The sequence below is a fragment of the Trichocoleus desertorum AS-A10 genome (assembly GCF_039962155.1).
In the GTDB taxonomy this organism is placed as follows: domain Bacteria; phylum Cyanobacteriota; class Cyanobacteriia; order FACHB-46; family FACHB-46; genus Trichocoleus.
Genome location: NZ_JAMPKN010000008.1, coordinates 57,672 through 115,342 on the forward strand (window position 1 = coordinate 57,672; position 57,671 = coordinate 115,342).

Genomic DNA, 57,671 nt, shown 5'->3' on the forward strand with positions numbered 1-57,671 from the left:
AGCGTCTAGGGGCGTACCATTCAAGCTCAAATCCGTTTGGGTGCGATCGCGAATTTCATCCAACTTGCGCTGCAATTGCTGAGCAATACCCAAAGCATCTCGGCTGAGGTTAGCTAATTGCTGCTGCTGATAAAACTTTAAGGCTGCCCCTCGTAAAACCTGTAGTGTGGCTTCTTCTCCATAGGTACCAGGCATAACCCGAAACCGTAACAGGAGGCGAGACTCTTGATACAGGCGCTCAACTTCTTCCTGCCTCGGCTTCTCGACAGGAATCATGGGCAGGTTTGTCAGTCGCTTCAGTTCGTTGATCACACCTTGGAAGACAGCAGCAGGCAAATTTTCTAAAACGGATTGCAGAACCCCATTTTGGCTCCACAGAATCCGTCCCTGATGCTGCTGTCGCTCAAAATAAAGCCGACCAATTCCACCCACCAAAACTCGCCCTAGCAGTTCATCCAGCAAATTCTTGGGCGGCAGGGCGGTGAGTACCTCAATCGAGCTAGATAAATGTTGTGGGTGCACGTCTAAGACTGGCAGCGCTGGAACAGCAGACGTTGGAGGCACCTCTGGAGGCGCAGAAATCTCTGAGGCAGGGCTCGGCTTGGTAGAATTAGCGACTGGTTTGGTAGACGCAGGTTTGCTAGGGCTAGGAGATGTGGCGGCTGGTGCCATGAACTCAGTTTCGTCTGTTTTGAGTCCAGGAATCTCTAGCCTTTCGGGGCTGTCCACCACTAGGGTTGGTTGGTTGTTGCGCTCTGACGGATCGGTGGGGCGAGGTTTGGAGGTGGAGCTAGGCGTAGAAGGTTGAGCGAGCCTAGGAGCCGCTTTCTGCGACTTCTGCTTTTGCTGGTCTGCGTGGCTGAGATAAGCAGAGAGCATTTTCTGATGAGTTTCTGAGGAGATGGAGCGAGGGACCAATGAGCAGTTGATATAAGCCAAAATCCTGCGGACATAGTCTAAAGCGGCTGTATCCTCTAAATTCACCATGCCTAAGTTCATGCGGCTCCCTTCTACGGATAAAGGCAGCACTTGGTGATAGAGACAAGCCTCAAACGGGAGCAGGCTATCAATCAACTGAAACATTTGCGCGGAGTCCAGCCAAGCCATACCGTCGCTTTGAGTTGACGATAAAGAGGGATGATTACCAGGGCTGGTGTCCTGACGCCCGCCGCGATCGCCTAAGGGAGACGCCATAGAAACTCATTAAACTTGATTACCTACTATCCTAATCGGGCCAGTCATTAAAATCCCGGATTAAGCTCAGCAGATTCAACCAGATTGTGTAAAGAACTTCAGCAGTTACCGCAGTTATTTCAAGAGGCACTACGGAGTTCTTGAGCCGCCAGATAAAGCTTGCTCCATTCCCCCATGACTTGATTGGTCTTCAAGTTCAAGTCACCTGCGATCGCTTCTAGGGTGCAGCCTTCCCGAAGACGGTCTAACAGCTGGCGTTGCTCTGGAGTGAGTTTATCGACATATTGCTGCCACTGCTCCGGCGTTAAACCCAGGCTGTGTTCTTGCAGCGAAGTCTCTAGCCAATTCGCCACTAATTCCGGTTCATTTTTCAGCGCGAAAACCCGAATCGCGTGATAGCTGATTTTCTCTCGCAATCGATAAACTTGCTTGATCGGCAGATCTAGGGTTCGAGCGATCGCTTCTTGCGAGTGGCCTTGGAGATAAAGTTGTAGCCAACGGGCTGCATCTGGCTCTACTTTTTCTGCCAGGTATTGCTCAAACGATTGCTTCACGGCAGTTCGAGCCATCTGCTGTTCTTCCCAAGCTTGTTCGTCTTGGTACTGAGAAACGGCCTGATTGTCGAGCAAGCTGACGGGGTTTTCGGCTTCATCGGGGGTGATTTCTTCCGAAACTAGCCGCACTAAATCGCCACTGGGAACTTGAGTCATGCCACCGCGTTGAGAGCGGCGCAAGTAATTAACAAAGCGATAGACGAGCAACGGTTGATTGCGGATGGGTCGGAGGCAGTACTCCTCAACACTCGCTAGGAGCAAGTTATTCCGCATCCGAGAGTCTGAGGTGCACTGAGCAATCCAAGTGACTTGCTGTTGCATGTAGCCATCACTTTGCAACAGTTCCTGAATCACTTCCTGCAACACATCCACAACAGAGCGTTGGCGATCGCGGCTGAGTGCGACCCAAGTCTTAATCTTGTTACGAATGAGAAATAAGCTGCTAAGGCGCTGAATTAGCTTACGGTAAGCCCGCTCTGGCCCTACACCCAGATAGCGCTGCTGCAAAATGCGATAGCGATAATCCATTGCTTGCTGAACAATCGCGAGCTGGTCAGAAGTTAACGTGTCAAAACGCGCTAAATCCTCTCCCATCAGCCAACGGATAATACTTTCCCGATGCGCTACAGATTGCTCTGAGCAGTCTGTTTCAAGTTGCGATCGCCAGTCGTTTGCCAGTTTGTCTGCCAGTCTCATTGGAGTTGCGATCCTTTTAGTCCCTACCTATAGAGTTTGTGGCCAACCCTTCCGCTTGGCCCTCACCCACATGGGTAAAAATATCGCTTACTAATACGTAAATTTACGTTACTTAAGCTCAAGTGTCGGGGCATCGTTAACTTTATGTCTGCCATTAGTGTTGGTTTACACCTCGAAGCCTGTACCAGACTCCGTACCAGACAACCAGTTTTCGTGATTGCTCTGGATGACTATAGCAATCCCAAATGAGGATGACTAGCCGCAGGCAGTAGCTCCGAGAGCGGCTGATAGTAGCCTAATAGTCACTATTATCGCTGCTGTCATCAATTGAAATAACCAAACGTTCCAATGCCTCAGTAAGGTGATTCAATCGCTCCAGGGAATGGTTTTGAGTTTCAGCCAACGTCTGCACAGCATCGCTCAAAGCAAAGATTTGGTATCCCTGTTGCTGCACCTGTTGAGATTGTTGTTGTACCTGAACTGCTAAAGCATCTACCCGCTCCGCCAAGCGGTCAATCGTCTCGGTGGTCACTAGTACAGCTTCACCAATTTGCTGAATAATCGATTCTAAGCGGCTTACTCTTACTTCCACGCCTCAGAGTCCTTATCATCAGATTGCAGTTTGAGCCAAAACCTAGTTTCCTAGGCCTGAGTTAGCGTTTGCACCCTAAAGTCGTAAACTCTTAGCTGTTAGTTGTCAAGGCATCACTGCTCTCTGAAGCTAGCTTTTCGGGCTGTAAAGCCATATTCCAGAGTACAAAGGTGCCAAGCTAGTACCGATGATTTGACTCAGCTAAGACATGAATAATCATCTGTTGTAGCATCTTCTCCGGATTAACCTGCCAGGTTTGCAAATCTACTCAATTTAATCCCTGAGCGGCCCTTACTTAATAGCCAACACAAATTGCATTAGCTCAGCATAGTGACCTGAAGGTATTTGGCTCGATAAAAGTTTTACGCAGGTCCATGATGGCTGACCCAGAAGGAAGGGGTAAGCTCAAACGAGTCGAATTTAAGTCTTGTGTTAGGTAAATCTTTTGGATAGAGATCGCCGAGCTTCGGCTGTTTGAGGCCACCAAATTGAGGGATTCAAAATTCAGAAGATCAAGACAGGCTGGTCAAGCAGCTAACTTAGGGTTTCAACTATCAGCAATGCTGCTTACGCGCGTTAGGCTGAAATTCCAAAGCAGCTTCATCGAATCTTTATAAAACCGCAGGGTTATGAACCAGGCAATGAAGATTTGGACAAGCCTTGTGGAGAGGGCTATCACTGTTAATCGAGTCCCGTCTATATATTAGTGGTGCGTACGTGCTTCTACGGTCCTATAGTGACAGGCTTGTCATGACGACGCATTCTGTATTGTCTCCGATATCTAGCCCCTTCACTGTACCGGAATCTGTCTTTCAGGTTCCTCATCCATCAACCTGCTCTGTAGCGAAACGGTTGCTTGACATTTTCGGCAGTGTAATCGGCCTATTGATTCTGGCGCTCGTGTTCGTCCCTGTGGCGATCGCGATCAAGCTAGATAGCCCTGGCCCAATTTTCTATAAGCAAAAGCGTTACGGCCTACATGGTCGCCCCTTTGAAATTCGCAAATTCCGCTCTATGGTGGAAAATGCCGAAGCTCTCAAGGCGCTGATTCCCAATGAAGCCCAAGGCTTAATCTTCAAGAACCGCGAAGATCCTCGCGTCACTCAAGTCGGTCGTTTTTTGAGACGCACTAGCCTTGATGAATTTCCCCAATTCTGGAATGTGCTGAGCGGGGAAATGAGTCTGGTCGGCACTCGCCCTCCGACTGGTGATGAAGTTGTTCACTATGATGAGCACCATTGGCAGCGCTTGTGTGTAAAGCCCGGTATTACGGGAGAATGGCAAGTGAATGGTCGTTCTTCAGTCAAGGACTTCGAGAAGATTGTTGAGCTAGATTTGCGCTACCAAACCCATTGGACTCCTCTGTACGATTTGACAATCATCTTCAAAACAGTATTTGTGATTTTTGCCAAAACTGGGGCCTACTAACCCACGACCTCAGCCGCGATCGCCTCACTTTCAAGGCTGAAAAAAGACAGCATGCTCTAGTTCCACCACTCTGTCCTTAACCCGGCAGGGTGGTTTTTTGTAGCGGGGCAGTGGAGCTTCAGAGCCACAAATAGCGGGCTGGAAAACAGATTGATGATGCTTTGTTGTCCTCACTTCATGCTAGCGTTAGCCCAACTACGGGAGAGTTGCTTGAACATTCACAAATGCAAACTAATGGGCCCAGACAAGAACTGACCTGCCGAGCAATGTCATTAGTACCGCCAGTAAAGCAAAACTCCCTAGTTGGTGATGTGAGGAAGTGCCGCAATGTTTGAACTATTAACCTTAGTTCTGCTGTGGCTGCTAGTCGGCATAATTATCTGGTACGTCCTACAGAAGCTGATTCCGAAGGAGTACTACACTTGGCTCGGTGCCTTTGTGATGGTGTTATTCATCATTCTGGCCTTCCTAACGCCAACCAGCCGAGTTGTCTCCACAGTTTGGAGCGTGTTATCGCTGCCCTTCAAGCCCCTTGGCCTATCCTTGTTACTGCTGGCTGCTGCTGCCGCCAAGATGGACAAGGGTGGGCTGAAAAAGCCGGGGGGTACTTTGGTGATCGCTGCCCTGTTAATTTTGCTAATTTCTAGTACTCCCTTTGTGGCCTATGCGCTGGCCCAAAAAACCGAGCAGGCCGCCATTCAGTTCGATCAGCAACGGCGGGAACTTTGTGACCTCCAGTGCCCGACGACGCTGACCCCTCCAGAAGGACAAACAGCGGCAGCGATCGTGGTGTTGGGATGGGGAACCACGCAGGCAAATCTACCCTATCGGCGACAGATTCAGCTGACGGATACGGGCGATCGCATTATTTACGCCGCCCAACTGTATCAGGACCAACTACGGCTAGGGAATCGGCCTTTGGTGATCGTCAGTGCAGGCCCTAGGGGTGATTTGCAAGGCAAGCCTGAGGAAATCGTGGAAGCGAGGGACATTGAAACCTTACTGATCAATATGGGAGTGGCTAGAGACGACATTGTGGTGGAACCGACGGGCGTGGATGTACGGACTAGTGCTGTCGCCGTAGGACGAATCTTAATGGAGCGGCGTTTGGGCGATCGCGTGATCTTAGTTTCTTCTGCCACGAATACTAGGCGAGCCGCTTTAACCTTTGCCAGGGTAGGCATTCGAGTTATTCCTCGACCCACGAATTTTTATACCTTTGAGTCGGGTGGCAGTCTCAGGCGCAGATTACGGATTGCCGACTTTGTCCCCAGCGCTGACACTCTGGTGGTCACGACTCGCGTGATTGAGGAATATTTGCTCTCGGTGTACTACTTCTTACGCGGCTGGCTCGCACCTTTGGGCATTTAGCTTGGCTCGCAGGGGGGTTGCCTGCTGCTGAGGTAATTCGTTTAGGATGATCAAAAGGTTGCTGGATTTTTGCTCATGGCTCGCTCTCAGCTACGGAAACTTGCGGCTTACTTACAACCCCACTGGAAAACTACTGTTTTAGGCGTTTTATCGCTGCTGATCGTCAATTTAGTTGGGGTTTATATCCCGCTGGTCATCCGCGACGCTGTTGACGACCTTCAAGTCACCTTCAGCTTCGACCAAGTTTTGTACTATGTAGGGCTGATTTTGGCCCTAGCGTCGGTCATGTGGGGAATTCGCATGGCCTCTCGGATTTTGCTCTTTGGCACCGGGAGGCAGGTCGAATTTGACTTGAAGCAGAAGATCTTCAATCATTTGCTAACCCTAGAGCCGTTTTACTTCTCACTCAACACTGCTGGGGATCTCATTAGCCGCGCCACGAGTGATGTAGACAATATTCGGCGGTTGGTGGGGTTTGCTGTGCTCAGTTTGGCAAATACCGTCTTTGCCTATACTTTGACCTTGCCCGTCATGCTGACGATTGACTGGAAGCTGAGCTTATTGGCGATCGCACCTTACCCATTCATGTTGATGTTGGTGCGCTTGTTTAGCGATCGCCTCCGCAATGAGCAGCTAGAGGTGCAAGAAGAACTGTCTAAAATGAGCGATCTGATTCAAGAAGACATGAGCGGCATCGCCCTGATCAAGATCTACGCTCAAGAGGAAAACGAGCGGCGAGCCTTCCGACAACTGAATCAGCAACTGCTCAAGGCCAACCTAAAGCTAGCTAGAACCCGTAATACCTTGTTTCCGCTGCTGATCGGCATTGCCAGCCTCAGCATTTTGGTGCTGTTGTGGCAGGGAGCTAGAGCGATCGCCACAGGAGCGCTGAGTGTCGGTGACTTTATCGCCTTGCTCCTATATGTCGAACGCCTGATCTTCCCCACGGCACTGCTCGGCTTCACGATTACAGCCTATCAACGGGGTGAAGTCAGTATCGATCGCGTCGAGTCAATTTTGACGGTGGAACCGAAGATCAAAAACGAGCCCGATGTGGTGCCGTTAGCTCTAGCAGAGGTCAAAGGTCGCCTCAGCGCCCGTGATCTCAGCTTTACCTATCCTGGCGCCGTCATACCAGCGCTGCAAAATGTCAGCTTCACAATCGAACCGGGAGAAACCGTCGCGATCGTAGGGCCAATTGGATCAGGTAAGTCCACCTTGGCAAATGCGATCCCCCGACTGCTGGATATTGCGTCAGAGCAACTGTTTGTCGATGACTACGACATTACTCAGTTGCGCTTGCAGGATTTGCGATCTGCGATCGCGTACGTGCCACAAGACAGTTTCCTTTTCAGCACCACAGTCAAGAACAATATCCGCTACGGCGACCCTCTAGCAGAACAGCCAGAGGTAGAGTACGCGTCCAAACAAGCTCAAATTCACCAAGAAATTCTCAATTTCCCGCACCAGTACGAAACAGTGGTAGGTGAACGAGGGATTACCTTGTCGGGTGGGCAGCGCCAGCGCAGCGCCTTGGGCCGAGCTTTGTTGGTTGATGCGCCCATTTTGATTTTGGACGACGCCCTCTCTAGCGTGGACAACCAAACCGCCACCCAAATTCTGAAAAATTTGTCGGAAGGTACACAACGTAAAACGGTGCTGTTTATCTCTCACCAACTCGCCGCTGCCGCCACAGCCGATCGCATTTTTGTCATGGAGCATGGGCAGATTGTGCAGACGGGCACCCATGATCAACTGCTCAAGCAGCCTGGACTATACCAAACGCTATGGAGCCAGCATGCCTTAGAAGAAATGCTGCGCTAGGAACCAAAATCTGGGGTTGCAGTTTTGCGGCACAAACCTTTATGTCAATAAACAGTGATATGATTGCCCTACTCATGCGGTTCTAGTGAGGAACAGTCACTAGAGGTAACGGGGAAAGTTCGGTGCAAATCCGACGCTGTCCCGCAACTGTGAAGGAATTTTTTGCTCAGCTAAGTAAAAATTTCCTAGCCAGGATGCCCGCCGATGGGAAGTTCTATAGCTCTAAAGTGCGAGGTACACCATGAGAACTGCATCCCTGACTTCTGGCTCTCTACAGCAACAGGCTGTCCGTTGGACGCTTTCGGTGCCTGTGCAAGCCACCTTATTTACTTCCTTGTGTGCGTTGACGCTCTGGACGGTTTACTTCTCAAGCTATCCTGCCGCCCACAACCAAATGCACTCGCTACGCCACCACACCTTGAGTGTTAGCTGCCACTAGAATTTCGTGCTCCGTCAGAATTCTTACTCGTCAGCATCCTCAAGGGCTTTAAGTCGCAATGGCAAAAATTAAACTTGTTTCGCTCCTCAGCTTATTAGGGCTGCTAGGAGCTTTAAGCTATGGTGCAGTTGGGCGATCGCAACTACCACAGCCATCGGTGAAGCTGGCAACTGAACCATCTACCAGTCAGTTACTACCCTTTGAGGCCGATGCCGCGCAGCCCCAAAATCCAGTGCAAATGACGCTACAAGCGCTGGATGCAACCGGGAAGCCACTGCAAAATGCCAACATTCATGTCAAACTGCTAACCCCGCCTACCAATCCTTGGTTGCCCACCGACTTTCCCATCGTTGAGGGCACCAAGCTACTGGATTTGGCGGCGATCGCCGCTAACGGTCAACTGCAATTTCAGCAAATGCTCCCGATTCGCGGTGACTACCAACTCCAAGTTGAAGTTACACCAACCGTTGCTAATGCCTTTGCACCTTTCCAGCAAACCTTAACTTTGTCCGTCCCCGAAAATTCAATTAAATATCGCAACTTCGCCATCCTAGCCGTGATTTTGGTGGCAGTAGGTTTCGGCGGCGGTTGGGTGATTGGTGGCAAGCAAGAGTTGCAACCTGGAGAAATTGCCCCCCAGCGAGTTCGGCTGTTGCTGAGCGGAGCCATTGTGGTCGCGATCGCTGCTCTGCTAGTCGTCAACATTAGTGCTGAACTGTCTCACTCCCATGAGCACTCTCACGAACATGAGCATGGAGATAAGGCGATCGCCGCTTTGCCGTCTAGTACGAACACGCAAGGTTTAGAGGTGAAGCTGTTAGGGCATCACCATGCCACGGTAGGCGAACCTGCTGAGTTGGTTGTACAGGCGATCGATGTGAAAACGGGTCAACCAGCAACTGATGTGGTGTTTGACATCAAAGCCAAATCTTTAGAAGCAGGCTGGGTTGCATTTACTCACCAAGCAACACCCAATAACCAAGGTGAATTTGCTTGGCAACAACAGTTTTTTGATGGCGCACCCCATCAAGTGGAAGTTGAAGTCACACCCAAACCCGGTGCGGCTCGTCAATTTTCATCCTTCAAAGTGGCTCAAGAGATTGAAGTTGAGGCCGTAGAGCCACCGTTGCGATCGCGCCTCCTTTCCCTTGGCTATTTTGTGAGCATTTTGCTGGTGGGCTTGGGTCTTGGTTTATGGGTGCAACAACGGCGACAACCGCGATCGCTCCTTGACAGCAAGGCGTTAAATTAGACATAATGGCAAATTGTCTGTCTATTCCTGCTCGGACCAGGTGAAGGCATCACAAAAAGCTGGCATGCTGATTGTGCAAAGCATTTCATAAAGAGCATTAGCCAGCTACCTGTACGGCAACTGTTAGGAGAATTTCATGGCTTACGCAATTATTGAGACGGGTGGTAAGCAACTGCGGGTAGAACCCGGTCGCTTTTATGATGTAGAGCGGATTGCGGGTGATGTCGATGCCGCTGTCACCATTGACAAAGTGCTATTTGTGCAAAACGACGGTGAAATTTCTGTTGGTCAGCCTTTAGTAGCAGGGGCAGCAGTTCAAGGTACCATCCTGCGCCAACTGCGAGGCCGTAAAATCATCGTGTACAAGATGCAGCCTAAGAAAAAAACCCGTAAGAAGCAGGGTCACCGTCAAGAATTAACCCGCTTGATGATCAACTCCATCAACCTGAATGGCACCGAGTTGGGTGCGGGCGAAGGCTAAGATCAAGTCAGGCAGCGTTGTCAACTTGCAAAACTTGTAGAGATCTCTGAGGGAACAATGGCTCATAAGAAAGGTACAGGTAGTACTCGTAACGGTCGCGACTCAAATGCTCAGCGCCTAGGCGTGAAGCGCTTCGGCGGTCAAGTGGTTCGCGCTGGCAACATCCTAGTACGTCAGCGTGGCACCAAGTTCCACCCTGGTAGCAACGTCGGTCGTGGCAGCGATGACACTCTCTTCGCTCTCGTTGATGGTGTTGTCACCTTCGAAAGAAAAGGTAAGAGCGGCAAGAAAGTCAGCGTTTATCCCGCTGCTGTTGAAGCTCCTGTTGCAGTTACTGCATAAGCTAAGGCGATCGCGATTTATTAAGATCGAAAATAGGGGCGCAGCATGCTGTGTCCTTATTTTTTTGTTTAAAAAATATCCAGAATTTTACAGAAAGTTACTGACCTGTAAGTGAGCAAGCAACAAGCCTTAAACTAATAAGCTGTTGAGAAATTCAAGAGTTAGCCAACCTTTCGTTACGAGGTTGCTAAGCCAGGTAAGTTTTTCTAAATTTTTTACCTTTAGTAGACGCTATGTTTCCGACCCATCGCCCTCGCCGCTTGCGTGCCAATCCTCAGCTTCGTCGGATGGTACGTGAAACCATTGTCACCACCAGCGATTTGATCTACCCGCTGTTTGCCGTTCCGGGAGAGGCGATCGCTCAGGAAGTTCGCTCCATGCCAGGCGTTTACCAACTCTCCATCGACAAAATTGTGGAGGAAGCCAAGGAAGTCTATGACTTGGGCATCCCGGCAATTATTCTGTTCGGCATTCCTGCCGACAAAGACACTGATGCAACCGGAGCTTGGCATGAGTGTGGTATGGTCCAAAAAGCGGCAACGGCGGTAAAAGAAGCAGTCCCTGACCTGATCGTCATTGTTGACACTTGCCTGTGCGAGTACACCTCTCATGGTCACTGCGGCTATTTGCAAGTCGGGGATTTGAGTGGACGGGTGCTGAATGATCCTACTTTAGAGCTGCTGAAGAAAACAGCGGTTTCCCAAGCGAAAGCAGGTGCTGACATCATCGCGCCTTCTGGAATGATGGATGGCTTTGTGCAAGCGATTCGTCAGGGCTTGGATGAAGCAGGTTTCCAAGATCTGCCGATTCTTTCCTACGCAGCCAAATATGCCTCTGCTTACTACGGCCCCTTCCGGGATGCGGCTGATTCTGCGCCTCAGTTTGGCGATCGCCGTACCTACCAAATGGACCCTGGCAATGCCCGTGAAGCGATCAAGGAAATTGAGCTGGACATTGCCGAAGGCGCGGACATGCTGATGGTGAAGCCTGCTCTGGCCTACATGGACATCATCTGGCGCGTTAAAGAAGCAAGCAACTTGCCTGTCGCAGCTTATAACGTATCCGGCGAATATTCGATGGTGAAGGCCGCAGCGCTCAACGGCTGGATCGATGAAGAAAAAGTCGTGATGGAAACCATGACCAGCTTCAAGCGCGCGGGTGCTGACCTGATCCTCACCTACCACGCTAAAGATATTGCCCGTTGGTTGGGTGCTTAACCTCTTCCCCGTCCCCTCTCCTTCTAGGAGAGGGATGCCCTCAGGCTTGCGGGTGGAATAAAGCGTCTAGGGCGATCGCTTGGGCGGCAGGCATTTGGCCGTAGGTAAAGACATAGGGTACATCAGCAGGAAGGTGAGGAATAAATTTCTCCACCGCATAAGGACTGCCATAGATCACCAGCGCTTGAAGTTGATCTGTTTTTAGCAAAAATTGAAACCAATCTTGCGCCGTCTGGGTGAGTCCTGCGCTACCGCGAAACGGGTTGCCGCGAATAAATAGTTGTAGCAGAGTTGCTTGGGGAGTTGTGGGTTGAGGCTCAAAGGCGATCGCTGGAGTATGACTATCTACCAATTGCAAGTGATAACCTTTGTTCTGGGGTAGGGCGATCGCAGGAGTATATCGCCCTAAGAAGTCACAAGCTAAGGCATCGTCCACCACCACGACATTACGTAAAGTTTGGCCCTCGCTCGGTTGACTCAGACGCGACTCTTTAGGCAGGTGCATCTGCATGGAGTCCTGGAGGATGCCATTGACGGTGGTGATCGCCTCTGGTGGCGAGAGTTGCTCTAACTGAATTGGCGGTGGCGGTAAATTTTCCCAAGCGTGGGTGATGTCAGCGCTTTCGGGCATAGGAGAGCAGACTTTGAACTTGGCCCGCCAAATCCGTTCTACCGACGCTTGAATGCGTTCTGGCGTAATCCGACCTGTTTCTACTGCTTCACATACCGCTTTGATGGCACCTGCAGGGTCAAGCGGCATCAGCAAAATGTCCGCGCCTGCTTCTACTGCTAGAACTGGAGCTTCGTTCACGCCATAACGGTTGGCGATCGCGCCCATGACTAAGGCATCGGTGACGATCAAGCCTTCATAACCTAAGTTTTGCCGCAGTTCTTGAGTCAGAATCCGGTGAGAAAGGGTCGCCGGAAACTGGACATCCCAAGCAGGGATTTGCAGGTGAGCGCTCATTACCGCATCGACACCTACGGCGATCGCACTCTTGAAAGGAGGCAGTTCAATCTCAGCAAAACGTTTTTCAGAATGCGTAAGAACGGGCAAATCCAGGTGCGAATCTGTAGCAGTGTCGCCATGGCCTGGAAAATGTTTAGCAGCTGTTAGAACGGGATGCTGTTGAGCACCTTGAATAAACGCCGTTGCCAGCTTCGATACCGTTTCTGGCGTTTCCCCAAATGCCCGGACGTTGATCACTGGGTTATTAGGATTGTTATTGACATCCACAGTTGGAGCCAACACCCAGTTAAGGCCGATCGCTAGCGCTTCTTGAGCCGTGTAAGCTCCCATCGCCTTGGCATAGTGCAAAGCTTGGGCTAAATTAGTTTGGGCGATCGCGTTGAGGGCCATCGGGGGCGGAAACCACGTAGCACCGGAAAAGCGCTGCCCTACCCCTTCCTCAATATCAGCGGCAATTAGGAGGGGAATTTGCGCCCAGTCCTGGAGTTGTTGCGATCGCAGGGCAATTTCGGCGGCACTCCCGCCTAACAAAATCACGCCACCTACACCCAGATCTTGCACCCAGTGTTGCAATGTGGCAGCGGGAGGCTCCCAAACGGGATACTGAATTTGATGGTCAAACAAATATCCTGAGGCTCGGACAACAACCATCTGAGCCACTTGCTCAGCCAGGGATAAGCTCTCCCAGTTGGGCAATGGAGAAGTCACGCTAGATCCGACCAAAGATTTTAATCCTCATCTTCATCTTCAGCTCCAACCAAATCTTGCTCCCAATCGTCTGCGTCTTGGCCAACTCCATCGGCTGCATCATCAGGCTTACGGTCTTGACTCAACTGGTTAATCAGAGAGAGAACTCGTGTGCCGCGCTCAATGGAGCGATCTTCAACAAAAATCACTTCTGGGGTGCGACGGAGCCTAACCCGCTGTCCTAATTCGCTACGAACATAGCCTGTCGCTGACTTCAGCCCCGCCATTGTCTCCTCTCTCGCTTCATCGCTGCCATAAATGCTGACGAAGACTTTGGCATGCTGCAAATCGCCCGATACGTCTACGTCGGTGACGCTGACCATGCCCGTACCCACTCGGTCATCTTTAATGCCAGAGAGGAGCATTTGGCTGACTTCTCGTTTAATTAATTCTGAAACGCGAGAGACGCGACGACTAGTAGCCATAACAAACCTGCTCTTTAACTCGAAAGCGAGACGTACATTTTACTGCGTCCGTACTCAGAACATGAGCCTCATGTCAGGGCAGATGTTCGGTACAGACTTCTAATTTAGGCAGGGGTTGAGCAGTCAACCTCTCTCCAGAGAAATGAAGTGCTTAAGCGGGGCTTAGTCCTAGCATGGCCCGGAGCGTCAGACTGAGAAAGACCAAGCCTGCGACGAAGATGCCTGTCAAGGCGATCGCGGTGGTGGGCTTCTTAAAAAGAGGGATTAAAGGTCTGACAGCATTTAGGAAGACTCCCAAACCAATACTGATGAAGTAGGTGGGGTAGCGAGATACGTTAACCAAAAAGTCTCTCATGGCTTTGATCTAGTAGCGGGTTTCAAAGTTGAAGCTTGCCCAGGTGCTGAGTCCGACTTTTATTTTAATGCCATAAGTAGTTTCTCTAGGGCTGAAGTGGCAAGCTGCAAGATTTCTCTACAACGTCTAGAACGTTTAGGTTAGGGTTTTACCATCAGACCGCAGACAATCCAGCGGGAAGGTCATACACTAGGTATAAAAACTTAAGCAGCATGGATGATTTAGATACACGGGAATGGCTGCTAACGAATGGATTAGGTAGCTTTGCCAGTGGAACCGTTTGTGATGCTCATACTCGCACCTATCATGGTTGGCTATTTGCCGCCCTCGATCCGCCTAGCCAACGCACGCTCCTCCTTTCTCACATTGAAGCAAGTTTGGAGATTGCGGGACAGGTCTTTGCCTTAGGCACACATTTTTGGTTAAACGATGCCATTGCTCCTCAGGGCTTTAGACTTTTGCAATCTTTTACGGTGGACCCCGTTCCAACTTGGGTTTGGGGAGACTTTCCTGGACAACTCACCCGCCGATTGATCTTGCCCTATGGATGGGTAAGCGATCGCGACTCCACGTCATCTCTTGCCCAGGGCAATCCGTCATCTTGCTTTAGACACCAAACTTTGATCCAATACAGCTATGCAGGCAGTGAGGTAGCAACACTAAGATTGCGGCCTTTGATTGGCGATCGCGATTTTCACCACCAACAACGAGCCGAACCGGAAGTCCGTTTTTCCCAAATTGTGGGGCAGCAACAACTGCTGTTGCAAGCGATTCGTCCTGGTATTGTGGGCACACCGTGGCATCTACGCTGGACACAAGGCAACTATGAACCCGATGGCCTCTGGTACTGGAACTACCACTACCCAGCAGAAACTCAACGCGGACTAGCTGACTACGAAGACCTCTACAGCCCTGGGTATTTGACTGCGGTTCTGCAACCCGGTGAGCAGTTAACCCTAGAGGCTAGCGTCGGCTGGCCGGAAGTAGAGCTGCCTTTGCTCAATCACTCTTTGTTCACAACAGCCATTCAAGCCGAGCAACAGCGACTGGCCCACGACTTTGCTGCGGTTCTACCTGCGTCTCCCCAAGCTTTAACCTCCACTCCCCCAGAAAAACCGCCTGAGCCTAAACCTAGCGATGTGAGCCATTTGTGGCATCAATTACTCAGGGCAGGCGACCAATTTTTGGTGTATCGCGCTTCGATTACAGGCCCAACTGTAATTGCTGGATATCCCTGGTTTAACGATTGGGGACGGGACACGCTGATTGCCCTACCAGGCTTAGCCTTGGCAACGCAACGTTTTGACTTAGCCAAAGGCTTATTGCAAACTTTTGGGCACTATTGCCACTTGGGTCTGATTCCGAACGCCTTTCCCGACGTGGGGGTGCAGCCTTCCTACAACAGCATTGATGCTGCTTTGTGGTGGATTGAAATTCTTGGTCTCTATCTGGAAGCAACCGCAGACTGGGAATTCTTGGCGCAACAATACCCAGTGGTGCAAAAAATCTACAAAGCTTTTATTGCAGGTACACTCTACAACATCCGGGTGGATGCCGCGGATGGCCTCGTCACCTGGGATGCTCCCGGCGTGGCTCTCACCTGGATGGATGCGGTAGTTGAGGGTAAGCCGATTACGCCTCGGCGGGGCAAGCCGATAGAAATCAATGCTTTGTGGTACTCAGCTCTGCGCTGGGCGAGCCAGTGGGCTGAACGCTTAGATAAAGAGGCTGTTACTAATCCTGAGACGTTGGTTAACCAAGCTCGACGCTACCGCCAACATGCCGATCAGGTCCAAGCGTCGCTGCAGCAGTTTTGGAATCGCGAGCAGCAATACTTTTACGACACCATTGAACCGGACGATCGCCCAGACCCCAAAATCCGTCCCAATGCAGTTCTGGCGTTGTCTCTGCACCACTGCGGCTTCCCAGCAGAACAAGCCCGTCAAGTGTTGCAAGTGGCTCGCGATCGCCTACTCACTCCCTATGGCTTACGCAGCCTTGACCCCGCTGATCCTGACTACGTGGGGTACTATCTGGGTCAACCAGGAGGTGTGGCACCCCAACCGATTCGTGATTGTGCTTACCATCAAGGCACCGTTTGGAGCTGGTTAATTGGTCCTTTTGTGCGAGCTTGGGAACGCTTCTTCGACACCCAGGACAGCGAACCCTTACCTTTTGACTGGCAACCATTGCTTGATCACCTGCAACAACAAGCTTGCCTCGGTTCGATTTCCGAAATTTTTGATGGCGATGCCCCTCACAATCCCCAAGGGGCGATCGCCCAAGCTTGGTCAGTCGCAGAAGTGATCCGCCACTGGCCAGGTCGAGAATAGCTACGCTGTTTTAGCGATCGCTGCTGGAACTTGGGACTTGAGGTAGGCCAGAAATTGGCTCAATTCGTTGTTAGTCAGCTTCGAGCGAGTCTCCTTACCTGCAAACTGCTGCTTGAGATAGTTACGGCCCTGAAGCTCAGTCCAGCCCAAACGCTTCATCTCGTGAGTAGTTTCCTGCATCAACCGCTCGCGACCCACCGGACCCTCTGCGATCGGCGTAGGCTCCCCACTCCAACCGTTCTCCAAAGCAAACTTAGCGGCTCTGCCATCGCCTTTTCCCTGCATGTAGCGGATAAAAGATTCCTTGCCTTGCCGCCCCTTTTGCTCATCGAGGTAAGCACACAGGCCAAACTGCTCGGCTGCATCTTTGAAGGCGTTACGAAAAGCGCGCACAGGTGGTGTCCCAATGATTTTGGCTTTACCGCGATCGTTCATCTCTGGAAAGGTTTTGTCGTCGCCAATGCCAGTGCGCGTGACCCCACAGATAGTAAGTTCGCAGCGAATCACGGTATAGTCGCCTGTCGTAATCGGGTCGCTATACTGACTACTCCATTCACCAGGGCAGACCGCATTGAGCCGTTGCGTAATAATTTGGTGCGGCACAAAGAACCAACGCCCGCCTCCGGGCAAGTCTCGCTCTTTGTGCTCTTCTGGCAGAAACCACGCTTGCAGTTGCGGCAGAATTTCTTCGAGTTTCATAGGTCGTTGGGTGCAATAACTAGATGCCTGAAGTCAGGCGGGAACTTGAATCAAAATCTCTACCTTCTATTGTCTCCAATAGAACGGGCGATCGCCTAGGGGAAATCACGACTCGGTGAGGATGAGCCGGAACCCATCAGAAACTTGGCTAAACTAAGCTTAGAGTTGCCACCGCTGCCATGACTTATGCACCTAACTTGGGCACGCCAGAAGATGCACTAGAGGATGTTATATTTCCCCCCAGTGACTTGCTGAGTGATGAGCCACCCTTGGAAAGCTATTTGCATTTGCAACAACTCCTGCTGCTGTTAAAGTGCCTGGATTGGTGCTGGCACCAGGGAGGACTAACAGCCCGCGACGATTATTTTGCGGCAGGCAATCTCACCATTTATTACAGCCCTCGCCAGCGCAAGTCTGAGCAATTCCGGGGGCCAGATTTCTTTGTCGTCCTTGGCACAGAGCGGAAGCCTCGGAAAAGTTGGGTGGTTTGGGAAGAAGACGGCAAATATCCCAACATCATCGTGGAGCTGCTATCGCCCTCTACTGCTGATACCGACCGAGGGTTGAAAAAGCAAATTTATCAAGATATTTTTCGGACTCCAGACTATTTCTGGTTCGACCCGGAACGCCTGGAATTTGCTGGATTTCACCTGGTAGATGGTCGCTATGAACCCTTAGAACCCAATCCTCAAGGTCTGCTCTGGAGTCAGCAATTACAGCTATTTTTGGGCATTCATAAAGCTCAGTTGCGCTTCTTTACGGCTGAAGGCCAGCTAGTACCCACGCCAGAAGAATCGGCGGAGGCAGAACGACAGCGAGCTGGACATGCGTGGCAACAGGTTGAACAAGAACGCCAACGGGCTGAACAAGAACAGCAAAGAGCCGATCGCCTGGCTGCGAAGTTACGAGAATTAGGCGTAGATCCTTCAGAAATTTAGCAGAGCGATCGCCCAAGCATGAGCTAACTTGAGACTAAAGCATTCCAGGAGGAAATTCATGGTTGCTGAAGTTCGAGAGTTTGATGCCAAGAATTTTGTCAAAGTACGGGCCTCTCTGGATGCGAGGGAACAAAGCTGGTTAACTTGGGCAGGCTCAATTTATGCCTTCATTCCCGGAGAGAAACGGCAACGCCTATTCAAAATGGTGGGTATGAGCGTCAGCCGCTGTATCCCAGCAGAGCAGGAAGGAGTCTGGGATTTTGTCTCGCGAGAGCTAACCTACTACCTTGACCCCAACACCAACGAGATTTTGCATCAATGGCACAATCCTTGGACGGGTGAGACATTGCCTGTAATGCATGTCGCTAACAACCCGGTGCAAGGTTACTTTCAAGGTCAGTTTCCAGCCCAAGTGGATGGTGAAATTGCCACCTTCGTATTTGATTTGTTCCCAACTTATCCCAACCCTCTAGCGGGAGACGATCGGTTTCGGGAGTACAGCCCTCAAGCTATCTATCAAGCGGCGGAACTGTTCAAACTTACGGTGCCTTTGGCAGAGCTGCTCAATCCTGAACTCAATTCGGTTTCTCAATTGCACCTCGGTTGGGATCGCATTGGGCCTTGGCTACCCTGGATGAAGATGGGCGATCGCCCTGGTCAGCTCATTTACAGTGCTTACGGTAGCAAGGTAGGTGGCTTGGCTGAGTTGCCACCACAGCTACAGTCAGAGATCAACACTAGAGTTCCCGCTTACCAATCAGCTCCTCAATCTCCGCAAGATGAGTCAGATGTTACTTCTTGGCTCTACTTCAAACAGCACTTTGCCGACTATTTAGCAGGAGCCACCTTCCCAATTTCAGAGTGAGGTCGTCATGAAGCAAGTGATTCGCCGCATTGGTTTATGGCTGGTACTCTCCCTCTTCTTCGCCTCTGTTGTCCATGCCGCTCCACTAGATACTGCGCTTGACCAAGGAAGGGTAACAGAGGCAGTCCCTCTGATTGAACAAACTTGGGAAAAGCAATACGAAGATTACTTTCGCGTCAATTTTCCAGACCCAACTATTACGGCGGCAGATGTAGCCAAAACCCTGAGTCAACTAGCAACGCAAACAGGCCAAAAGCCAGCTCTGATCTATGTTGTGCCCAGAGCCAAACAACTAGAACTGGTACTCATTAGCCCTGGTCAACCCCCAGTGCAAAAACGCGTTGCAGCGGCTCCTGCTTCGGTGTTGTTGCCTAAGGTCAAGCAGTTTAGCCTAGCGATCGCCGACCCTCGCCTTAAGCCTAGTAATCAATATTTGCCAGCCGCACAGCAACTCTATGAATGGATGCTCTCGCCGTTAGAAGCAGAGTTGGCTGCTCAAAAAATCGACACGTTGATCTTTTGCTTAGGGGTAGGGCTGCGTACATTACCCTTGTCAGCGCTACATGATGGGCAGCAGTTTCTAGTCGAGAAGTACAGTCTGTCTCGGATTCCTGCTTTTACTTTGACGGATACTCTCTACAGCGATATTCGTAGGGCACCTGTTTTAGCGATGGGCGCTTCTAGCTTTAAGGAATATATCCCTTTGCCAAGCGTTCCCGTAGAGTTATTCTTGGTGGCTCGGAATACTAAATCTCGGCAATTTTTTCTCAATCAAGACTTCACTCTGGCGAATTTGCAGCGCCAACGCACCAGTCAAGCTTTCAAAATTATTCATTTGGCGACTCACGCTGACTTTCAACCAGGATCTCCTCGCCATTCCTATATCCAGTTGTGGGATGACAAGTTGCAGCTGAACGAAATGCAGCAGTTGCAGTGGCAAAAGCCTCCGGTGGATTTGTTGGTGCTGAGTGCCTGTAAAACAGCGATTGGCGATCGCAATGCTGAGCTGGGGTTTGCGGGTTTGGCGGTGCAGGCGGGGGTGAAGTCAGCGATCGCGAGTTTGTGGTATGTCAGCGATAGGGGGACTTTAAGCTTGATGAGCGAGTTTTATCGCCAACTACAAACGGCTCCAATTAAGGCGGAGGCTTTGCGACAGGTGCAAATTTCGCTATTGCGGAAGCAGGTGCGGATTGAGAACGGGCAGTTGCGGAGTTCTAGGGGACCGTTTTCGCTGCCTCCAGAACTGGCAGGGCAGAATGAGGATCTCTCGCATCCTTACTATTGGGCGGCGTTTACGGTGGTGGGGAGTCCTTGGTAGGTTGGGGGTGTTTGGGGTATAGCGAAGTCTGTTGAATCCGAGCCTTTGGGGGCACTCGCCCCCAAACCCCCGCTGAGGGACGGTTGCGTCCCCCAGACCCCCTCCAAACGAAGCTGATGTTTAGGGGTTTCGAGTTTGGGGTCGTTACTTTTTAGCGTCTGATTCCTCACCCTTCACTCTTTCTTTTTCATCCTTCCTACTTCATCCTTCATCCCTCATCCTTCCCCACCCACTAATGTCCAAAAGTAACCATCGGGAGCAGTAAAGGAGAAACTGGGTTCGTTGAATTCGTTGGGGATGATGGCCGTGAGTTGGGTTGCTGGGCTGGTTTGGATGCGATCGCACATTGCTTGAAGTCCTTGGACGCGGTAGGTGTAAAGGGACATGCCGAGGCTTCCGGGTTGGGCCTGGGTGTGGCGATCGCGGAGTGGGATGGATTCGGGGAAGCGGATGATATAGAGTCTACCGGAGCGGGCGGCTTGCAGGTCTGTGGTGGAGGAGCGGGGTTCGTCGAAGGCGGTGACGAGGAAGTGTTCTCCGGGTTCTAGGTCAAAGATTTGGCGTCCGGCGGGTGAGCTTTCGTAGCTGGTTTCGACGTCGTCGCGGACTCGCAGTAAGCCCAGCACGTCTTCGTAAAATTTGAGGCTGGTTTTGCTGTCGTCTTGAATCACCAGTCCCATGTGAGTGAACTGGCTGGTTTTGAAGCGGGCATGTTCGTGGATGGTGCCGTAGTGGGGCAGGCTGTAGCCGAATCGCTGAAACAAGACTTGGCGGGCCAGAGGTTGCAGGAGCAGCATTTCGCGCACGCCGATCGCATCGCTGGTAAAAGGCTGACTTTTGCGATCTTTGTTATAAATGACTTCCCAGTGCGGCTGGATGTAGCGGATGGGCCATCCCGCAGCAGCAGCTTCTTCGGCATGGTTCCACAGAGTGAGAGCATCAGCGGTCATAGTGGTGGCCCAACGGTTGCCTTTCACTTTCATGGAATCTAAACCTAAGCCTTCGTTGGTAGGGTGCTCCCAAACCATGAGGCGAATCAAGCCATGATCGGCATTTTGGTGGTACAGCCGCAGCGATCGCACTGCTGAATTCACGCCATACAATTGCAGAGCTGTTTCTGACGGCAACTCGCCAATTTGCCCAATCCGATAGCCAAATTGCTCCCAGTACTGAAGCGGTGCTAGTGGGTCTAGTACACCGATACAAACTTCGTAGATGCCTGCAACAATTTTGGGTTGGCTGGAAATCATCGAAAATGCCACCAACGAAATTGAAGTGTATAGGCAGCATATTCTAATCTAGCCTGCTAGATTGACAATGCCCGTTATCTCATCCACGCCACAAGTGGCTTTATGGTAAAAAAACTGTTTTCGCTTGGTCTATTAGTCTTTATCCCTATTTCCATTGCGGCAGAACAACTGCACTGGGGATCACTGGCTGTGTTTATCACCTCAGCGATCGCGATCGTTCCGTTGGCAATTTGGTTGAGTACAGCCACCGAGGAAGTCGCTGTCATTACTGGCCCCTCCATTGGTGGGTTATTAAACGCCGTTTTTGGCAACGCCACCGAGTTGATTATTGCCTTGGTTGCACTCCGGGCAGGCCTGATTGATATTGTGAAAGCCAGCATCACAGGAACCATCATCAGTAACCTACTTTTGGTGATGGGCCTATCGATGTTTTTGGGTGGTTTGCGCTACAAAGAGCAAGACTTTCAACCGATTGTGGCGCGGGTAAATGGTTCCTCCATGACCCTGGCAGTGACCGCACTCGTCTTACCTGCGGTCGTACTCTACACCTCGGATGGCGTTGAACCAAAGGCGATGACCAACCTTTCCCTTACCGTCGCCGCAGTTCTGATCATCGTTTACGGCTTAACTTTGTTGTTTTCTCTTAAAACCCATAGTTATCTCTATGAGGTCGGGCTATCAGATTTAGAAGAATCAACGGCTGCCCAAACTTCGCACTCCGAGACAACTACGCACAAACCCAGCCTACCGCTCTGGATTGGAGTCCTGATCATAGCCACGTTGGGAGTCGCCTTCGAGTCAGAGTTGTTTGTCGGCGTCGTCGAGGAAGCTACCGCAGGCTTAGGACTGACACCCCTCTTTACTGGCGTTATTCTGTTGCCCCTAGTAGGTGGTGCCGCAGAATATGTGACCGCCGTTCGCGTCGCCATCAAAAACAACATGGACCTGTCCGTCTCCGTTGCGATGGGGTCCAGCCTGCTAGTCGCCCTGCTAGTCGCCCCCATCCTAGTCTTAGTCGGTCAGTTCATTGGTCAACCGATGGATCTCAGCTTCAACCCCTTTGAAATCGTCGCCGTCGCGATCGCCGTCGTCGTCGCCAACCTAATCAGCCTAGACGGACGCTCTAACTGGCTAGAAGGCGCATTACTCCTAGCAACCTACACCGTGTTAGGGGCAGCTTTTTACTTCCATCCAGCGTAGAGGGAAAGGATGCAGGAGGGAGGATGAGAGATGAAAAGTGAAGACAGAGAGAAAGGATAAGGAGCCAGAAGTTAGAAACTAAGAAGTAACAACCCCAAGTATCGAAGCACTCACACTTAGATTCGTTTGGAGGGGGTCTGGGGGACGCAACCGTCCCTCAGCGGGGGTTTGGGGGCGAGTGCCCCCAAGGCTCGGATTTAACTAAATTGATAAACTAGCGATCGCCCGCTCCACCGCTTGTAAAGCCTGAGCCACCTCCGCCTCACTCACAATCAATGGTGGCACCCACCGCAACACCTTCGGCCCCGCCGGAACCAACAACAAACCCTCAGCCATTGCCGCCTTCACAATATCCCCAGCCGTTAAGCTAACCTCTGGCTGCAACACCAAACCATTAATCAGACCCCAACCGCGCACCTCAGCGAGCAAGGTGGGATAACGCTGAGCGATCGCCTCTAACCCAGCCCGCAATTGCTCTCCCCTGGCTTGAACATTCGCCAGCAAGTTTTCCTGCTCCAGCGTGTGGCAGACACTCAAAGCCACGCCACAGACAAACGGATTGCCACCGAAAGTGCTGGCATGGTCGCCTGCCTCAAAGACATCGCAGAAAGACTTGCACAGCAGCGCCCCAATTGGAATGCCGCCACCCAAACCCTTGGCAGACGTAAAGACATCCGGCTTAATCCCCAGGTTCTCGTAGCCCCAGAGCTTGCCAGAGCGGCCCATGCCGACTTGCACTTCATCCAGCATCAACAAAATACCTGTTTGGTCGCAAATTTCGCGAATCCGCTGGAAGTAAGCCACATCCCCCGGATTTACGCCCCCTTCGCCCTGCAACGGCTCCAGTAGAATTGCCGCCACTCGCCGCTCTTGGCTGTCTAACTCCGCGATCGCCGCTTCTAGCGCTGCCAAGTCGTTGTAGGGCACATAGTGGAACCCTGGCACCAGCGGATTAAAGTTCTTCTGGTACTTAGGCTGGCCTGTGGCCGTAATCGCTGCTAAGGTGCGTCCGTGGAAACTGGCATGGGCGGTGATGATCACCGGATCGCTAATATTCAGAACCGTGTGAGCATACTTACGAGCTAGCTTGATCGCTCCTTCATTTGCTTCCGCGCCAGAGTTACAGAAAAAGGCGCGATCGGCACAAGAATGCTCCACCAGCCACTTCGCCAGTTCACCTTGCTGCGGAATGTAGTAGAGATTGGAGACGTGATGTAGCGTTTGGATTTGCTGCGTTACAGCGGCCACCAAAGCGGGGTGAGCATGACCCAAAGTACAGGTGGCGATCCCCGCCACAAAGTCTAGGTACTCTCGGCCTTCTGTGTCCCAAACGCGGCAACCCAATCCTCGCTCCAGCGCCAAGGGAAAACGCCCGTAGGTGGTCATGACATATTCATCAAACTCAGCTGCATTAAAAGGAGCAGCTGCTGGCTCTACAGGAAGATGTGGGACTAGCGTTTCTGGGCTCACAGACTTAATCCTTGTACGAGTACTAAACTGCGAAGAACTGGTCAAACTCCTAGATTAATCGAATTTTGCGAAAACCTGTGCAGCTTCCAGGCAGAGTTTATTCAAGGTTTCTTAACGACTAAACTTTGGACTGAACTATAGGGCAACTTCAGCTTGCTCAATCAATCTTGTCGTTTGCAACTACCTCTTTCCTAAGCCATGCACTTGAGCCAACTGACTGGATTTTCTGGAAACATATCTTTATTGCTGATCACTTCCAATCAAGGGCAAGTTGCAGCCTTAGTTCCCACGCTGATTATTCTGTTGCTCGTCGCCACGGTCGTTGCCTTGTTGTCGCGACGATTTCGGATTCCCTATGTGACTGGGTTGGTGTTGGCAGGACTGGCGATCGCCGAATTTTTGCCCAATCGCATCGGCCTGGATTCTTCCCTGATTCTGAATTTGTTTCTGCCAATTCTGTTGTTTGAAGCGGCGATCAACACCGATATCAGTCGTTTGCGGAGTCTGATAAAGCCGATTGTATTGTTGGCAGGACCGGGTGTGGTGATCGCATCGGGGATCACAGCCATCATCCTGAAATTTGGTTTAGAACTCGCCTGGATTCCAGCCCTCCTGCTTGGCGTGATTCTAGCGATCACCGATACGGTTTCGGTCATTGCTGTGTTTAAGGAAGTTCCAGTTCCAGCACGGCTTTCCACCATTGTCGAAGGAGAGAGCTTATTCAACGACGGTATCGCTCTCGTTCTATTCAGCTTGATTTTGAAGGTTTATGAAACGGGCTCCGTCACTGTAGGCGAAAGTATTCAAGAACTAATCGTGGTGATTGTGGGGGGTTCTCTAGTCGGGGCGGCTTTAGGATACTTAAGCACTGAGTTATTTGTGCGCTCAGATGACCCACTCAGCAGTATTCTGCTCACTGTGGCCGTGGCGCTCGGAGCCTTTCAGCTTTCCCAGTTGATTGCCGTATCTGGGGTGGTAGCGGTGGTCGTGGCGGGGTTAATTCTCGGCAACTTGGGCTTGTCGCGGGGGGTGTCTGCATCTAGCCGGATCACGCTGTTGAGTTTCTGGGACTACGCGGGATTCGGGGTCAATACCTTTATCTTTTTGCTGATTGGCTTAGAAATTGATTTACCCGTGCTGTGGCGGACGCTGCCTGCGGTGTTGCTAGGAGTCTTGGCCTACCAAGTCGGGCGATCGCTCTGTGTGTATCCCTTGCTGGCAGTCGTGGGTTGGTTCGATCGTGCTGTGCCGTTGCGCTGGCAACATGTGCTATTTCTCGGCAATATCAAAGGGTCGTTGTCGATGGCCTTAGCGCTCAGCTTGCCAGCCAGCTTACCCGGACGTGGCGAATTAATTGTGTTGGTGTTTGGGGCAGTGTTGCTGTCGTTGGTGGTGCAAGGGCTGGGCTTACCTTGGGTAGTTCGGCAGTTGCAACTGTCTCAAATCTCCGATGCAGGCCAACAGGTGGAAGAGTTACAGGCGCAGCTAATTGCTGCCAAAGCGGCTCAAGACGAACTGGATGGTTTACTCAAAACTGGCGTGTTGCCCCGCTCTATCTTTGAAGAAATGCGCTCTGGCTATCAGGTGCGCGTGGTATCGGCGGAAAAGACTCTACGAGACTTGTTCAACCGCCGCATTGATACTGCCAATGTGGGCAATGGAGCGGCAGAGACCTTTGGCGATCGCATTAAGCTCGATGCCATCCGCAGACGCTTACTTTTAGTAGAGAAAGGCGCGCTCAATGATGCCCTGCGGAAACGGGTTTTGTCTGAAGTGATCGTGCGATCGCGTTTGCGCCAGATTGATGAGCAATTATTAAAGCTAGAAGACGATTAAAGCTAGTATTCAATTTCTGATTTCTCAACTTCTAGAACAGAATAAGTAGCAGCGATCGCCGAACCGCGAAGTTCAATTTGCCAGGAAGTTTTATCTAAGTTTTTGCTTGAGGTGGTTCTACCTTAACTTTTTGAGGGCCGAGTCAATGCCTGACCTCATTCGCCCTCAATAGCGACCACCCCTAGCAAATAACTACTTATTTCTGCACCTTAGAAGGCTCTTGACTACTAGGTGGAGTTGGCAAAATGGATTTCACCTGACCATCAGAAGGCTGAGATAATTTAGCACCTGTTTGATAAGGAATGGCAAATTCGGGTTTCATAAGTAATAAGGGTGTTTGTTATTAGATATTTCAGGTTTCATGTTAGTAGTTTGAGCCCTTAGATTTTCTCTATCTCAAGCATTGTGATGCAAGGCTAACTCCATATAGGAGTTCCACCTCATGACATATCTCCTTCAAAAGGCTTTTGTATCAAGTGCAGCCCTGCACAAAATCAATTACCTCATGCAAGGTTCCTGGCTTAGTGACAATCAAAATGGTTGATCCGGGTTCTAACACGGTGCTGCCGTTGGGGATTTTCAGCGAGGTTTGCGGGTGGGTTTGATAGCCAATGATCAAAGATCCGGTTGGAAAGCGTTGATCTTGCGCCACTTCTGCCACACTGCGCCCGACCACATGACATTGGTTGGGAATTGCTAGCTTCAACACTTCAATCTGGCCTTGCTCAAAGTGCATGATCGATTCCACCTCTGGATATTCGATCGCATTCACCATCGTCGATACCGCTAGCTCGATCGCATTGATCACATGCGTCGCTCCAGCAATGCGGTAGGGTTCACCAAAGTCTCGATGCCGCATCCGCACCATGATTTGCGGCACCCCGTAATGCTTACCTAAAGTAGCCATTGCTAAATTTAGGGCATCATCCCGTAAGACCGCAGCCAAAGCATCGGCTTTGCGAATTCCCGCTTCCAGCAAAACTTCTGTGCTGACAGCACTGCCTTCAAAAGCCATGACTCCCACTTGCTCGCGGGCGTAGCGGCAGGCCACTGGGTCAATATCTATCACCGCCACCGTATGTCCTAAATCCACCAATCTCTGGGCCAAGTTAAGCCCGATTAACCCTGCTCCCCCAATCAGTACGTACATTGCTTTCCCTTGATGAAGGCCCCTTGCTTTACTTTACAAGTTGTCACCAACTCGCGGCTGTACCACGAGTCACCTGTCCTAGAGAGAGGAGCTCGCAACGTTTTTGCACCACACCCCTCGATCGCGGTTATTCTGCAAACAGAGACCCTTTAGCGTTGCTATGTGAATCCCGATAACCTCTTTAACTCTCAAGCCACCATTGAGCAAAGATATCGACGCATTAAAGCTGAATTGATCGGCGGCGCGATCGCTCTCATGGGAGTGTTTCTGATTGGCACGGTTTGGTATTGCTGGGTTGAGGGGTGGCGCTGGCTGGATGCCGCCTACATGACCGTGATCACCCTAGCGACCGTTGGCTTTATGGAAGTCCATGAGCTGGGCGATCGCGGACGGTTATTTACTATCATCTTGATTTTGATGGGAGTGGTGGCGATCGGCTATATCGTCAATCGGTTCACAGAAGCGTTGATTCAAGGGTACTTTCAAGCAGGACTGCGGTTACAGCAGCGACGGCGCATCATGGAATCACTGACACAACACTATATTCTCTGTGGGTTTGGGCGAACGGGTCGTCAGATTGCTTTAGAGTTTAAGGCCGAGGGCATCCCCTTTATTGCCATTGATTCTGATCTGGCGGAGGTGCACGAAGCGCAGGAGCTAGGCTATGTGGCCATTCAAGGCGATGCCACGCTCGACGAGGTACTAACTGGGGTGGGGATTGAGCGAGCCGTTTGTTTGGTAGCAGCTTTGCCTTCCGATGCCGAGAATCTCTACACCGTGCTTTCGGCCAAAACTCTGAATCCGCAAGTCCGGGCGATCGCCAGAGCCAGCACCGAAGAAGCCCTCAAAAAGCTACAACGAGGGGGTGCAGATGCCGTCGTATCGCCTTATATCACGGGCGGTAAACGCATGGCCGCCGCTGCCCTCAGACCTCAGGTGATGGATTTTGTCGATGGTATTTTGACTGGGACAGACCGAGCCTTCTACATGGAGGAGTGCTTGCTGGAGCCAGGCACTTGCCCCTATGTCGGCCAAACTCTACGGGAAGCTCGCCTACGATCGCAAACCGGAGCCTTAGTGCTAGCAATTCGTCGGGCTGACGGTAGCTTGATTGCCGGTCCCACTGCCGACACCACCTTGATGACCGGAGATGTGCTCATTTCTATGGGAACCGCCGAGCAACTGCGCGAACTCAATCAAGTTCTGGGTCCGATTCGCCACCGCGTGCCCCGCCTCCCCAAGCACACCTAAGGTGCGGTTAAAGCATGACCACATTGAGCACAAAAGCGATCGCTGAGGCTAACGGCTTTGCCACACTGCGAGCAGAAGCGCTGGGCTGATTCGGTGGAGGAAGGTGCGGGAGCGGGAGCAGGAGTTAAAGGAGTTGAAGTGACGGGAGGGGTGCCAATCTGCATTTGCATATTGCCCATTCGCATCTGCATGAGTTCTAGCTGCATTTGCATATCTCCCATCTGCATGGGTGGCATAGACGGCAGCGGCGACATCGGTGGCAGGGGTGATAGGGGAGCGATCGGCAGCATGGGTGGCATAGATGATGCCGCAGCAGCACCAGTATTGGTTCCAGCCACTGGTTGGAGCGGTAAAGTTTCTGCCCCTGTCAAGCTGGGTGGCGCAGTCAACAGATTGAGCCTGCCCCCTGCCAGTTGCACAAAGAATTGACCTTGAGCCGATTCAATCCGCAAGATCCAGCCAGCCGGAGTTCGGAATAAGGTGGGCGGCACCACCCAATGACCTGTGGTGAGGCTAGTCCACTGACTCTGCTGCTGACTCGTACTGGCGCTGGTCAAGGCGATCGCAGTTTGGGTTCCTACGTTCTCGACCTGGAGTTGCTCGGTACTGCTGAGATTGCCAATGTAAGCCATAGAAAGATTAAGCATGGCGATCGCGTTCACTAGCAAGTTAACGTGGAAGTTCGGAGAACGGGTATTAAGATTCCCTAGAAAAGTTTCGGGCAGGTTTCAGGAACAGCGGCGAGTGATAGAAATTGTTATTTGACTCTAAAGCGTTCTAAAGAAGATTCCGTATCAGTGGCTACAGTATCGAACTCTCTCAGCCTCTATCAAGGATGAATGACTCCAGCAAGGTGGGTGGTTTGCCGTGCGATTTGATCACTATGATCCAGAGGGTTTTTATGACGAGTTGTTTATTGCCAAAAGTAAGCCCCGTCCGGAAGCCACCCTCTTAATCGAGCGGTTTAATTCTTTCTCTGCTAGTGAAATCAAACGTCGCCAGCAATCTGCCCAGATCGCCTTGATGAAGTTGGGCGTAACGTTCAATGTGTATAGCGATGGTCAGGGCACCGAGCGCATCATGCCCTTTGATATTATTCCCCGCATTGTCTCGGCGCAGGAATGGAAAGAACTAGAACAAGGCTTAAAGCAACGCATCTACGCCCTGAACTTGTTTCTGCATGACATCTATAACGAGCAAAAAATTCTGCGGGATAGCGTGATTCCGGCAGAGCTGATTTATTCGGCCACCGGATTTCTCAAGCCTTGCCTGGGATTAAACCCGCCGGGAGGGATTTGGTGCCACATCACCGGGACTGATTTGGTGCGCGATCGCGATGGTCGCTGGTATGTGCTGGAAGACAACCTCCGCTGTCCTTCTGGCGTGTCCTATGTGTTAGAAAATCGCCGGGTCATGAAGAGTACCTTCCCGCAACTCTTCAACACCATGCCGATTCAACCCGTAGAAGACTACTCCAGTCACCTGCTAGAAACTCTGCTGAATCTAGCACCAGAGCATCTGAGCGATCCTACCGTGGTGGTGCTGAGCCCTGGTATCTATAACTCAGCCTACTTTGAGCATTCCTTTCTGGCCCAGCAGATGGGTGTGCAACTGGTGGAAGGGCGCGATCTCGTGGTGGCGGATGGCTATCTGCAAATGCGGACCACCAAAGGGTTGCAGCGCGTGGATGTAATCTACCGCCGCATTGATGATGATTTTATCGACCCGCTTGCCTTTCGCTCCGATTCGATGCTCGGTGTTCCAGGCTTGATGGACGTGTATCGCGCCGGACGAGTCGCCCTCGCCAATGCGTTAGGAACTGGGATCGCTGACGACAAAGTGATTTACGCCTATGTGCCACAAATCATTCGCTACTACTTAGGTGAAGAGCCAATGCTCGCCAACGTCCCGACTTATCTGTGCTGGGAACCCCAACAGCAAAGCCATGTTTTGGCTAACCTAGACAAACTAGTGGTCAAAGCAGCGAACGAGTCGGGGGGATATGGCATGTTGATTGGTTCCCAAGCCTCGGCAGCAGAGCGGGAAGCCTTTGCCGAGAAAATTAAGGCTAACCCCCGCAATTACATCGCTCAGCCCACCCTTTGTCTCTCCCGAGTGCCTACCTTGATGGAAGAGCAAATCGAAGGCTGCCACGTCGATCTGCGCCCCTACATTCTCTACGGCAAAAACATCTATGTCAGTCCTGGCGGTTTAACCAGAGTGGCGCTCAGAAAAGGCTCCCTCGTCGTCAACTCCTCTCAGGGCGGCGGTAGCAAAGATACTTGGGTGGTCTGCAAGTAAGGAGATAAAAGAGATGCTCAGTCGAGTCGCAGATTCAATTTATTGGCTGAATCGCTATGTGGAACGAGCCGAAAATGTCGCTCGTTTTATTGAAGTGAATCTGAATTTATTGCTAGATTCCCCCCCTGGAGTTACCCAGCAATGGGAACCGCTGATCCTCACGACGGGCGATTTGCCCTTATTTCAACAGCGCTATGGTGAGGCGACCGCAGAGAATGTAATGCGGTTTCTCACCTTCGATCGCCACTATCCTAATTCCATCCTCTCTTGTCTGTCAGCAGCGCGAGAGAATGCCCGTTCCGTGCGAGAAGTGATTTCCTCCGAGATGTGGCAACAGCTCAATGCCTTCTACTTTATGGTGAAAGAGGCGGCTGAGACTGATTCGCTGCCAGAGTGGCAGGACTTCTTTACTGAGGTAAAAATGTCTAGTCACTTATTCGCAGGCATCATGGATGCCACGATGACCCACGGCGAAGGTTGGCACTTTGGTCAGATTGGTCGATTGCTAGAAAGAGCCGACAAAACAGCGCGGATTCTGGATGTGAAGTACTTCATCTTGCTCCCCTCCGCCAAAGATGTGGGGACCACCTTGGATGAGTTGCAATGGATGGCGTTGCTCAGGTCAGCGAGCGCTTATGAAATGTATCGTAAGCGGCAGCGGCACCGAATTAACCCCACTGCCGTAGCAGAGTTTCTGATTCTCGATCGCGAATTTCCCCGCTCGATTCAGTTTTGCATCCTACAAGCTGAGCGATCGCTGCATCGCATCACAGGCACCCCAACCGGAACCTGGAGCAATCCGACTGAGCGGGCAGTGGGACGGTTACGATCTGAACTCGGCTACCTGACGATTGACGACATCATTGAAGCAGGGTTACATGAGTTTTTAGATAAAATTCAGCGACAACTGAATGACATTGGCGAAAAAGTCTTTTCTACCTTTGTCGCCGTCAATCCGGTATAAGCATTGGCCCCTCACTCCTCCTGACTTTCCTTGCATTACCAAATCGCCCACACCACTACCTACAGCTACAGTCAGCCTGTGACGCTGGCTCCGCACTTGGTCAGGCTGCGTCCCCGCTGTGATGCCAGCCAATCGTTGCAGTCCTTCTCGCTGGTGGTTGATCCCAAACCACTGGGCATCTCGCAGATTACCGATTTAGATGGCAATGCGGTGGTTAAGCTCTGGTTCCAGCAAGAGTTGACCGATCGCTTGCAGATTCAAGTGTTGTCGCAAGTCGAAACCCTCCGCAGCAACCCCTTCGACTATTTGATGGAGGCTTGGGCGCTGAAGTTGCCGATTGATTATCCTGCCTCCCTCCATACACAGCTCAAACCCTACCTAAGCGGGCAAACACTGCATTACTCCACCAGCCTTGATCCCGTCGCTGTGAAATTGGCACAGGAAATTCACCAAGCCACTGGAGGAGATGCGATCGCGTTTCTCTCCGAGCTGAGTCAACGCATTCACCAAACCTGTAAACATACGATTCGGGAATTTGGCGAACCCCTAGCACCAGGGATCACCTGGGCGCAACGCTTAGGCTCCTGCCGCGATTTGACCGTGTTGTTTATGGAAGCTTGCCGAGCGATGGGGTTGGCGGCACGGTTTGTCAGCGGCTATGAAGCGGGCGATCGCCAAGCTACCGAGAGACATCTCCATGCTTGGGCAGAGGTTTATCTCCCTGGAGCAGGCTGGCGCGGCTATGATCCCACCCAAGGTCTAGCGGTGGCGGATCATCACATTGCTTTAGTTGCCAGTGCCCCTCCAGCTTACGCAGCTCCCATTTCTGGGACATTGAATCGAGCGGGTGCAGTGCAATCTAGCCTGAAATACCACTTATCGATTCAAGCCCGCACAGACTTTGGGCTATCCCAATTTGCCACGAACACTTAATCGCTTCTAATCAATGGGGATATCTTCGTTTGAGTCTTGGAGGGCGTGCTCCCACTCAATCTCTGGCATACATTCAAAGGCTTGACGCAAACAGGCTTCCCAATGTCTGCGAATTTGAGCTAAGTAAGGTGCGCCAATCCGGAGCCGCAGTTCATGCTTGATCCGGAAGCTATCGATTTCATACATGACCAAGCTGATCGGCGGCCCCACCGAGATATTGGATTTCATGGTGGAGTCAATCGACAGCAAGGCACATTTAGCGGCTGCTTCTAGAGGCGTCTCAAAAGTTAAGGTGCGATCGAGAATCGGCTTGCCATACTTAGTTTCGCCAATTTGCAAAAATGGGGTGTCTTTAGTGGCATGGATGCAGTTGCCCTGACTGTAAATCATATACAGCTCTGGCTCTTGCCCTTTGATCTGACCCCCGAGAATCACGGTACAGGTGGCATCAATGCCATCTTGCTGCAACCAAGAGCGGTCTTGCTCCTGAATTTGGCGCAGCTTTTCGCCGATGTAACGGGCAATCTCGTAGAAGTTGGGCAAGGTATGGAGATTCACTGCCGCCCCACATTGGAGGTCTTGCCGCAGCAGGGTCAAAGCGCCTTGCGTCACCGACAGATTGCCTGAGGTGCAAAGCAGCAGAATCCGCTCTCCGGGCTGAGATAAATCAAACAGCTTTTGATAAGTAGAGATGTAGTCAACGCCAGCATTGGTGCGCGAGTCCGCAGCCATGACCAAACCAAATTTAGTCAGGATTCCCAGACAGTAAGTCACGGTGGGTTCGGGGATGAAGAATTTCCCTTGATTGTAGAGCCAGAGCCGTTCTGGGAAAACTTTTTTTAAGATGAACGATCGCCTTAAAAGATTGGAACAAGCGATCGCCCGACTAGTTGAGCTTCAAAATCATGCAGGATAGCCAATGATTGTCAAAGAATTGGATGCTTTTGTCTCCCAAAATAAGTTTGCTAAGGCAGGGCGTACAGCCGAGGAGCAAATGGCATTCTACCTACGCCGCGCCTTTAGCGATGAGCAAAAGCTTTATGTGTTCAATGATTTGCGTCTGGAGCAAGGCGATGATGCGGCTCAAATTGACCATTTGATCCTGCACCGACATGGAGTCGTAATTATTGAAAGTAAAAGTGTTTCAGAGCAAGTTGAAGTGAATCAACACAGTGAATGGATTCGTTGGTTCAACGGCAGTCCTCAAGGAATGCCATCTCCCATTCAGCAAGCTCGTAGACAAGCAGACTTTCTGAAGAAATACCTGAATGACCATGCAGATAGACTACGAGGAAAAATTTTAGGGTTACAAACTTACTTTGGTGGCATGGGCCTAGATGTTCTCGTTGCAATTTCTGACTCTGGCATGATCAAGCGCCCTGAAGGAATGACTTTAGAAGAGATCGCTAAGGCTGATCAAGTTGTAGAGCGAGTACAGGCAATCGTTGAAAAATATCGAAAAGCCAACAGCCTGTTTAGCCTCAATCTTAAAGATGCAGGCTACTGGTTCAATGACGAAGAACTGTCTAAGATAGTTGACTTCTTAGTTCAGCACCATCGGCCTTTAGTTCAACCCATTTCTGAACCACTTTTAGTAGAAACGCCAAAGCTCAAAATTTCTCAGCTTGCTTCGCCCGCTCAGGCAGCTACCTCCATACCAAAACCTCGTTTATCGCCACAACCTAAAGAGGTCGTGGCTTCTCAAGCTCAAAGCTGCCAACATTGCCACAGTTCCAGCTTGTCGGTCGAGTAGGGCAAATATGGCTACTACTTAAAATGCTCTGAATGTAGCGGCAATAACTCAATTAAGGCGGTTTGCCCTGCTTGCAATGTCAAAGCGAAAATTCGCAAAAGTGGCAAACAGTTTTTCGCAGAGTGCGCCAGTTGTGGCACATCTACGCTATTTCACACAAATCCTTGAGGCCGTTAGTTCAGCTTTAAAGCACTCGCAGGAACTTCATCCCAAGAATTAACCGTCCGCATGGTTGCAACCCAGCCTGCTTGTTTTTGGGTTTCTGTGAGGTTACTCTCAAACGACTCATGGCAATCTTTCGCGTGATCTTCACTGCAAGAAGCGATGCAAGAGTAAAGAATGCCAGAGGGATCAATCTGTTCGTTTACCCAAATTGTCATAGCGTCGTGTCTCCAAGCTTTGGGTTTACTATTCTATCTAAAAGAAATTTCTACAGGACAAGACGGTTCAGAGCAAGAAAAATCGTATCCTTTTTAACAATTTCCCAGAATCTATAAGGCCAAGTACCAAAACTTGTTGCGCCTAACTGGATGGAGTTGTAGCAGAGGCGATCGCGGCCAAATTCGCTAATGACTGACCCGTAACGCGACAAGTACGCCAATCGGGTAGAACATCGGCTCCCATCCGTTCATAAAACGCGATCGCTGGAGCATTCCAATCTAAAACACTCCACTCTAGACGACCACAGTTTCGAGTCACTGCAAGTTGAGCTAGGTAAGTTAGTAACGCTTTGCCAATTCCTTGCCCTCGGTACTCTGGCAGCACAACCAAGTCTTCCAGGTAAATTCCCGGCTGAGTTAGAAAAGTGGAATAGTTGTGAAAAAACAGCGCAAACCCCACGCCTTGACCTGCCACCTCCGCCACAATTGCTTCTGCATAGGGGCGATCGCCAAACAGATGCGACTCTAAAGCTGCTGGACTTCCGACCACCTCATGAGATAGCTTCTCGTACTCCGCCAAGGCTTGAATCAAGGCAAAAATAGTCGGGACATCGGCGGCGATCGCAGGACGCACCACGCAGGGAGAAGTAGACACTGCCATAAGGATGCGAAACGGGCTAAACAACTCAAGGGCAACTTAGCCAACACCAAAAGGCCCTCGCTCTAGCCTACCGTAGCTGTTGAATCTTATTCCCCTTCCCTGGCAGGGAAGGGGCTAGGGGTTAGGTCTATTTCAGCCAACCTTTCAACCGTGCAGCCACCTGAGGACGGCGCAGTTTCCGCATCGCCTTGCTCTGAATTTGGCGCACCCGTTCTCGTGAAAGGTTAAATAAACCACCAACTTCTTCCAGGGTGCAAGGTTCTCCGGTGGCCAAGCCATAGCGTAGAGAGATAATATCCTTCTCTCTCTGGGTCAGCACATCGGCCAACACTTCCCAGATATCTTGGCTCATCATCACTTCACTGATCTGCGCTTCTGGCGATTGAGTGTTGCCATCTTCTAGCAGATCCATCAGCTCGGTGTCTTCGCCTTTACCGACACGATGATTAAGGGAGAGCGATCGCCGCCGTACCTGTTGCAGCTCCCGGAGTTGCCGAGGTGAGACTTCTAAAGCTTCTGCTACTTCTTCTTCACTAGGGTTACGACCCAGTTCCCGCTTCAGATCACGGTGGACTTTTTTCAGCTTATTTAGCTTCTCCACCACATGCACCGGAAGACGAATCGTCCGAGCATCATTGGCGATCGTCCGAGTGATGCCCTGGCGAATCCACCAGTACGCATAGGTAGAAAACTTGTATCCCTTATCAGGATCAAACTTCTCAGTAGCGCGGTTCAGACCCAAAGCACCTTCTTGAATCAGATCCAGGAAAGGCACGCCCCGATTCAAGTATCGTTTGGCGATCGAGACCACCAATCGCAAGTTTGAGCGAATCATTTTGCGCTTGGCGACGCGGCTCTGATAGAGACGGTGTTCTAGCTGCCGTTCTGTCAATTCCAGAGCTGCGGCTAAGTCTGCCTTGCTAGGATGGCGGTCTAATTCAGTTCTGAGGCGTTCATGCAGTTCGTCGATTTCAACGAGATATTGCACTCGCCGCGCCAGCTCGATTTCTTCGTTGGCTTTGAGTAGAGGGTAGCGAGCCATCTCCTTGAAGAAGGCACCTACAGCGTCATCCGATACAGTTTTGTTATAACCTGACAGCCTAGTCGCGATTTGTACTGTGGTATCTGGATCTTCCAACTCTAAGAGGCTGCTATCCCCTAAATCTAGAGCGTCGGGGGTGACCAAATCGGCTACACCTGGCTCTACCTCACCTCCAGCTAAATCAGCCTCCTCAAAAGTCGTCACACTTGTGAAGTCAGGTTCTGTTTCGATTTGTAAGGTAGTGGCAGGGTCAAACTCAGAAAAGCGCATATCAAAATCTAACTGGGTGTCTGGGTTAGAGAGGCTATTGGGTGGATACATATAACGAGGTAGCACTTGGCTTAGCAGTGTTCTCTTTGGGGCTAAGATTTAAGCTTTTAAGGCGGCTAAAGCGCTTCATTCACTCAGACTGAATCCAAGAACAACCATATAAGTGATATTTGATTCCAGTTTTGAAATAGGGTACGTAAATTACCAGAGACAAATTGCTCCAGTTGGAATATTAGGTACTTCGAGAATAAAGTTGGCCAAAAATAATTTTCAGCACTTTCTTCTCTAGTACGAGTGTTAAAAAGTCAACCTAGGTCTTCTGAAGCTGATGGGGAAATCAACTCGCAAACCCTTATTTCGCAGTCTCTGGAAGCACCCTGTTCTGTCAAGCGGGGTACTGATATCCGTAGTGACTAGTCAGAAAAAGCACTAGTACCTAAAAGAATAGCCAGTAGGTGCGATAAAATCATTTAACTTTTTTAGTTTTAAAGTTGGATTGATCAACTTTTCTGTAACAACAGGATCTCATATTGGCAAAAACATCCTTCTCTACCGTTGGGGAGAAATGCCCTATGCTCCTTAGATTGAAGTCTGAATCGCAGAAAATCTTTCTTATTTAATATTAATTTTATCTACCAGTTGATTAATACGAACTCAGCAATTAGCTTTATAGTTTTGAGCGTTAAATCTCTTGATTTGCCGCTTGAGCAAAGAATTTAGGACAAACTCAGGCTGGCTTCTTCTGGATCGAGGAAGTTAGGCGAAAATGAGACAGAGCGATTTTACGGGTCGTCTCGGGCCTTTGCAGTTGGGATGCGTTCTCGTATGTTTGATTCCAGTCTTAGTCTTGCTACTCCCCTATTGGCTGAGTCTGGGATCAATGACTCTTATCGTTTTGCCACCTTTTCCTGGGTTGAAGTTTTAGTAGACTGCCCTGGAGCCCAAGGGCTTTTCACTTATGCCTTGCCGCCTGATTTGACGGTGCAGGCGGGGGATATTCTGACAGTGCCGTTTGGGGCTCAACAAGTCGGTGCGATCGCAATTCACCTTTTAGCTCAGCTGCCTCCAGATCTACCTCCAACTCAGGTTAGAGAGGTAGAAGAGGTGGTCAGCACAGGTTTCTTTCCGGCTACCTATTGGACTCTGCTGAACCAAGTTGCTGACTACTACTGCACTTCGCTGATGGCAGTGATTCGAGTGGCTCTGCCGCCTGGTTTGTTAGGGCGATCGCAACGACGAGTCCGACTAATTGAGCTAAAAGCTTTAGATGGAATTGATCCCAGCGGATTAAGTTCAGTCGCGCAGCAAGTTTTAAGCAGGCTCCAAGCTCAAAAGCAGGGTAACTACACTTGGCAGTATCTCCAGCAAAAAATTCCAGGTGCCGATCGCGGACTGCGAGAACTGCTGAAGCAAGGCTGGATCGAGAGTTACCTGGAACCTCCTGCCACAGTGCGTCCGAAGCTACGTCAAGCGGTTACTTTAGTGGCGGCTAGCCATCTAGAAGGCAGCCTGAGCCCACGCCAACAAGAAATTATTCAAGCCCTTCAGCGAGAAGGAGGGGATCTGTGGCTCAGTGATCTCCTCCAGCTTTGTCGGACTAGTTCTGGTACGGTGCAAACCTTAGCTAAAAAAGGTTGCATTGTTATTCAGCCGCGCGAAATTTTACGGGCTGAAGCAGGGGTCACGATCGCCCCCGATCAACCTAAGGAACTCACCCCCGACCAAGCCCAAGCCCTCGCGACTATCACTTCACTCTCTGGCTTTGCCCAGGTATTACTGCATGGAGTGACGGGTTCCGGTAAGACCGAGGTTTATCTTCAGGCGATCGCCCCCGTCCTGCAACGTGGTCAGTCAGCGTTGGTGTTGGTGCCAGAAATTGGTTTAACGCCTCAGCTCACCGATCGCTTCCGCGCTAGGTTTGGCAGCAAGGTTTGTGTTTACCACAGCGCCCTCTCGGAGGGGGAGCGGTACGATACTTGGCGGCAAATGCTTAGCGGTAGCCCCCAAGTGGTAATTGGGACGCGATCGGCGGTGTTTGCGCCATTGCCGCAGCTCGGCCTGATTATCTTAGATGAGGAACACGACTCCAGCTTTAAGCAAGACCAACCTGCTCCCTGCTACCATGCGCGCACTGTGGCTCAATGGCGAGCTGAGTTAGTCAACTGCCCTTTGATCTTAGGTTCCGCCACTCCTTCGATTGAAACTTGGGTCAGTGCCAAATCTAACCAAGACGTTAACCCGCCCGCACCGCATTACTTGTCTTTGCCTAGTCGCGTGCGATCGCGGCCTCTGCCACCGATTGAAGTCGTTGATATGCGGCAGGAATTTCAGCAGGGGAACCGCACCATTTTCAGTCGTGCTTTGCAGGTAGCCCTAGAACGACTTCAAGAACGAGGCCAACAGGGAATTTTATTTATCCATCGCCGAGGACACAGCACCTTTGTCTCCTGCCGTAGTTGCGGCTATGTGGTGGATTGCCCCAACTGTGATGTCTCCTTGTCTTACCATCACACCCACGCTGAGGCGACTCAACTCCTGCGCTGCCACTACTGCAACCATACAGCTATCCATCCGCCTCAATGCCCGGAATGTAGCTCCCCTTACCTCAAATTCTTTGGCAGTGGCACCCAACGAGTCACGCAAGAACTGGCAAAGCACTTACCTGACCTGCGCTGTCTGCGGTTTGATAGCGATACCACCCGCACCAAAGGATCGCACCGAGCTTTACTGACCCAATTCGCTCAAGGAGACGCAGATTTGTTAGTGGGCACACAGATGCTGACTAAAGGAATTGACTTACCTCAAGTAACGCTAGTGGGTGTGATCGCAGCAGATGGCTTGTTGCACTTACCAGACTTTCGTGCCAGTGAACGAGCTTTTCAGACCCTGACCCAAGTCGCAGGTCGCGCAGGTCGAGGCGATGAACCCGGACAGGTGATTATTCAAACCTATTCGCCGGAGCATTTTGTGGTGGAAGCGGTGCAACGGCACGAATACGAGCCATTTGTCAGCGCCGAGTTACTGCAACGACAAACCTTACGATTTCCGCCTCACAATCGACTGGCACTGCTGAAATTTAGCAGTCCCGACCCACTAGCAGTCCAGAAAACAGCCAAACGCATTGCTGCGGTGCTCGCGCCTCAACAAGCAGAGTCAGGCTATGAATTACTGGGGCCAGCGCCAGCGAGTATCTTGCGGGTAGCGCGGCGGTATCGTTGGCAAGTGCTACTGAAGTTGCCGCTGAATCGAGCAGTGGAGTTGCCAGACTGGAATGAGTTGCGATCGCTCTGCCCACCCAACGTCAGCATGACCGTCGATGTTGATCCGCTAAACTTGCTCTAAATTCAGCTCTGTCAAATATTAATCAGGTGGTGACAAACCAGGCTCTACAATTTCTGTAGTTAGTTCTGGTTTGGGGCTGGATCGAGACTGATCTAAACCTTGTTTCACCCAGCTGATGCACTCAGATTCACTAGAAAAGATTCTGGGGGCAGCGATGTTGTTGAGTCGGTTGGGGGGATAGTGATCGTAGAAATATTTACCTGCCATTTCAGAGACAATAATCAGGTTATGGCAGTAGGTATAGCGATGCTTAAAGCTCTCTAGGCTGCTTTCATACAGAGAGTTTTCGGCTAAATGCTCTTGAGCAATGCGAATAATTTCATCTAGGTGACTAGAGTACATCTGAGCTGGATTTTCTGCTTGGTGGAATTCGCTTTTGTGTCCGACCTCCGCTAGCAGGCTATAGGAGTAGATGTAAGCTTTGTCCACCATGCCAAAGACAAATGGAATAATCAAATGACCTTTGTCAGGAACTGATTTTTCGTAGAGCAAACGGTTGAGTTCCATTGCCTATTTGGGGGGAAGCGAACCAAATACCACACTATATACATCGCAACTGTAGCGCGGATAAGCTGAAGCCAAGTTACGCCTCGATCTGATCACCCTGAACCAGAACTAATCTGGCAACTCATTTAAACTGAAAACAGCTCAGCTCCAAAAGATTTCAGCAATCTGTAGATGAAAATTGCGATCGCTCAACTTAATCCCACCATTGGCGATTTGACCGGGAATGCTCAGCGGATTCTGGCAGCAGCCCAAGCAGCAGCAGCCCAAGGTGCGCGTTTACTCCTGACCCCAGAACTGTCGTTGTGTGGCTACCCACCCCGCGACTTGCTGTTAGATCCCAGCTTTCTAGAAACAATGCAACGAGTGTTGCGGCAGTTGGCCCAGGATCTACCACCCGGATTAGCCGCTTTAGTGGGGACGGTGGAGTGGAATGAGCGATCGCTCGAAGAAGGTGGCAAGCCGTTATTCAATAGCACCGCGCTTTTAGAGCAGCAACAGGTACGCCAGATTTTTCACAAGCGGCTGTTACCTACTTATGACGTGTTTGATGAGGACCGCTACTTCGAGCCAGGTCGTCAAATCAATCACTTTCACCTGGACTCCCTGCATGTGGGCGTGACCATTTGCGAAGACCTCTGGAATGATGAAGAATTTTGGGGCAAGCGCAGCTACACGACCAACCCGATCGCTGATTTAGCTCAAGCAGGTGTGGCTTTCACCATTAACCTCTCTGCTTCCCCCTACAGCGTTGGCAAACGCAAAACCCGCCAAGCTATGTTGCAACATAGCGCCACTCGCTATCAGCAGCCGATTATCTATGTCAATCAAGTTGGTGGCAATGATGACTTAATTTTTGATGGCAACAGTTTTGTGCTGAATCGCCGAGGAGAGCTAATTGCCCAGGCTCAGGGATTCTCTAGTGACCTAGTGTTACTGGAGTATGACGCAGAACAGCAAGATTTAAGAGCGCTGGATGCTTCTCCTGCTGCGATCGCCCCTCACCCCAGTTCCGAAATGGCAGAAATTTGGTCCGCTCTCGTTCTAGGGGTTCAAGACTATGCCCGCAAGTGTGGCTTTTCGCAGGTGGTATTGGGTCTGAGCGGTGGCATTGACTCCTCATTGGTAGCCGCGATCGCAGCAGAAGCATTGGGGCCAGAAAATGTTTTTGGTGTGCTGATGCCCTCACCCCATAGTTCCGAGCACTCCATTACGGATGCCTTAGATTTAGCCGACAAACTGGGGATCAAAAGTCATACACTGCCGATCGGAAATTTAATGCAGGATTACGATCAAGGATTAGCAGACTTATTTGCTGGTACTGATCCTGGCATTGCCGAAGAAAACATCCAGTCTCGGATTCGGGGCAACTTGTTGATGGCGATCGCTAATAAATTCGGTCATCTGCTGCTCTCGACGGGCAACAAATCCGAAATGGCGGTGGGCTACTGCACCCTTTACGGCGATATGAACGGTGGATTGGCCGCGATCGCAGATGTGCCCAAAACCTGCGTTTACGCCCTCTGTGAATGGCTGAACTCTCCTTGTGAAGCCCATCAATTTTTGAATCTCACGTCCAAAATCCAAAATCCAAAATCCGAACTGATCCCGACTCACATCCTCACCAAACCACCCAGCGCCGAACTCAAGCCAGGACAAGTAGACCAAGATTCTTTACCGCCCTACGACATTCTCGACGACATTCTTGATCGCTTTATTCATGAGCACCAGCCTCCCGATGCGATCGTAGCTGCTGGTCATGATGCTGCCGTGGTCGATCGCGTGGTCAAAATGGTGACAAGGTCTGAGTTCAAGCGCCGCCAAGCTCCTCCAGGGATCAAGATTACCGATCGCGCTTTTGGTACCGGATGGCGGATGCCGATCGCTAGTCGTTGGGTCGCGGCGAGTACTCCAACTGCCGCATTGGCTTCTATGGCAGAAGCACCTAAGCAGTAAGCCTTTCACAAAATAATCAACCGCAAATTGCAAATTAATGACTTCGCTTGGTCTGAGACATAATTTACTAATTCGCTGGACTCAACGATCGCTCCAGTCCTACATTTCCTTGGCCTGCACTGCATCTTTACGAACGAGTTGGGCGATCGCAGCTTTGTTAGGAAGCAATATAAATCTGTTCTGGGCTGCTCCCGGAACCGCAGGTGGGCTAGGAGGAGCTTGGTCGGAATGGTTGCCCTCCAGAGTGACTACCCAAACTGCTTGTTTGAGTAGAACCCGACAATTTTTGCTAGCTCAGCGCTTTGTTCGCGTTGCCTCAGACGGCACCCTGACTTACGGCGATGTCAACTCCAAGTTAAATATTTCGGTGTTCATGATTTGCTCCGAGTTGGGCGATCGCGTCTTAGTCCTGGTCAGCAGTCGGGATGTCAGCCAAGCAGAGCTACAAAGAATTCGCACCAACATTACCAACAGTTTTCGGGCTCAACCTTGATTGGCAGTGACAGGCAGAACCGATAATGAAAGTCGAAGCACTGTTCTTGTCCTTCCCATTTCTCTCGCCGCATTCTCTGAGCCGCAATGCAGAAATTAATTTCTAAAGATGGCGTTTTTCTCAGACAACAGCTCACTCCTTACTTATTTCTGTTGCCAGCGCTGATTGTCTTGGCTCTAACAGTTTTTTGGCCTGCGCTACAGGCGTTTTACCTCAGTTTTACCCGCTTCGAGTACGACCTCACCCAAACTCCTCAATGGGCTGGATTCAGCAACCTAGAGCGTCTCTGGGCTGATCCGGTGTTTTGGCAAACGCTCCGCAATACAGTGCTTTACTTAGTATGCGTGGTGCCAATTTTAGTCATAGCACCTCTCGGTTTAGCGATTTTAGTTAACCAAAAGCTGCGCGGCATTCGTTGGTTTCGGGTGGCTTTCTATACACCTGTCGTCATCTCGATGGTCGTGGCTGGGATTGCTTGGCGTTGGCTATACGCCGACAATGGCCTGCTGAATCAATTTCTCAAGGCGTTCGGGATGGCAGAAGGCATTCCTTGGTTAACCAGTCCTCGATTTGCCTTGTTTAGCGTCATGGCAGTGACGATTTGGAAAGGGTTGGGCTACTACATGGTGATTTATCTGGCGGGTCTGCAATCAATTCCGGCAGACTTATATGAAGCCGCCGCGATCGATGGCTCCGATGGCATCAAAAAACATTGGGATATCACGGTTCCCTTGATGCAGCCCTACTTATTTCTCGTGGCGGTGATTTCTTCAATCTCAGCCACTAAGGTCTTTGAAGAAATTTACATCATGACCCAAGGAGGACCCCGCAATAGCTCTAAAACAATTGTGTATTACCTCTACGAGCAAGCCTTTCAAGACTTAGAGATGAGCTACGCCTGCACAATTGGGCTAGTCCTGTTTTTGATCATTCTGAGCTTATCTCTTGTGCGCCTCTGGATTGGGGGCCAAGAATCAGCCGTGAGTTGAGTCGTAAGTAACGCCTGCGGTTGGTGGTGCAGGAGGCGATGATGTTGGGTTCAATTCGGGTAGAGGAGGTCGCAAGCAAAGGTAGAGCAAAGGCCCAAACAAAGGTACCAGAGCGGCTAGCCAAAAAAGCTGCGGGCTATGCAGACCCCGACGCGCCATGTCATCGTTCAACAAGGTCGAGAGCGGAAAAATCAGGCACATTAGGCAAAAATCAATGGCGATCAAGTGTACAAAAGACCTCGTTTGCCATTCCTGTACAAAGTTTCCCCAATCTCCTACTAGCAGCGCATAGGCAATCAAAGCGATCGCGCAAACCGTTAAACCAATTCCCATAGAGCGAGAATCTAACGTTCGTAGCCAGGCATCTTTAGGCCCAGAAAACTCTTGATTCGGCTGCCGCAACCCTAAGTAGGGCAGCAAACACAGCACCCCTGTCCCGTTGGAGCCGAGAAAGTAAGGCCACGCCGGGAGCGATTGCATCCGACCATCGGCAAACATCAGGCAGGCGTAAATCATGGGCCACACTCCCATGAGCCAGAAGATCACCACAAGATAAGTATTCAAGTCTGTCCACTGAAGCGTGAACAACTTGTGGGCGATCGCCCAAGTATCAGGTTGATCAAGCGGTGCCAAGCGGATGGTATAAACGACAAACCCCGCCCAAATCCACCACAGCAAAATCTTTCTAACCATGACCGAAAAGCGCCTAAAGTAGCGCTTAGTTCATTGATGTCCGCTCAGTCTAAAGTAGAAACGCAGCGGGCTACGTCTGCCTGAAGTCAAATCGAAAGTTAAATCAGAAGTTGAGTGGGAGGTCAAGTATGGAACTAGAAGCGACCGATGGCTATGGAGTTGTTTTAGTGACAGCCACCTCCCAAGCCGAAGCAGAGGCGATCGCAGAAGCTTTGATTACAGCGAAGCTAGCGGCCTGTGTCAGTTTCACCCCTATCCACTCGATTTACACCTGGCAGGGGCAAGTCCACAAAGACCAAGAATGGCAACTTTTCATCAAAACAGATTTAGCGCAATTTGCAGCTTTGGTCGCTAAGGTTCAGGAAGTGCATTCCTACGACGTGCCAGAAATTATTGCCTTGCCGATCGTGGCAGGTTCTCCAGCCTATCTTCAGTGGTTAGGTGAGCAAGTACGCAGATAGGTTATTAATCAACTGTAGCCTGGGCCGCAGGAGCAGCGTTTTGATTACGGCCAATCTCATGTTTTGGTCAGCTGGATCGGTTGCACTGAAGCGATCGCTTTTATAACCACAGCAGGCGAATGCCAGCAAAGAGCAGGGCTGACAGCACCGCTGCAATCGGAATAGTGACCAACCAGGCAAGACCAATCTCCCGTAAGGTGGCGAATTTCACGGCTTGCCAACTTTTCACTAAACCAACGCCGACCACTCCCCCAACCAGGGCATGAGAAGTAGAGACAGGCAAACCAGCACGAGATGCCAACAGAACGGTTGCCGCGGTGGCGAGTTCAGCACAAAATCCTCCACTCGGCTGCAAAGCTGTGATGCCTTCACCAATCGTGGCAATCACCTTTTTGCCCCAAACGGCCAACCCTCCCACAATGCCTGCGCCACCTAGGATCAAAATCCAAATAGGAACACTAAAATCCTCAGTCGGGACTGTACCCGTTTGCTGGATGTAGGCGATCGCAGCCAAAGGAGCGACGGCATTTCCCACATCATTAGAGCCGTGAGCAAAAGCGACAAAGCAAGCACTCAACACTTGAAATTGCCCAAGTTGCCGCTCTACCGGGTTGCTAGCATCATCCTGCTGCCCACGCTCAGCGAGTTGTTGCCAACTCACCCAAGTTAATCCCATCGTGGCGATCGCGCCTAACAGCAATGGAATATCGTGCTGGGGCAGCGTCACACCTAACTGAATCGCGAAAAACTGCTGAATGGGTTGACTCAGGGATGGCAACACAATCACCCCAAACACACTGAACAAAGCCGCACTCAACCAAGGAATCCATTCATATAAGCTCTGCATCGCATTGGGTTGATCGAGAATCCAACGCTTCACCAAACCGTAGAACGAGGCGGCGATCGCTCCACTAATCAGCGGCGTAACCACCCAAGTCAAAGAAATTAAACCAATGGCTTGCCAGTCTACCGCTTGCGACCCAACCGCAACCCAACCAAATCCGGCTAAAGCTCCAACCACTGCATGGGAGGAAGACACAGGCAAACTTAAACTCGTGGCGATTTGCAACCACAGGCCGCAACTGAGTAAAACTGCCACCATCCCTGCGACTAAAACTTGGGGCTGCGTGGCAAATAATTCTGGGTTTATTACCCCCGTTGCTAGAGTTCCAGCAACCTTACGCCCAAACAAAACCGCGCCTGTAAACTCCAAAATGCCTGCAATCACCAGCGCTTGCCGCAGCGTGACAGCTTTTGAACCCACGGAAGTACCCATTGAATTGGCTACATCGTTGGCTCCTAGGTTCCAGGCTAAATAAAGCGCCAGGCCACTCGTTAGGGCTAGCGGTAGGAATGCTTGATGCAACATGAACTCCGAAGATCCAGGCTATATGCCAAGCATTCTACTAGCTGGACTTCGGTTTCAGCTGTCCTCGCAGCCGTTCTAAATTCAAACCTGCTACTCCTAGCGTGACTAACAGCACGCCAAACCACTGGCGGCTTTCCAGTTGGTCTTGAATAATCAACCAAGCGAGGATAGCGGTGAATGCAGGCCCTGTGGCACTAATAATCGAGGCAGGAGCGGCACCAATTAAGCGAATACCAATGTTAGTAAAGAGGTAGCCCAGTAGAGTAGCAGCGCCTAAAACTAAACAGCCCAGCATGAAACCAGGCCACATAGCTGGCTGAATCTTGACAGTCAGCGCTTGAGCCGGGAACATCAAAACGACGCTGGAGAGAACAAAAATTGTGACGAATTGAATCAGGCTGACAGGTACCGGATTTAGCATACGGGTACACAACCCAGTCAAAATCACATAGCCAGCAAAGGCAAATCCAGAGGCGGCAGCGGCAACGCTTCCTAGCCAGAGATTACCGGTTGCGGGGCCTGTAACTTGGGGTAAGGCTAAAACACCGCCAGAGCAAATCACTGCCATGACCACTAAGCGAAATACAGTGGGGCGATCGCCAAAAATCTTCCAAGCAAGCAACACGGTAATGGTGGGATAGATAAAGAAAATGGTGATCGCAGTGCCAGCCGCAATTTGAGCCAGAGCCGTGTAGATCAGCACTTGCGACAGAAACAAAAACCCCCCACTCCCCACAACATTCCTCAAAGGCCGCCGATCGGGTGCTAGCAAAAACCGTTTAATGTCACGCCACATGGGGGGATACAGCACGGGTGCCAGTAGAGCCAGTAAAGGCACAACAATCAACATCCGCATCCACAAGATCAGTAACGAGTTACCCAGCCCTGGCATAATCACGCCACCGATCTGACCTAAACCGAGCACCTCGTGAGACCTAAACAGGACTTTGACCACGACGTTATGGAACGATAACGCCACAGATGAGAGCAACACTAAAATTAAACCCACTTGCACTTGAGAGGGGCGCTTGGCTTGGGGCTTCACCTGAGGGGAAACGGTGGGAGGCTCCTGAGCACCCTGAGCACTGGGTAGCGGTGCAGTTAAGGGAGGTTCTGGTTTGGAAATCGGTCTAGGCTCGAAGGGCAGATTAATTGCTTGCGAAGATTGAGTCAGCGATCGCCCTTCTGAAGTCGCATCTAGAGACGGCGTGAAGCGATCGCCTGCTAATAGTTGAGCAGAACTGTTTTCTCCTGCCTGTAGTTGCTCGCGTAAGCGCTGAACTAGCGCAGATAAAATGATTTCTCCTTGCTGTTCTGGACTGTCCACCCGGTTCAACTGTTGTGATAACCAGCTTTGGTGGCTGTCTAGCTCCTGCTGCAAAGTTTTGAAGGTGGTGCTAAAAGCTTTCTCTAAAGGCACCAGCAGTTGGGAAATCTCATCATTGGTTGCAAGGCTGCCTTGGCTCAACGGGTTAGCGTTGGTTGCCTGTCCCCAAGGCTGACGAACTGGAGCAGTTGACTGGTTGAGTCGCTGCCTCAAAAAGATTTGCCAATGGTCCGCGATCGCCTGCGCTAGTTGCTTAGCCCAAGTCTGCTGCTGAACAAATTGCCGCTGACCTAACACCTCGTGACTGTCAGCTTTCAACTGCTGGTGTTGGTCGCGCAGTTGATCAATATCTTCGATTAAGTGAGATTTCTCGGCCTGAAGGCGGGCGATATCTTGAGCAAACTGCACAATTAAGTCTTGATGCAGGCGCTTCAGGTCCTGCGACACGGCTTTGAGCGTCTGCTCCGTCTGTGGCTCTCCTGCTTCCGCGCTTGCTAATGGGTCGCGGAGCGGTTCTGATGGAGTGTTATTCAGTTGCCCCATGAGCGTTTAACCTCTAACCTCTTGGCCATTGAGCGATCGCTATCCTTACAACTGAGTCAGCGTCTCTGTCAGTATTCCCAGTATTTTTTATAAATTAAGTCTAATTTGATCAGGAACTCCTCCGCCCGAAATCAGGCCCGCACCGCCTTGAATTAGCGCCTTTGAGCTGTTTGATCGAGCCGAAAACAAGCCGAAATCCCTTGAGATTATCAGATTCAGCTACTCTTTTGGCTCACTTACTGAATTTCGCGATGTATCTACAGAAATTCTTAAGGCTCAAGCTCCCAAAGTTTAAGTTACTCACTTAAGATGGCGCTGAGCTGGGTGACGCAGAAGTGGGTGATAACTACGTTAGACCGAAGGGGCTGAATCTGAAGCCAGCGATCGAGAGCAATCTGGAGCACTACTGATCGCTCGGTTTCTACCCTCAGATTTTGCTTGCAACAAATTTTGATCGGCCCGTCGCAGCAAACTAATGCCTTTAGAGTCATCTTCTGCTTCTAAGGAAGCAATGCCAGCGCTAATCGTGGCGTGGATTTCTAAGGTTGGGTCAATTCTAAAAGTTTGCTCACTAATCAGACGGCAAATGCGTTGCCCGACGATAGGGGCTTCATGACCATCGGTGTTGCTCAAAATAATGACGAATTCTTCGCCGCCGTAACGAAAAGGGGTGTCATAGAAGCGGAGATTATGCCGCAGGCGAGCCGAAAGCAGCTTGAGCATACGATCGCCCACCAAATGTCCATGGGTGTCATTGATCGCTTTGAAATAATCCACATCCAACATCACCAAGCTCAAAGGCAACGTGCGAGTTCGGGCGTTCTGGATTTGGCGTGGCAACTCCCACTCCAACGCTCGGCGGTTATTGAGTTCAGTCAGGGGATCGGAAAGGGCGATCGCTGACAGTAAATCATTGGCCCGCATCAGCTCTCGATGATTCCGCACCACTCGCAATCCCGCTTGGACTTGAGCTTGGAGGAGACGATTTTGTCTCGCCGACAATTCTGCCACAACCAGGCTGCCATGCTGAACACTCAAATTCATCACTAAGTAAGCATCGGCTCCTCGTTCTAAGGCCTCTGCCGAACACTCCACCGCTTGACTAGAAATCTGGGAAACGGCCTCACTCAACCTTGGGGCATCATCTGCTAGCAACAGACAATAAATCCAGGCCAGTCGAGACTGTTCCTTAATTTGCTGGCATAAATAGAGGCTGTCGGAACTAGCCTGTAAGATTAGCAAATCGGGCTGCTGAGCCTGAATCAGCGGAATTGCCTCGTTGGCGCTCGTTGCTGTTTCGATGGTGCAGTCTGCCAAATCGCCAACCCGATCTAGCAGGGCGGCTAGAAAATAATTTTCTCCAACTATCAGGATCGAAGCAGTCATTGGCGTTTTAGAAGCCTAGTGAAAAAATCAAGGCCGTAACCTTAGCAAATCCAAGACTTTGCTACTGCTGTTAACGCCTAGATCTCGCAAATCCGCCTTAGGAGTGGCATCCCACCTCTAAGTGTTATTGAGTATACTCAGGCTGAAACTATCTACACCTACCATTAACGACCATCCGCAACCAGCAGTTTAATTACTGATCCCCTTGATAGGTTAGGACTTTCAGCCAAAGCTGAAACCGTATATTTCCCGGGGAAGACAAATGATCAGGTGTACTTGGGTTCCATGCTCACAACATTCCTCTTAAGAATCTTGATGCTACCAAAGCCTAGAGTTGGGCGAATCATGCGGCATCATAGATGAGAGGTCATTGTTCAGTCTGAATTCGCTTTAAAAAGGTTCCATGTTTACCCCCCTCAGCGGCACTCAAATTCGGCAAAAGTTTCTTGATTTTTATGCAGCCAGAGGCCATCAGATACTACCGAGTGCCTCGTTGGTTCCCGAAGATCCGACGGTGCTGCTGACGATCGCGGGTATGTTGCCCTTTAAGCCGATTTTTCTGGGACAGCGATCGCCTGAGTTCCCGAGAGCAACGACATCTCAAAAGTGTATCCGCACTAATGATATTGAGAACGTAGGTCGGACCGCCCGCCACCACACTTTCTTTGAGATGTTGGGCAACTTCAGCTTTGGCGATTATTTCAAAGAGCAAGCGATCGCTTGGGCCTGGGAACTGGCGACTGAGGTATTTGGGTTGCCTCCAGAGCGCTTAGTCGTGAGTGTGTTTGAGGAAGACGATGAAGCGTTTGCGCTGTGGCGAGACAAAATTGGCATTCCGGCGCATCGGATTCAGCGTATGGGTGAGAAGGACAACTTCTGGGTATCTGGCCCCACCGGACCTTGCGGCCCCTGCTCCGAAATTTACTACGACTTCCACCCAGAAAAGGGTGACGCTCACATTGACCTAGAAGACGACACCCGGTTCATTGAGTTCTATAACCTGGTGTTCATGCAGTACAACCGGGATGCCGAAGGCAAACTGACCCCACTGCAAAACCAGAATATTGACACAGGGTTGGGCCTAGAACGAATGGCTCAAATCCTTCAGCAAGTCCCGAACAACTACGAAACTGATTTAATTTTTCCCATTATTCAAGCCGCTGCAGAAATCGCGGGGATTGATTACGCTCAGGCCGACGAGTCTACCAAAGTCTCGCTGAAGGTAATCGGGGATCACGTCCGGTCAGTTGTCCACATGATCACGGATGGCATTACCGCTTCTAATATCGGTCGGGGTTATGTTTTGCGGCGATTGATTCGGCGGGTAGTGCGACATGGCCGACTGATTGGCATTGAAGGCGAATTTACCACACGAGTCGCAGAAGCTGCGATCGCCTTGGCAGAAGCCGCATATCCGAATGTACGGTTGAAGGAAAACAGCATCAAAGCAGAGTTGCAGCGCGAAGAAGCCCAATTCCTCAAAACCCTCGATCGCGGCGAAAAGTTGCTGGCAGAAATTTTGGAGCGGGAGAAAACTCAAGTTTCTGGCCCCGATGCCTTCAAGCTCTACGACACCTACGGCTTCCCGGTCGAACTCACCCAAGAGATTGCTGAGGAGAAAAACCTCACTGTCGATCTAGAAGGGTTTGAGGCGGAGATGGAGAAGCAGCGCGATCGCTCTCGTGAAGCTCACGAAACCATCGACCTCACCGTTCAAGGCTCTCTGGACACTCTGGCTGAGCATGTTCACGCTACCGAGTTTCTCGGCTATGTGGAACGCTCGGCCACGGCTCAAGTTGCCGTATTGCTAGTCGATGGCAAATCTGCCGAAGCCGCAGAAGCAGGAACCGAAGTCCAGATCATTTTAGACAAAACGCCTTTCTACGCGGAATCTGGGGGTCAGGTAGGCGATCGCGGCTATCTTTCGGGGGATGCAGTGCTCGTGCGCGTCCATGATGTAAAGAAAGAATCAGATTTCTTTGTTCACTTCGGGCGGATTGAGCGAGGCACGCTGCAAGTGGGCGGTACGGTCACAGCGCAAATTGACCAAGCTTGTCGGCGACGCGCCCAAGCCAACCACTCCGCCACCCATTTATTACAAGCTGCGTTGAGGAAATTGGTGGATGACTCAATTTCTCAAGCAGGTTCTCTTGTGGCCTTCGATCGCTTGCGCTTTGACTTCAACTGCCCTCGCCCTCTGACTTCAGAGGAAGTGCAACAAGTCGAGGAGCAAGTCAACCTCTGGGTGGCTGAGGCTCATACAGCCCAAATTGAGGTGGTACCCATCGCTGAAGCCAAAGCCAAAGGGGCGATCGCGATGTTTGGCGAGAAGTACGGCGATCAAGTTCGCGTGCTGGATTTTCCAGGCGTTTCGATGGAGTTATGTGGCGGCACCCATGTCAGCAACACCGCAGAGATCGGCGTCTTCAAAATCATTTCGGAAACGGGGGTTGCCTCAGGTGTGCGGCGGATTGAGGCGGTAGCTGGCCCTTCCGTATTGGACTATTTGAATGTCCGCGATCGCGTGGTGCGGGATCTGAGCGATCGCTTCAAAGCCAAGCCAGAAGAACTCACCGATCGTGTCACCAGTTTGCAGAATGAACTGAAAAACACCCAGAAGCAACTGGAAACCGCTAAAGCTGAACTGGCGCTCGCCAAATCAGATCAATTGCTGGGCCAAGCTGAATCTGTTGGGACCTTCAAGCTCTTGGTGGCGCAACTAGAAGGTGTAGATCCGGAATCGCTGAAGACTGCGGCAGAGCGCTTAGCGCAGAAACTCGGTGAGAGTGCAGTCGTGCTAGCTTCGGTGCCTGAACCCGACAAAATCAGTCTAGTAGCAGCTTTCAGTCCTGCCGTGGTCAAGTCTGGTTTGCAGGCAGGTAAATTTATTGGCGCGATCGCCAAACTCTGTGGCGGTGGTGGTGGTGGCCGACCTAACCTAGCGCAGGCAGGCGGACGGGATGCTAGCAAACTACCTGAAGCCCTTGCTGAATCCCGCGAGCAGTTGCATCGCAGCTTAAGCAACGCCAGCTAACAAGCCAGAAGATATCAGGGGTTAGACTCCTGGTATCTCTGGTACGTCAAACAGGCCAGCTTCTGTACAAACCGCTGATAGAGGCTGGTCCCAAGCATCAACAGGTAAGTTTGCTAGGCAAGCAAACTCGAACACAGTGCCAATCGTAGGTTTGGTAGCCCAGGCGGGGTCACTCAGCAGGCGATCGTAAAAACCACCGCCATAACCGAGCCGATACCCTTGGCGATCGCAAGCTACAGCAGGGACCAAAATCAAATCAACTTGCTCAGGTTCTAGAGCGGGGCAGTCGGGATGAGGCTCTTTAATTCCATAAGCTCCCGACTGCAAAGGCAAATTGCTGGTAGCGGACCAAGCATGCCAGAACAGAGACTTACCGACACAGCGCGGAAAGCCCCAAACGCGATCGCTAGCCTGATTGATTAAAGGCATCAAATCTGGTTCTTGGCGAAAACTGAAGTAAGCCAAGATAGTTTGGGCTTTAGCAAATAGAGAAGCTGCTTGTATTTGGAGACATAGGCGATCGCTCTTGGCTCGCCAATCCTGAGTTTTGATCGCTTGTCGCTGTTGCAACAAAAGTCGCCGTAACTCTACTTTTTGATTGCGTGAGTCGCTCTCAAACTTCACAGTTAAAGATTCCTTATATCCAGATCGGCGACAACAGCTCAGTAGCAGCAGCTTACTCTAACCAGCCTGACAGTCGCGGCGATCGCTCCTATAGCTGAATCGTTAAACTGATACTAGAAGGTACTGAGACTCGTAAATAAAGGTTGCACAAGAGACGCTTTATTGAGGGGTTTGTCATCCTATAGAGGTAGATATAGAATTGCTACTCTTTGGGTGGCAGTCTATTGCCTTGGGCACAGTGTTGTTATGGTGCAAATCCCATATTTTGTCAGTCTCCATCAAAATTTAGCACTGGTGCAATTATTCCATTGGTTCTTCTTTCCTCTCAGCTCCCTTGGTCCGAGCAGGCCAAGCCCAACCCATTCAAGCGTTCATCCAAGAGTATGAACAAGAGGCATCCATGAACGTTGATACTACCGCGTCGGGCGTGATCTTGATCGTGGATGACATCCCCGCTAATTTAGGAGTTTTATTCGATTTTCTGGCCGATACTGGGTTTCAAGTCTTAATCGCTGAGGATGGCGAAAGTGCTTTGCAAACCGCTGAGTATGCCTCTCCCGATTTAATCCTACTCGATGTACTGATGCCAGAAATTGACGGTTTTGAAACTTGCCGTCGGTTGAAGTTGAACCACGCCACCCAAGACATTCCGGTCATCTTTATGACGGCCCTGACCGAGACCATCGATAAAGTCAAAGGTCTAAATTTAGGAGCGGTCGATTACATCACCAAGCCACTACAACACGAAGAAGTGTTGGCACGGGTGAAATTGCATCTCAACTTGCGGAACTTAACGAAGCAGTTGCAAGCCCAGAATCTACAGTTAGAGCAGGAAGTGGTTGAGCGCAAACGGATCGAAGCAGATTTGCGTCATCATACCGCTGAGTTGGCCGAGTGGAAAAATCGTTACGAAGCGATCATTCAAGCCAGTGGGCAAATTCTCTTTGACTGGAATTCGCAGACCCACGAAGTCACTTACGGCGGCAACTTAACTGCTATCTTGGGCTACTCACCAGAGGAAATGGCAGGTGGGCTCGATCGCTGGGTCACTCTCATCCATCCTGAAGACCGTAGCCGCTTTCATGCAGAAATCGATCGCGTCATCGTTACGAAACAGCCCTTTCACCAAGAATTTCGAGTTGCTCGCCAAGACGGTACTTACATCACAGTCGAGAGCAAGGGTTATTTCTTTGCTGACAGCGATGGTCAGGCAATCCAGATGGCAGGGTTCATTGTAGATATTAGCGATCGCAAGCGCCACGAAGAAGCGTTGCGTGAAACCAGCCAGATGCTCCAAGCACTGATCCAGGCATCTCCTTTGGCGATCGTCGTGCTTGATCCAGAAGGACGAGTGCAAGTGTGGAACCCAGCCGCCCAAGAAATTTTTGACTGGAGCGAATCAGAAGTTTTGGGCGAAATTTTGCCCATCGTGCCTACGGCTAAGCAAGGAGAATTTCGGGCATTTCGGCAACGGGTGTTCCAAGGAGAATCTTTTACAGGCGTAGAGGTAAGTCGCCAAAAGCGAGATGGTTCCTTCCTAGAACTCAACCTCTCTGCCGCCCCACTCCGCAATGCACAAGGTGAAGTGACGGGCGTGATTGCTATGTTGCTAGATGTCACTGCCAAAAAACAATTGGAGTCTCAAGCCCTCCGAGCCCAGCGGATGGAAAGCATTGGTACTTTAGCCAGCGGCATTGCTCACGACCTCAACAACTTGCTTACTCCTATTCTGTCGTCGGCCCAACTGCTCCTCATGCCAGCAAAGCTGCCAGAAGCTAAAAAGCAGCAATTGCTAAAAACAATGGAAGCTAGCACCAAGCGAGCTGCTGCTCTGGTCAAGCAAGTGCTGCTGTTTGCGAGGGGAGTAGAAGGTAAGCGCATTACCTTGCAAATGTCTCACCTAATTACAGAAATTAGACAAATTACTCAAGAAACCTTTCCCAAATGGATTGAAGTTGAGGCCGAGGTAGACCCAAACCTCTGGATGGTATCTGGCGACACGACTCAACTGCATCAAGCCCTACTCAACCTCTGCGTCAATGCCCGCGATGCCATGCCCAATGGAGGCACCTTAAAGATTGCGGCTACCAATATCTGGCTAGATGAAGAATACGCCCAACTCAATATTGATGCCAAAGTGGGGCCTTACGTTCTCATTATCGTAACTGACACGGGAACTGGGATTCCTCCCGCCATCATTGATCGCGTGTTTGAACCTTTTTTCACCACGAAAGAGGTGGGTCAAGGCACAGGACTAGGGTTATCAACCGTTGTGGGAATTGTGAAAGGTCACGGTGGGTTTGTCCAAGTTCAGAGTCGAGTTGGTCAAGGCACAGAGTTTAAGTTGTACTTGCCGATCGCCCAAACTTATGACCTCAAACCGGACGCAACTGAGTACGACGAACTCAAAGCTGGACACGGTGAAGTCGTGCTGGTAGTGGATGACGAGGATGCGATTTGTGAGGTCACCAAAACCTCTCTGGAGTACTACGGTTATAAGGTTTTAACGGCCAAAGATGGAGTAGAAGCGATCGCCATATATGTACGTCACCAAAGCGAAATTAATGTGGTGCTCGTCGATATGATGATGCCGTCGATGGATGGCCCCACCACGATTCGGACGCTGCAAAAAATTAATCCTCAAGTCAAGATTATTGGCGTCAGCGGGCTGATTTCTCATTGCCCGATGACTGAGTTTGCCAATAGCAACAACGTCAAGAGCTTTTTACCCAAGCCTTACACCTCAGAAGAGTTATTGCAAAACTTACGAGTTGTACTGACGACCTACTAAAAAACCAGACCAACTGTCACCATCCCTTCCTCAGTGTTGTTATGATGCAGCTAATTTTCATTTAGATTCAGTGAGCCTGTGGCCTACGACTCCATGACTGACACCATCCTCGACGTTCGCAACTTGCACGTTCAGTTTCAGACCGATGAACGGTTGATTAAAGCAGTAGATGGAATTTCCTTTGAGGTTAAACGCGGACAAACCTTAGGGATTGTCGGAGAGTCAGGCTCAGGCAAATCGGTCACGTCTCTAGCAGTGATGGGGTTGGTGCCTCCACCGGGTAGAGTGGCAGGTGGCGAACTTTGGTTCCAAGCGGCAGAGAGCGATACAGGGGCGATCGATTTGGTCAAGGTGCCGCCCAGCCATCGCCGCACCTATCGGGGCAACCAAATTTCCATGATTTTCCAGGAACCGATGAGTTCGCTGAATCCAGTCTATACCTGTGGATTTCAGCTCACCGAAGCCATCCGTCTGCACCAAAATGTTTCTGAGGCAGAAGCTCGGCGGCAAGCGATCGCTCTACTGCAAGAAGTGAAGCTGTTGCCCAGCGATGAAGAGTTAAAACAGCGTTACTTAGAAGAATTACCCCAAGGCGAGTTTGCCCGACCCACCCCCAGCGAAGCGGAACTGAATCGCCACATTAACGAGCAAAAGCAAGCCATCCTAGACCGCTACCCTCACGAACTCTCTGGCGGTCAGATTCAGCGAGTGATGATTGCAATGGCAATTAGCTGCAACCCCAGCTTGTTGATTGCCGATGAACCCACCACGGCCTTAGATGTCACAGTCCAAGCCACGATCCTAGATTTGCTGCGGGAACTGCGCGATCGCCGCAACATGTCCATCATGTTCATTACCCACGACTTGGGCGTGATTGCGGATATTGCCGACACGGTGGCGGTGATGTATCAAGGCAAAATCGTAGAGTATGGCTCGGTCTGGCAGATTTTCTCTAGCCCCCAGCATCCCTATACCAAGAGCTTACTCACTTGTCGCCCCAGACCCGATCGCCGTTTGCAATTACTCCCTACCGTCTCCGACTTTATGGAAGTGGTGACGACTCCCAGCGGCGAGACTGTCATCCAAGAAAAGCCAACTGATATGTTCCAAGCAGTGCGGAACGCGGCGGAGATGAGTGATTTTGACCTAGACCATCGGCTCACTGAACTGCAACAGCAATCTCCTTTGTTATCAGTGCGGAACTTACAAGTCGCGTTCCCTGTGCGAGGGGTTTGGGGAGAAACCAAGCGCTACGTCATGGCTGTGAATGGTGTCTCCTTTGATGTTTATCCGGGGGAAACCCTGGGCTTGGTGGGAGAATCGGGTTGTGGTAAAACCACACTGGCTCGGACTTTGTTGCGCTTGATCGAGCCGACTCAAGGCCAGATTTTGTTTGAAGGCCGCCCAGCCCATAGCTTAGAAGGTAAAGCTTTGCGGCAATTGCGGCAGGAAATGCAAATTATCTTCCAAAATCCCTTTGGTTCACTTGATCCACGCATGACAGTTGGGGCAGCGGTGATGGAACCGCTCAAAATTCATCGTCGGGGCAATCAGCGGCAGAACCAGGAACGAGCGGCCTACTTGCTAGAGCGAGTGGGCTTGAACCCACAATTAATGCACCGTTATCCCCATGAATTTTCCGGTGGACAACGCCAACG

General features: G+C 50.9%; 49 protein-coding genes and 1 riboswitch (2 of these 50 cut by a window edge). Of the genes, 27 read left to right on the plus strand and 22 right to left on the minus strand.

The window, feature by feature from the left end:
• The 3 genes from NDA01_RS13130 to NDA01_RS13140 form a co-directional block, all read right to left on the minus strand.
• Window positions 1-1,194: the 5' portion of an ATPase, T2SS/T4P/T4SS family gene (locus NDA01_RS13130; RefSeq protein WP_348228287.1), read on the minus strand. 105 nt of this gene lie to the left of the window's left edge; only the first 1,194 of its 1,299 coding nucleotides appear in the window; its start codon is at window positions 1,192-1,194; its stop codon lies beyond the left edge, outside the window.
• 119 nt (window positions 1,195-1,313) lie between these two features.
• Complete coding sequence (locus NDA01_RS13135; protein ID WP_190434862.1) at window positions 1,314-2,444, minus strand: HetZ-related protein 2; 1,131 nt, start codon at window positions 2,442-2,444, stop codon at window positions 1,314-1,316.
• 295 nt (window positions 2,445-2,739) lie between these two features.
• Window positions 2,740-3,036: a hypothetical protein gene (locus tag NDA01_RS13140; protein WP_190434866.1), complete on the minus strand. Its 297-nt coding sequence runs from the start codon at window positions 3,034-3,036 to the stop codon at window positions 2,740-2,742.
• 750 nt (window positions 3,037-3,786) lie between these two features.
• Between NDA01_RS13140 and NDA01_RS13145 the strand changes: the two genes are divergently transcribed.
• The 8 genes from NDA01_RS13145 to hemB all read left to right on the plus strand — a co-directional run bounded on the left by NDA01_RS13145 (window position 3,787) and on the right by hemB (window position 11,390).
• The gene (locus tag NDA01_RS13145) at window positions 3,787-4,464 is read left to right on the plus strand and encodes a sugar transferase (protein ID WP_190434869.1); all 678 of its coding nucleotides are present in this window, start codon (window positions 3,787-3,789) and stop codon (window positions 4,462-4,464) included.
• A gap of 327 nt (window positions 4,465-4,791) precedes the next feature.
• Entirely contained in the window at window positions 4,792-5,835 is a 1,044-nt protein-coding gene (locus NDA01_RS13150) for a YdcF family protein (protein ID WP_190553579.1), read from the plus strand.
• A gap of 75 nt (window positions 5,836-5,910) precedes the next feature.
• Window positions 5,911-7,659: an ABC transporter ATP-binding protein gene (locus NDA01_RS13155; protein ID WP_348228288.1), complete on the plus strand. Its 1,749-nt coding sequence runs from the start codon at window positions 5,911-5,913 to the stop codon at window positions 7,657-7,659.
• Between the two features lie 60 nt (window positions 7,660-7,719).
• A riboswitch (cobalamin riboswitch) is annotated at window positions 7,720-7,878 on the plus strand.
• A 22-nt stretch (window positions 7,879-7,900) separates the two neighbouring features.
• Window positions 7,901-8,098: a CbtB domain-containing protein gene (locus NDA01_RS13160; RefSeq protein WP_190434878.1), complete on the plus strand. Its 198-nt coding sequence runs from the start codon at window positions 7,901-7,903 to the stop codon at window positions 8,096-8,098.
• Window positions 8,099-8,156: 58 nt separating this feature from the next.
• Window positions 8,157-9,350: a hypothetical protein gene (locus tag NDA01_RS13165; protein ID WP_348228289.1), complete on the plus strand. Its 1,194-nt coding sequence runs from the start codon at window positions 8,157-8,159 to the stop codon at window positions 9,348-9,350.
• Between the two features lie 136 nt (window positions 9,351-9,486).
• Complete coding sequence (rplU, locus tag NDA01_RS13170) at window positions 9,487-9,831, plus strand: 50S ribosomal protein L21 (protein ID WP_190434884.1); 345 nt, start codon at window positions 9,487-9,489, stop codon at window positions 9,829-9,831.
• Between the two features lie 57 nt (window positions 9,832-9,888).
• A complete protein-coding gene (rpmA, locus tag NDA01_RS13175) occupies window positions 9,889-10,173 on the plus strand; it encodes a 50S ribosomal protein L27 (RefSeq protein ID WP_190553582.1) in 285 nt (94 codons plus the stop codon).
• Between the two features lie 233 nt (window positions 10,174-10,406).
• Window positions 10,407-11,390: a porphobilinogen synthase gene (gene hemB / locus NDA01_RS13180; RefSeq protein WP_190553583.1), complete on the plus strand. Its 984-nt coding sequence runs from the start codon at window positions 10,407-10,409 to the stop codon at window positions 11,388-11,390.
• Between the two features lie 40 nt (window positions 11,391-11,430).
• Here the strand turns inward: hemB and NDA01_RS13185 are convergent, their stop codons facing one another.
• The 3 genes from NDA01_RS13185 to NDA01_RS13195 form a co-directional block, all read right to left on the minus strand.
• Window positions 11,431-13,068 (minus strand): glycoside hydrolase family 3 protein, encoded by a 1,638-nt coding sequence (locus NDA01_RS13185; protein WP_348228290.1) that lies wholly within the window; start codon window positions 13,066-13,068, stop codon window positions 11,431-11,433.
• Between the two features lie 20 nt (window positions 13,069-13,088).
• Window positions 13,089-13,532, minus strand: coding sequence for a 30S ribosome-binding factor RbfA (gene rbfA, locus NDA01_RS13190; protein WP_348228291.1), 444 nt, complete (start codon window positions 13,530-13,532; stop codon window positions 13,089-13,091).
• Between the two features lie 151 nt (window positions 13,533-13,683).
• Entirely contained in the window at window positions 13,684-13,887 is a 204-nt protein-coding gene (locus tag NDA01_RS13195; protein ID WP_190434895.1) for a DUF751 family protein, read from the minus strand.
• A gap of 212 nt (window positions 13,888-14,099) precedes the next feature.
• Here NDA01_RS13195 and NDA01_RS13200 point away from each other — a divergent pair, with 212 nt between their 5' ends.
• Window positions 14,100-16,220 carry an amylo-alpha-1,6-glucosidase gene (locus tag NDA01_RS13200; RefSeq protein WP_348228292.1) on the plus strand — a complete coding sequence of 707 codons (2,121 nt, stop codon included), beginning with the start codon at window positions 14,100-14,102 and terminating at the stop codon, window positions 16,218-16,220.
• Here NDA01_RS13200 and NDA01_RS13205 read toward each other — a convergent pair whose 3' ends face one another.
• Window positions 16,221-16,919 (minus strand): RAD52 family DNA repair protein, encoded by a 699-nt coding sequence (locus NDA01_RS13205; RefSeq protein ID WP_190434903.1) that lies wholly within the window; start codon window positions 16,917-16,919, stop codon window positions 16,221-16,223.
• Window positions 16,920-17,098: 179 nt separating this feature from the next.
• Here NDA01_RS13205 and NDA01_RS13210 point away from each other — a divergent pair, with 179 nt between their 5' ends.
• The 3 genes from NDA01_RS13210 to NDA01_RS13220 are packed head-to-tail and all read left to right on the plus strand — an operon-like array spanning window position 17,099 to window position 20,040.
• Window positions 17,099-17,857, plus strand: a complete 759-nt coding sequence (locus tag NDA01_RS13210; protein ID WP_348228293.1) for a Uma2 family endonuclease — start codon at window positions 17,099-17,101, stop codon at window positions 17,855-17,857.
• A gap of 58 nt (window positions 17,858-17,915) precedes the next feature.
• Window positions 17,916-18,722 (plus strand): DUF1838 domain-containing protein, encoded by an 807-nt coding sequence (locus tag NDA01_RS13215; protein ID WP_348228294.1) that lies wholly within the window; start codon window positions 17,916-17,918, stop codon window positions 18,720-18,722.
• A gap of 7 nt (window positions 18,723-18,729) precedes the next feature.
• Window positions 18,730-20,040, plus strand: a complete 1,311-nt coding sequence (locus NDA01_RS13220) for a CHAT domain-containing protein (protein WP_348228295.1) — start codon at window positions 18,730-18,732, stop codon at window positions 20,038-20,040.
• Between the two features lie 215 nt (window positions 20,041-20,255).
• On the opposite strand, the gene NDA01_RS13225 is transcribed toward NDA01_RS13220, so the two are convergent.
• Window positions 20,256-21,290 (minus strand): VOC family protein, encoded by a 1,035-nt coding sequence (locus NDA01_RS13225; protein WP_348228296.1) that lies wholly within the window; start codon window positions 21,288-21,290, stop codon window positions 20,256-20,258.
• Between the two features lie 102 nt (window positions 21,291-21,392).
• On the opposite strand from NDA01_RS13225, the gene cax reads away from it, so the two are divergent.
• A complete protein-coding gene (cax, locus tag NDA01_RS13230) occupies window positions 21,393-22,490 on the plus strand; it encodes a calcium/proton exchanger (protein ID WP_348228297.1) in 1,098 nt (365 codons plus the stop codon).
• Between the two features lie 201 nt (window positions 22,491-22,691).
• Here cax and NDA01_RS13235 read toward each other — a convergent pair whose 3' ends face one another.
• The gene (locus NDA01_RS13235; protein ID WP_348228298.1) at window positions 22,692-23,960 is read right to left on the minus strand and encodes an aspartate aminotransferase family protein; all 1,269 of its coding nucleotides are present in this window, start codon (window positions 23,958-23,960) and stop codon (window positions 22,692-22,694) included.
• Between the two features lie 198 nt (window positions 23,961-24,158).
• Here NDA01_RS13235 and NDA01_RS13240 point away from each other — a divergent pair, with 198 nt between their 5' ends.
• Window positions 24,159-25,796: a cation:proton antiporter gene (locus NDA01_RS13240; protein ID WP_190435114.1), complete on the plus strand. Its 1,638-nt coding sequence runs from the start codon at window positions 24,159-24,161 to the stop codon at window positions 25,794-25,796.
• Window positions 25,797-25,992: 196 nt separating this feature from the next.
• Here the strand turns inward: NDA01_RS13240 and NDA01_RS13245 are convergent, their stop codons facing one another.
• Complete coding sequence (locus NDA01_RS13245; RefSeq protein ID WP_255525014.1) at window positions 25,993-26,118, minus strand: hypothetical protein; 126 nt, start codon at window positions 26,116-26,118, stop codon at window positions 25,993-25,995.
• A gap of 150 nt (window positions 26,119-26,268) precedes the next feature.
• A complete protein-coding gene (locus NDA01_RS13250) occupies window positions 26,269-26,946 on the minus strand; it encodes a potassium channel family protein (protein ID WP_190434922.1) in 678 nt (225 codons plus the stop codon).
• Window positions 26,947-27,108: 162 nt separating this feature from the next.
• Between NDA01_RS13250 and NDA01_RS13255 the strand changes: the two genes are divergently transcribed.
• Complete coding sequence (locus NDA01_RS13255; RefSeq protein WP_348228299.1) at window positions 27,109-28,197, plus strand: potassium channel family protein; 1,089 nt, start codon at window positions 27,109-27,111, stop codon at window positions 28,195-28,197.
• Here the strand turns inward: NDA01_RS13255 and NDA01_RS13260 are convergent.
• Window positions 28,194-28,844 carry a zinc ribbon domain-containing protein gene (locus NDA01_RS13260; protein ID WP_348228300.1) on the minus strand — a complete coding sequence of 217 codons (651 nt, stop codon included), beginning with the start codon at window positions 28,842-28,844 and terminating at the stop codon, window positions 28,194-28,196. The genes NDA01_RS13255 and NDA01_RS13260 overlap by 4 nt on opposite strands.
• Window positions 28,845-29,064: 220 nt before the next feature.
• On the opposite strand from NDA01_RS13260, the gene NDA01_RS13265 reads away from it, so the two are divergent.
• Genes NDA01_RS13265 through NDA01_RS13275 form a run of 3 tightly spaced genes read left to right on the plus strand, consistent with a single transcriptional unit; the run spans window position 29,065 to window position 32,395 of the window.
• Window positions 29,065-30,498 (plus strand): circularly permuted type 2 ATP-grasp protein, encoded by a 1,434-nt coding sequence (locus NDA01_RS13265; protein ID WP_190559941.1) that lies wholly within the window; start codon window positions 29,065-29,067, stop codon window positions 30,496-30,498.
• 13 nt (window positions 30,499-30,511) lie between these two features.
• Complete coding sequence (locus NDA01_RS13270; RefSeq protein ID WP_190434935.1) at window positions 30,512-31,462, plus strand: alpha-E domain-containing protein; 951 nt, start codon at window positions 30,512-30,514, stop codon at window positions 31,460-31,462.
• Between the two features lie 30 nt (window positions 31,463-31,492).
• Window positions 31,493-32,395: a transglutaminase family protein gene (locus tag NDA01_RS13275; RefSeq protein ID WP_348228301.1), complete on the plus strand. Its 903-nt coding sequence runs from the start codon at window positions 31,493-31,495 to the stop codon at window positions 32,393-32,395.
• 6 nt (window positions 32,396-32,401) lie between these two features.
• On the opposite strand, the gene NDA01_RS13280 is transcribed toward NDA01_RS13275, so the two are convergent.
• Window positions 32,402-33,169 (minus strand): proteasome-type protease, encoded by a 768-nt coding sequence (locus NDA01_RS13280; RefSeq protein ID WP_348228302.1) that lies wholly within the window; start codon window positions 33,167-33,169, stop codon window positions 32,402-32,404.
• Window positions 33,170-33,314: 145 nt separating this feature from the next.
• Between NDA01_RS13280 and NDA01_RS13285 the strand changes: the two genes are divergently transcribed.
• Window positions 33,315-34,148, plus strand: a complete 834-nt coding sequence (locus tag NDA01_RS13285; protein WP_348228303.1) for a nuclease-related domain-containing protein — start codon at window positions 33,315-33,317, stop codon at window positions 34,146-34,148.
• Between the two features lie 173 nt (window positions 34,149-34,321).
• On the opposite strand, the gene NDA01_RS13290 is transcribed toward NDA01_RS13285, so the two are convergent.
• From NDA01_RS13290 to NDA01_RS13300, 3 genes are all read right to left on the minus strand, one after another.
• Window positions 34,322-34,528, minus strand: coding sequence for a glycogen debranching protein (locus NDA01_RS13290; protein ID WP_348228304.1), 207 nt, complete (start codon window positions 34,526-34,528; stop codon window positions 34,322-34,324).
• Window positions 34,529-34,670: 142 nt separating this feature from the next.
• A complete protein-coding gene (locus NDA01_RS13295) occupies window positions 34,671-35,189 on the minus strand; it encodes a GNAT family N-acetyltransferase (protein ID WP_348228305.1) in 519 nt (172 codons plus the stop codon).
• Window positions 35,190-35,316: 127 nt separating this feature from the next.
• On the minus strand, window positions 35,317-36,552 hold the full coding sequence (locus NDA01_RS13300; protein ID WP_242024514.1) for an RNA polymerase sigma factor, RpoD/SigA family: 1,236 nt from the start codon (window positions 36,550-36,552) through the stop codon (window positions 35,317-35,319).
• Between the two features lie 762 nt (window positions 36,553-37,314).
• Between NDA01_RS13300 and priA the strand changes: the two genes are divergently transcribed.
• Window positions 37,315-39,843 (plus strand): primosomal protein N', encoded by a 2,529-nt coding sequence (priA, locus tag NDA01_RS13305; protein WP_431193398.1) that lies wholly within the window; start codon window positions 37,315-37,317, stop codon window positions 39,841-39,843.
• 18 nt (window positions 39,844-39,861) lie between these two features.
• Here priA and NDA01_RS13310 read toward each other — a convergent pair whose 3' ends face one another.
• Complete coding sequence (locus NDA01_RS13310) at window positions 39,862-40,350, minus strand: hypothetical protein (RefSeq protein WP_348228306.1); 489 nt, start codon at window positions 40,348-40,350, stop codon at window positions 39,862-39,864.
• A 171-nt stretch (window positions 40,351-40,521) separates the two neighbouring features.
• Between NDA01_RS13310 and NDA01_RS13315 the strand changes: the two genes are divergently transcribed.
• The 3 genes from NDA01_RS13315 (at window position 40,522) to NDA01_RS13325 (ending at window position 43,785) form a co-directional block, all read left to right on the plus strand.
• On the plus strand, window positions 40,522-42,303 hold the full coding sequence (locus NDA01_RS13315) for an NAD+ synthase (RefSeq protein WP_348228307.1): 1,782 nt from the start codon (window positions 40,522-40,524) through the stop codon (window positions 42,301-42,303).
• Window positions 42,304-42,340: 37 nt separating this feature from the next.
• On the plus strand, window positions 42,341-42,796 hold the full coding sequence (locus NDA01_RS13320) for a hypothetical protein (protein ID WP_190559955.1): 456 nt from the start codon (window positions 42,341-42,343) through the stop codon (window positions 42,794-42,796).
• Between the two features lie 86 nt (window positions 42,797-42,882).
• Complete coding sequence (locus tag NDA01_RS13325; protein WP_190559957.1) at window positions 42,883-43,785, plus strand: carbohydrate ABC transporter permease; 903 nt, start codon at window positions 42,883-42,885, stop codon at window positions 43,783-43,785.
• Here the strand turns inward: NDA01_RS13325 and NDA01_RS13330 are convergent.
• Window positions 43,771-44,478 carry a DUF2834 domain-containing protein gene (locus tag NDA01_RS13330; protein ID WP_348228308.1) on the minus strand — a complete coding sequence of 236 codons (708 nt, stop codon included), beginning with the start codon at window positions 44,476-44,478 and terminating at the stop codon, window positions 43,771-43,773. The two genes, NDA01_RS13325 and NDA01_RS13330, sit on opposite strands and share 15 nt — an antisense overlap.
• Before the next feature lie 128 nt (window positions 44,479-44,606).
• Between NDA01_RS13330 and cutA the strand changes: the two genes are divergently transcribed.
• A complete protein-coding gene (cutA, locus tag NDA01_RS13335) occupies window positions 44,607-44,939 on the plus strand; it encodes a divalent-cation tolerance protein CutA (RefSeq protein WP_348228309.1) in 333 nt (110 codons plus the stop codon).
• 100 nt (window positions 44,940-45,039) lie between these two features.
• Here the strand turns inward: cutA and NDA01_RS13340 are convergent, their stop codons facing one another.
• The 3 genes from NDA01_RS13340 to NDA01_RS13350 form a co-directional block, all read right to left on the minus strand.
• Complete coding sequence (locus NDA01_RS13340; protein WP_348228310.1) at window positions 45,040-46,308, minus strand: inorganic phosphate transporter; 1,269 nt, start codon at window positions 46,306-46,308, stop codon at window positions 45,040-45,042.
• A gap of 37 nt (window positions 46,309-46,345) precedes the next feature.
• Complete coding sequence (locus tag NDA01_RS13345; RefSeq protein WP_348228311.1) at window positions 46,346-48,178, minus strand: EamA family transporter; 1,833 nt, start codon at window positions 48,176-48,178, stop codon at window positions 46,346-46,348.
• 351 nt (window positions 48,179-48,529) lie between these two features.
• Complete coding sequence (locus NDA01_RS13350; protein ID WP_348228312.1) at window positions 48,530-49,564, minus strand: GGDEF domain-containing response regulator; 1,035 nt, start codon at window positions 49,562-49,564, stop codon at window positions 48,530-48,532.
• Between the two features lie 403 nt (window positions 49,565-49,967).
• Here NDA01_RS13350 and alaS point away from each other — a divergent pair, with 403 nt between their 5' ends.
• Window positions 49,968-52,598, plus strand: a complete 2,631-nt coding sequence (gene alaS / locus NDA01_RS13355; RefSeq protein WP_348228313.1) for an alanine--tRNA ligase — start codon at window positions 49,968-49,970, stop codon at window positions 52,596-52,598.
• Between the two features lie 21 nt (window positions 52,599-52,619).
• Here alaS and NDA01_RS13360 read toward each other — a convergent pair whose 3' ends face one another.
• Window positions 52,620-53,222, minus strand: a complete 603-nt coding sequence (locus tag NDA01_RS13360; protein ID WP_348228314.1) for a 5-formyltetrahydrofolate cyclo-ligase — start codon at window positions 53,220-53,222, stop codon at window positions 52,620-52,622.
• 334 nt (window positions 53,223-53,556) lie between these two features.
• Here NDA01_RS13360 and NDA01_RS13365 point away from each other — a divergent pair, with 334 nt between their 5' ends.
• Together NDA01_RS13365 and NDA01_RS13370 are read left to right on the plus strand one after the other, a co-directional pair.
• On the plus strand, window positions 53,557-56,013 hold the full coding sequence (locus NDA01_RS13365; protein ID WP_348228315.1) for a hybrid sensor histidine kinase/response regulator: 2,457 nt from the start codon (window positions 53,557-53,559) through the stop codon (window positions 56,011-56,013).
• Between the two features lie 93 nt (window positions 56,014-56,106).
• Window positions 56,107-57,671 carry the 5' portion of an ABC transporter ATP-binding protein gene (locus NDA01_RS13370; protein ID WP_348228316.1) on the plus strand. The gene runs 352 nt beyond the window's last position, so only the first 1,565 of its 1,917 coding nucleotides appear in the window; it begins with the start codon at window positions 56,107-56,109; its stop codon lies off the right edge, out of view.

Excerpts from the sequence above, each read along its gene's own strand:
- NDA01_RS13135 (WP_190434862.1), bottom strand. The coding sequence starts at position 2,444 with ATGAGACTGGCAGACAAACTGGCAAACGACTGGCGATCGCAACTTGAA.
- NDA01_RS13145 (WP_190434869.1), top strand. The coding sequence starts at position 3,787 with ATGACGACGCATTCTGTATTGTCTCCGATATCTAGCCCCTTCACTGTA.
- NDA01_RS13150 (WP_190553579.1), top strand. The coding sequence starts at position 4,792 with ATGTTTGAACTATTAACCTTAGTTCTGCTGTGGCTGCTAGTCGGCATA.
- NDA01_RS13155 (WP_348228288.1), top strand. The coding sequence starts at position 5,911 with ATGGCTCGCTCTCAGCTACGGAAACTTGCGGCTTACTTACAACCCCAC.
- NDA01_RS13160 (WP_190434878.1), top strand. The coding sequence starts at position 7,901 with ATGAGAACTGCATCCCTGACTTCTGGCTCTCTACAGCAACAGGCTGTC.
- NDA01_RS13165 (WP_348228289.1), top strand. The coding sequence starts at position 8,157 with ATGGCAAAAATTAAACTTGTTTCGCTCCTCAGCTTATTAGGGCTGCTA.
- rplU (WP_190434884.1), top strand. The coding sequence starts at position 9,487 with ATGGCTTACGCAATTATTGAGACGGGTGGTAAGCAACTGCGGGTAGAA.
- rpmA (WP_190553582.1), top strand. The coding sequence starts at position 9,889 with ATGGCTCATAAGAAAGGTACAGGTAGTACTCGTAACGGTCGCGACTCA.
- hemB (WP_190553583.1), top strand. The coding sequence starts at position 10,407 with ATGTTTCCGACCCATCGCCCTCGCCGCTTGCGTGCCAATCCTCAGCTT.
- rbfA (WP_348228291.1), bottom strand. The coding sequence starts at position 13,532 with ATGGCTACTAGTCGTCGCGTCTCTCGCGTTTCAGAATTAATTAAACGA.
- NDA01_RS13195 (WP_190434895.1), bottom strand. The coding sequence starts at position 13,887 with ATGAGAGACTTTTTGGTTAACGTATCTCGCTACCCCACCTACTTCATC.
- NDA01_RS13200 (WP_348228292.1), top strand. The coding sequence starts at position 14,100 with ATGGATGATTTAGATACACGGGAATGGCTGCTAACGAATGGATTAGGT.
- NDA01_RS13205 (WP_190434903.1), bottom strand. The coding sequence starts at position 16,919 with ATGAAACTCGAAGAAATTCTGCCGCAACTGCAAGCGTGGTTTCTGCCA.
- NDA01_RS13210 (WP_348228293.1), top strand. The coding sequence starts at position 17,099 with ATGACTTATGCACCTAACTTGGGCACGCCAGAAGATGCACTAGAGGAT.
- NDA01_RS13215 (WP_348228294.1), top strand. The coding sequence starts at position 17,916 with ATGGTTGCTGAAGTTCGAGAGTTTGATGCCAAGAATTTTGTCAAAGTA.
- NDA01_RS13220 (WP_348228295.1), top strand. The coding sequence starts at position 18,730 with ATGAAGCAAGTGATTCGCCGCATTGGTTTATGGCTGGTACTCTCCCTC.
- NDA01_RS13225 (WP_348228296.1), bottom strand. The coding sequence starts at position 21,290 with ATGATTTCCAGCCAACCCAAAATTGTTGCAGGCATCTACGAAGTTTGT.
- cax (WP_348228297.1), top strand. The coding sequence starts at position 21,393 with ATGGTAAAAAAACTGTTTTCGCTTGGTCTATTAGTCTTTATCCCTATT.
- NDA01_RS13240 (WP_190435114.1), top strand. The coding sequence starts at position 24,159 with ATGCACTTGAGCCAACTGACTGGATTTTCTGGAAACATATCTTTATTG.
- NDA01_RS13245 (WP_255525014.1), bottom strand. The coding sequence starts at position 26,118 with ATGAAACCCGAATTTGCCATTCCTTATCAAACAGGTGCTAAATTATCT.
- NDA01_RS13250 (WP_190434922.1), bottom strand. The coding sequence starts at position 26,946 with ATGTACGTACTGATTGGGGGAGCAGGGTTAATCGGGCTTAACTTGGCC.
- NDA01_RS13260 (WP_348228300.1), bottom strand. The coding sequence starts at position 28,844 with ATGCTTAATCTTTCTATGGCTTACATTGGCAATCTCAGCAGTACCGAG.
- NDA01_RS13270 (WP_190434935.1), top strand. The coding sequence starts at position 30,512 with ATGCTCAGTCGAGTCGCAGATTCAATTTATTGGCTGAATCGCTATGTG.
- NDA01_RS13285 (WP_348228303.1), top strand. The coding sequence starts at position 33,315 with ATGATTGTCAAAGAATTGGATGCTTTTGTCTCCCAAAATAAGTTTGCT.
- NDA01_RS13290 (WP_348228304.1), bottom strand. The coding sequence starts at position 34,528 with ATGACAATTTGGGTAAACGAACAGATTGATCCCTCTGGCATTCTTTAC.
- NDA01_RS13295 (WP_348228305.1), bottom strand. The coding sequence starts at position 35,189 with ATGGCAGTGTCTACTTCTCCCTGCGTGGTGCGTCCTGCGATCGCCGCC.
- NDA01_RS13300 (WP_242024514.1), bottom strand. The coding sequence starts at position 36,552 with ATGTATCCACCCAATAGCCTCTCTAACCCAGACACCCAGTTAGATTTT.
- priA (WP_431193398.1), top strand. The coding sequence starts at position 37,315 with ATGCGTTCTCGTATGTTTGATTCCAGTCTTAGTCTTGCTACTCCCCTA.
- NDA01_RS13310 (WP_348228306.1), bottom strand. The coding sequence starts at position 40,350 with ATGGAACTCAACCGTTTGCTCTACGAAAAATCAGTTCCTGACAAAGGT.
- NDA01_RS13315 (WP_348228307.1), top strand. The coding sequence starts at position 40,522 with ATGAAAATTGCGATCGCTCAACTTAATCCCACCATTGGCGATTTGACC.
- NDA01_RS13320 (WP_190559955.1), top strand. The coding sequence starts at position 42,341 with ATGACTTCGCTTGGTCTGAGACATAATTTACTAATTCGCTGGACTCAA.
- NDA01_RS13325 (WP_190559957.1), top strand. The coding sequence starts at position 42,883 with ATGCAGAAATTAATTTCTAAAGATGGCGTTTTTCTCAGACAACAGCTC.
- NDA01_RS13330 (WP_348228308.1), bottom strand. The coding sequence starts at position 44,478 with ATGGTTAGAAAGATTTTGCTGTGGTGGATTTGGGCGGGGTTTGTCGTT.
- cutA (WP_348228309.1), top strand. The coding sequence starts at position 44,607 with ATGGAACTAGAAGCGACCGATGGCTATGGAGTTGTTTTAGTGACAGCC.
- NDA01_RS13340 (WP_348228310.1), bottom strand. The coding sequence starts at position 46,308 with ATGTTGCATCAAGCATTCCTACCGCTAGCCCTAACGAGTGGCCTGGCG.
- NDA01_RS13345 (WP_348228311.1), bottom strand. The coding sequence starts at position 48,178 with ATGGGGCAACTGAATAACACTCCATCAGAACCGCTCCGCGACCCATTA.
- NDA01_RS13350 (WP_348228312.1), bottom strand. The coding sequence starts at position 49,564 with ATGACTGCTTCGATCCTGATAGTTGGAGAAAATTATTTTCTAGCCGCC.
- alaS (WP_348228313.1), top strand. The coding sequence starts at position 49,968 with ATGTTTACCCCCCTCAGCGGCACTCAAATTCGGCAAAAGTTTCTTGAT.